The 50,883-nt window shown below is 61.1% G+C and carries 43 protein-coding genes; 7 read left to right on the top strand and 36 right to left on the bottom strand.

Going from position 1 to position 50,883, the window contains the following annotated elements:
* Positions 1-215 precede the first annotated feature (215 nt).
* On the top strand, positions 216-497 hold the full coding sequence (gene rpmA, locus WCT10_05075) for a 50S ribosomal protein L27 (protein ID MFA6604173.1): 282 nt from the start codon (positions 216-218) through the stop codon (positions 495-497).
* A 65-nt stretch (positions 498-562) separates the two neighbouring features.
* On the opposite strand, the gene WCT10_05070 is transcribed toward rpmA, so the two are convergent.
* Genes WCT10_05070 through murA form a run of 3 tightly spaced genes read right to left on the bottom strand, consistent with a single transcriptional unit; the run spans position 563 to position 3,815 of the window.
* Positions 563-1,102 (bottom strand): NUDIX domain-containing protein, encoded by a 540-nt coding sequence (locus WCT10_05070; protein ID MFA6604172.1) that lies wholly within the window; start codon positions 1,100-1,102, stop codon positions 563-565.
* Positions 1,103-1,112: 10 nt separating this feature from the next.
* Positions 1,113-2,459, bottom strand: a complete 1,347-nt coding sequence (locus WCT10_05065; protein ID MFA6604171.1) for a S41 family peptidase — start codon at positions 2,457-2,459, stop codon at positions 1,113-1,115.
* An 18-nt stretch (positions 2,460-2,477) separates the two neighbouring features.
* Positions 2,478-3,815: a UDP-N-acetylglucosamine 1-carboxyvinyltransferase gene (gene murA / locus WCT10_05060; protein ID MFA6604170.1), complete on the bottom strand. Its 1,338-nt coding sequence runs from the start codon at positions 3,813-3,815 to the stop codon at positions 2,478-2,480.
* A gap of 71 nt (positions 3,816-3,886) precedes the next feature.
* On the opposite strand from murA, the gene WCT10_05055 reads away from it, so the two are divergent.
* Positions 3,887-5,245 carry a PEGA domain-containing protein gene (locus WCT10_05055; protein ID MFA6604169.1) on the top strand — a complete coding sequence of 453 codons (1,359 nt, stop codon included), beginning with the start codon at positions 3,887-3,889 and terminating at the stop codon, positions 5,243-5,245.
* 67 nt (positions 5,246-5,312) lie between these two features.
* Here WCT10_05055 and WCT10_05050 read toward each other — a convergent pair whose 3' ends face one another.
* The 3 genes from WCT10_05050 to WCT10_05040 all read right to left on the bottom strand — a co-directional run bounded on the left by WCT10_05050 (position 5,313) and on the right by WCT10_05040 (position 8,071).
* The gene (locus WCT10_05050) at positions 5,313-6,077 is read right to left on the bottom strand and encodes an HAD family hydrolase (GenBank protein MFA6604168.1); all 765 of its coding nucleotides are present in this window, start codon (positions 6,075-6,077) and stop codon (positions 5,313-5,315) included.
* Positions 6,078-6,192: 115 nt separating this feature from the next.
* Positions 6,193-7,269: a glucose-1-phosphate thymidylyltransferase gene (locus WCT10_05045; GenBank protein ID MFA6604167.1), complete on the bottom strand. Its 1,077-nt coding sequence runs from the start codon at positions 7,267-7,269 to the stop codon at positions 6,193-6,195.
* A 148-nt stretch (positions 7,270-7,417) separates the two neighbouring features.
* Positions 7,418-8,071 carry an HAD family phosphatase gene (locus WCT10_05040; protein ID MFA6604166.1) on the bottom strand — a complete coding sequence of 218 codons (654 nt, stop codon included), beginning with the start codon at positions 8,069-8,071 and terminating at the stop codon, positions 7,418-7,420.
* Positions 8,072-8,249: 178 nt separating this feature from the next.
* Here WCT10_05040 and WCT10_05035 point away from each other — a divergent pair, with 178 nt between their 5' ends.
* A complete protein-coding gene (locus WCT10_05035; GenBank protein MFA6604165.1) occupies positions 8,250-8,942 on the top strand; it encodes an SUMF1/EgtB/PvdO family nonheme iron enzyme in 693 nt (230 codons plus the stop codon).
* A gap of 113 nt (positions 8,943-9,055) precedes the next feature.
* Here the strand turns inward: WCT10_05035 and WCT10_05030 are convergent, their stop codons facing one another.
* The 6 genes from WCT10_05030 to WCT10_05005 all read right to left on the bottom strand — a co-directional run bounded on the left by WCT10_05030 (position 9,056) and on the right by WCT10_05005 (position 14,126).
* Positions 9,056-9,964 (bottom strand): UDP-3-O-acyl-N-acetylglucosamine deacetylase, encoded by a 909-nt coding sequence (locus WCT10_05030; protein MFA6604164.1) that lies wholly within the window; start codon positions 9,962-9,964, stop codon positions 9,056-9,058.
* Positions 9,965-10,015: 51 nt separating this feature from the next.
* Positions 10,016-11,227, bottom strand: coding sequence for a hypothetical protein (locus WCT10_05025; GenBank protein MFA6604163.1), 1,212 nt, complete (start codon positions 11,225-11,227; stop codon positions 10,016-10,018).
* A 397-nt stretch (positions 11,228-11,624) separates the two neighbouring features.
* Entirely contained in the window at positions 11,625-12,491 is an 867-nt protein-coding gene (rfbD, locus tag WCT10_05020; GenBank protein MFA6604162.1) for a dTDP-4-dehydrorhamnose reductase, read from the bottom strand.
* A gap of 10 nt (positions 12,492-12,501) precedes the next feature.
* Positions 12,502-13,062 carry a dTDP-4-dehydrorhamnose 3,5-epimerase gene (rfbC, locus tag WCT10_05015; protein ID MFA6604161.1) on the bottom strand — a complete coding sequence of 187 codons (561 nt, stop codon included), beginning with the start codon at positions 13,060-13,062 and terminating at the stop codon, positions 12,502-12,504.
* Positions 13,063-13,211: 149 nt separating this feature from the next.
* The gene (locus WCT10_05010; GenBank protein ID MFA6604160.1) at positions 13,212-13,526 is read right to left on the bottom strand and encodes a hypothetical protein; all 315 of its coding nucleotides are present in this window, start codon (positions 13,524-13,526) and stop codon (positions 13,212-13,214) included.
* 198 nt (positions 13,527-13,724) lie between these two features.
* Positions 13,725-14,126, bottom strand: coding sequence for a hypothetical protein (locus WCT10_05005; GenBank protein ID MFA6604159.1), 402 nt, complete (start codon positions 14,124-14,126; stop codon positions 13,725-13,727).
* A gap of 160 nt (positions 14,127-14,286) precedes the next feature.
* On the opposite strand from WCT10_05005, the gene WCT10_05000 reads away from it, so the two are divergent.
* Positions 14,287-15,186 (top strand): hypothetical protein, encoded by a 900-nt coding sequence (locus WCT10_05000; GenBank protein MFA6604158.1) that lies wholly within the window; start codon positions 14,287-14,289, stop codon positions 15,184-15,186.
* 107 nt (positions 15,187-15,293) lie between these two features.
* On the opposite strand, the gene WCT10_04995 is transcribed toward WCT10_05000, so the two are convergent.
* The 5 genes from WCT10_04995 to WCT10_04975 are packed head-to-tail and all read right to left on the bottom strand — an operon-like array spanning position 15,294 to position 19,971.
* Positions 15,294-15,704 carry an HIT family protein gene (locus WCT10_04995; GenBank protein ID MFA6604157.1) on the bottom strand — a complete coding sequence of 137 codons (411 nt, stop codon included), beginning with the start codon at positions 15,702-15,704 and terminating at the stop codon, positions 15,294-15,296.
* 16 nt (positions 15,705-15,720) lie between these two features.
* The gene (locus WCT10_04990; protein ID MFA6604156.1) at positions 15,721-16,143 is read right to left on the bottom strand and encodes a hypothetical protein; all 423 of its coding nucleotides are present in this window, start codon (positions 16,141-16,143) and stop codon (positions 15,721-15,723) included.
* Between the two features lie 5 nt (positions 16,144-16,148).
* A complete protein-coding gene (locus WCT10_04985; protein MFA6604155.1) occupies positions 16,149-17,705 on the bottom strand; it encodes a hypothetical protein in 1,557 nt (518 codons plus the stop codon).
* The gene (locus tag WCT10_04980) at positions 17,702-19,369 is read right to left on the bottom strand and encodes a hypothetical protein (GenBank protein MFA6604154.1); all 1,668 of its coding nucleotides are present in this window, start codon (positions 19,367-19,369) and stop codon (positions 17,702-17,704) included. Before WCT10_04980 ends, WCT10_04985 begins: the two co-directional genes overlap by 4 nt.
* On the bottom strand, positions 19,366-19,971 hold the full coding sequence (locus WCT10_04975; GenBank protein ID MFA6604153.1) for a CDP-alcohol phosphatidyltransferase family protein: 606 nt from the start codon (positions 19,969-19,971) through the stop codon (positions 19,366-19,368). The genes WCT10_04980 and WCT10_04975 overlap by 4 nt, the downstream gene beginning before the upstream one ends.
* A 72-nt stretch (positions 19,972-20,043) precedes the next feature.
* Here WCT10_04975 and WCT10_04970 point away from each other — a divergent pair, with 72 nt between their 5' ends.
* Positions 20,044-22,161: a hypothetical protein gene (locus WCT10_04970; GenBank protein ID MFA6604152.1), complete on the top strand. Its 2,118-nt coding sequence runs from the start codon at positions 20,044-20,046 to the stop codon at positions 22,159-22,161.
* A gap of 128 nt (positions 22,162-22,289) precedes the next feature.
* Positions 22,290-22,781, top strand: coding sequence for a hypothetical protein (locus tag WCT10_04965; protein ID MFA6604151.1), 492 nt, complete (start codon positions 22,290-22,292; stop codon positions 22,779-22,781).
* A 76-nt stretch (positions 22,782-22,857) separates the two neighbouring features.
* Here the strand turns inward: WCT10_04965 and WCT10_04960 are convergent, their stop codons facing one another.
* The 16 genes from WCT10_04960 to WCT10_04885 form a co-directional block, all read right to left on the bottom strand.
* Complete coding sequence (locus WCT10_04960; GenBank protein ID MFA6604150.1) at positions 22,858-24,036, bottom strand: glycosyltransferase; 1,179 nt, start codon at positions 24,034-24,036, stop codon at positions 22,858-22,860.
* A 10-nt stretch (positions 24,037-24,046) separates the two neighbouring features.
* Positions 24,047-25,207 (bottom strand): glycosyltransferase family 4 protein, encoded by a 1,161-nt coding sequence (locus WCT10_04955; GenBank protein ID MFA6604149.1) that lies wholly within the window; start codon positions 25,205-25,207, stop codon positions 24,047-24,049.
* A 14-nt stretch (positions 25,208-25,221) separates the two neighbouring features.
* Positions 25,222-26,283, bottom strand: a complete 1,062-nt coding sequence (locus tag WCT10_04950) for a glycosyltransferase family 2 protein (protein MFA6604148.1) — start codon at positions 26,281-26,283, stop codon at positions 25,222-25,224.
* A complete protein-coding gene (locus WCT10_04945; GenBank protein ID MFA6604147.1) occupies positions 26,280-26,630 on the bottom strand; it encodes a DUF2304 family protein in 351 nt (116 codons plus the stop codon). Before WCT10_04945 ends, WCT10_04950 begins: the two co-directional genes overlap by 4 nt.
* A 13-nt stretch (positions 26,631-26,643) precedes the next feature.
* Entirely contained in the window at positions 26,644-27,312 is a 669-nt protein-coding gene (locus WCT10_04940) for a glycosyltransferase family 2 protein (protein ID MFA6604146.1), read from the bottom strand.
* 5 nt (positions 27,313-27,317) lie between these two features.
* Positions 27,318-28,346, bottom strand: a complete 1,029-nt coding sequence (locus tag WCT10_04935) for an NAD-dependent epimerase/dehydratase family protein (GenBank protein ID MFA6604145.1) — start codon at positions 28,344-28,346, stop codon at positions 27,318-27,320.
* 133 nt (positions 28,347-28,479) lie between these two features.
* On the bottom strand, positions 28,480-28,908 hold the full coding sequence (locus WCT10_04930) for a GtrA family protein (GenBank protein ID MFA6604144.1): 429 nt from the start codon (positions 28,906-28,908) through the stop codon (positions 28,480-28,482).
* A 10-nt stretch (positions 28,909-28,918) separates the two neighbouring features.
* Positions 28,919-30,991 carry a S8 family serine peptidase gene (locus tag WCT10_04925; protein ID MFA6604143.1) on the bottom strand — a complete coding sequence of 691 codons (2,073 nt, stop codon included), beginning with the start codon at positions 30,989-30,991 and terminating at the stop codon, positions 28,919-28,921.
* Positions 30,988-31,788, bottom strand: coding sequence for a hypothetical protein (locus WCT10_04920; protein MFA6604142.1), 801 nt, complete (start codon positions 31,786-31,788; stop codon positions 30,988-30,990). The genes WCT10_04925 and WCT10_04920 overlap by 4 nt, the downstream gene beginning before the upstream one ends.
* Positions 31,789-31,896: 108 nt before the next feature.
* Positions 31,897-32,076 (bottom strand): hypothetical protein, encoded by a 180-nt coding sequence (locus WCT10_04915; GenBank protein ID MFA6604141.1) that lies wholly within the window; start codon positions 32,074-32,076, stop codon positions 31,897-31,899.
* A gap of 163 nt (positions 32,077-32,239) precedes the next feature.
* Complete coding sequence (locus WCT10_04910) at positions 32,240-35,098, bottom strand: hypothetical protein (protein MFA6604140.1); 2,859 nt, start codon at positions 35,096-35,098, stop codon at positions 32,240-32,242.
* A 172-nt stretch (positions 35,099-35,270) separates the two neighbouring features.
* On the bottom strand, positions 35,271-36,365 hold the full coding sequence (locus WCT10_04905) for a hypothetical protein (GenBank protein ID MFA6604139.1): 1,095 nt from the start codon (positions 36,363-36,365) through the stop codon (positions 35,271-35,273).
* Between the two features lie 232 nt (positions 36,366-36,597).
* Entirely contained in the window at positions 36,598-38,451 is a 1,854-nt protein-coding gene (locus WCT10_04900; GenBank protein MFA6604138.1) for a hypothetical protein, read from the bottom strand.
* Positions 38,452-38,841: 390 nt separating this feature from the next.
* A complete protein-coding gene (locus WCT10_04895) occupies positions 38,842-40,209 on the bottom strand; it encodes a hypothetical protein (protein MFA6604137.1) in 1,368 nt (455 codons plus the stop codon).
* A gap of 38 nt (positions 40,210-40,247) precedes the next feature.
* Positions 40,248-42,032 (bottom strand): hypothetical protein, encoded by a 1,785-nt coding sequence (locus tag WCT10_04890; protein ID MFA6604136.1) that lies wholly within the window; start codon positions 42,030-42,032, stop codon positions 40,248-40,250.
* A gap of 429 nt (positions 42,033-42,461) precedes the next feature.
* Complete coding sequence (locus tag WCT10_04885; protein ID MFA6604135.1) at positions 42,462-43,673, bottom strand: hypothetical protein; 1,212 nt, start codon at positions 43,671-43,673, stop codon at positions 42,462-42,464.
* A gap of 156 nt (positions 43,674-43,829) precedes the next feature.
* On the opposite strand from WCT10_04885, the gene WCT10_04880 reads away from it, so the two are divergent.
* Positions 43,830-44,477 carry a transposase gene (locus WCT10_04880; GenBank protein ID MFA6604134.1) on the top strand — a complete coding sequence of 216 codons (648 nt, stop codon included), beginning with the start codon at positions 43,830-43,832 and terminating at the stop codon, positions 44,475-44,477.
* A gap of 266 nt (positions 44,478-44,743) precedes the next feature.
* On the opposite strand, the gene WCT10_04875 is transcribed toward WCT10_04880, so the two are convergent.
* The 3 genes from WCT10_04875 to WCT10_04865 form a co-directional block, all read right to left on the bottom strand.
* Positions 44,744-48,280, bottom strand: a complete 3,537-nt coding sequence (locus tag WCT10_04875; GenBank protein ID MFA6604133.1) for a hypothetical protein — start codon at positions 48,278-48,280, stop codon at positions 44,744-44,746.
* Positions 48,281-48,618: 338 nt separating this feature from the next.
* Positions 48,619-49,758, bottom strand: coding sequence for a DUF5667 domain-containing protein (locus WCT10_04870; protein ID MFA6604132.1), 1,140 nt, complete (start codon positions 49,756-49,758; stop codon positions 48,619-48,621).
* Complete coding sequence (locus WCT10_04865) at positions 49,712-50,299, bottom strand: sigma-70 family RNA polymerase sigma factor (GenBank protein MFA6604131.1); 588 nt, start codon at positions 50,297-50,299, stop codon at positions 49,712-49,714. Before WCT10_04865 ends, WCT10_04870 begins: the two co-directional genes overlap by 47 nt.
* Positions 50,300-50,883: the final 584 nt, after the last annotated feature.

Raw genomic sequence — 50,883 nt, 5'->3', positions numbered from 1 at the left:
TGGAGTGCTGGAGTGCTGGAGTGCTGGAGTGCTGGAGTGCTGGAGTGCTGGAGTGCTGGAGTGCTGGAGTGCTGGAGTGCTGGAGTGCTGGAGTGCTGGAGTGGCGATGTTCCCACGCTCCGTCTCTCCCCAACTCCTCCACTGCTCCATCGCCTCTTGACGGCAGGCGGCTAAGGGCCTATACTCCTCTTACTTGAGCTTAAGAAATCTACGTTATGGCACATAAGAAAGCAGGCGGTTCAACATCATTAGGCCGGGATTCACAAGCACAGCGCCTTGGAGTCAAACTCTACGAGGGCCAGTTCGCCAAAACTGGAGCGATCATCATTCGTCAGCGCGGAACCAAATTCCGCCCGGGCAAGAACGTCTCCAAGGGCAGCGACGATACGCTGTTCGCCAGTGCCGCCGGCATCGTCAGTTTCAGCCGCAAGAAGGTCCGCAAATTCGACGGCAGCCTGGTTTACGCCCGCTTCGTCCACGTGACCCCGGCGAAATAACCCCGACTGAATAGCGAAAAAACACCGCGCCTCCAAGCGCGGTGTTTTGTTTCATTCATCACGGCTCACTTCGCTCCGCGTTCGACCGGAATTGCGGTCGGCCGTGACATCGGACGACGGTCCTGGAAGTAAGCCGACGCTCGCTTCAGGACAGGTAGCACGTCGCGATAACTCGAACGCTGGATCGCCTGCCGCAGCCCCAGCCAGATGACGCGGCGGATCTTCTCCTTCTTCTGCGGCTGACCCTTGGCGTCAGCCGGAGCCTGCATCAGGAAATAATGGACGTACTTATGGATGAGCACTCCCTTGGTCTCCGGACGATAACGGTCGCGGAACCAGAAATCGATCTTGCCGAGCGGCGCGATCACGCGCAGATCTTTGAGCCCCATCTCTTCGCCAGTCTCGCGGACCGCGGCTTCAGCCGGCGTCTCCCCTTTCTCGACATGCCCCTTGGCGAAGGCCCATTTGGAGAACGGATCGAGCATCAGCGCCAACAATATTCCACCCGGCGCCAGCTTGAAAACGATCCCGCCGGCGGAGATCTCCGTGCGGATCCGCCGCACTGGCCGGCGGTCTTTTTTTCTGGCGGCGGTTCGACCCGGCATAAGCTAAGCGTCAACGCGCCGCCGGAGTCGGATCGGAGAGATCTGATTTGGCCGGGACCGGCGCGCTGGCGGCCGCGGACGGGGCAAAGAGCGTCTCAAAAGCCCTATCCAGCTGCGGATCACGATCGTTTTCGTAATCCTCGGTAGTCAGAACGACGATATCATCGGGTTCAATGCCATCCTTGTCGATGACTCGGTCCTTGGGAGTGAGCCAGAGTGCGACTGTGAGCTTCAACGCGGAACCGTCCGGAAACTCGGTATAATCCTGGACCGAACCCTTGCCGAAGGTGGTCTCGCCGATGATCCGGGCTTTGACATGGTCCTGCAGAGCGCCTGCGACGATCTCCGAAGCGGAGGCTGAACCGCGATTCACGAGCACGATCGTCGGCAGATCGGCGAGCCGAGCGATGCCGGAAGATTTGTTTTCGATGATCTCGCCATCGGCCATCTTTTCCTTGACGATGGTATCGTGGAAAACCCATTCGCCGGCCACATCAACGGCGGAATCCAGGAAGCCGCCGGGATTGTTGCGCAGATCGAGAATGACGCCATCGGGCGCTTCCAAAAGCAGCGCCTGCACGGCCTCGCGGAATTTGGCCGTAGTATCCTCATTGAACCGGGAGATAGTGATGATACCGACGCGCCGGGAACCTTTCTTCTCCAGCCGCCACTTGACCGATTCCACGTAAATCGTGCCGCGAACGATGCTCAGCTCCTTGTTCTCCGAAGAGTCCTTGCGGCCGATGAGCAGTTTGACCGTAGTCCCTTTCTCGCCGCGGATCCTGGAGACCGCGTCCTCGAGCGCCATGTTCAGGGTGTCCACGCCATCGATGGTCAGGATCTTGTCGCCGGCCATGAGCCCGGCCTTTTCCGCGGGCGTACCCGGAAGCGGCGCGATGACGGTGGGTTGGCCATTCTTGACGCCCAGTTCAGCGCCAATGCCTTCGAAAGTACCGGAAAGCTCGCTCGCGAACTGACTGGCGAATTTCGGATCGAAGAAAACAGAATAAGGATCGCCCAATGAATTGACCATGCCAGCCAGTGAACCGTAAAACAGGTCCAGGTCAGTGGCCTTCTTGGAGACATGCTTTTGTTTGAGCATCTGCCAAACATTCCAGTATTCGTTGAAATCAACATCCTGGCCGCTGATCGCGCCCTTAACCCCGCGATTGACCAGTCGGTCCTCGCACTTCAGGGCCGGCGAGATCGCGCCGGAGCCGCGCACGCTGCCGACAGCGACGCCGCCGACGAAAACGCCGATCAACAGGATGGCGGCGATGATGCCGGAACGATAATTTTTTCCGATCCGGCCGTTCGGCGCGGGAGTCGTAATCGGGGTTGCCGATGATTGTTCCATATTATTCATAGATGATGATCAGGAAAGCCGGACGATATCCGCGCCCAAAGCGCGCAGGCGTTCATCCAGATTCTCATAGCCGCGATCGATGATCTCGGCTCCATGCAGGACCGTCTCGCCGCGGGCGATGAGCCCGGCGATGACGAGGGTGGCTCCGGCGCGCAGATCGAGACCGCGGATCTCCTGGCCATAAAGCGGCGTCGGTCCGGAGATCAGCACCCGGTGCGGATCGCAGATGACGGCATTCGCGCCCATCTTGATGAGTTCATTCACGTAACCCAGCCGGCTCTCGAACATCGGATCATGGATCAGTGTGGTCCCGGCGCACTGCGTCGCCAGCACGCCGAACGGCGCCTGCAGATCGGTCGGAAAGCCGGGATACGGCATGGTCTGCAGGCGGAAAGAGTTCAGCGAGGATTGCGAGGCGATGACCAGAGCGTTGCGCTCGATCTCGAACCGGACCCCGGCGCGGCGCAGCAGCGACAGGATGAGATCGAGGTGTTCCGGTTCGACGCCGGTGATCCGCGTGGTCCCCTTGGTCAGGCCGCCGAGCACCGCGAACGTCCCAGCCTCGATCTGATCCGGGATCACGGTATGATCGGCGCCAGCAAGCTTGGCCACGCCGTCGATCACGAGCGTGTGCGTGCCGAGTCCGTGAATCTTGGCGCCGGCCGAATTCAGGAATTTGCCGAGGTCCTGGACGTGCGGCTCAGCCGCGGCCAGCTTGATGGTCGTCCGGCCCCGCGCGGTGACCGCCGCCATCATGGCGTTCTCCGTCGCCGTCACCGAGAATTCCGGCAGGACGATGGTCGCCCCTTTCAGGCCGGAAGTTTTCAGACGATAGAGGTTGTCTTCTTTTTCAATAACCGCGCCGAGCGCCTCGAGCGCCATGAGGTGCGTATCGATCGGCCGGTTGCCGATGATGCAGCCGCCCGGCTCCGGCAGTTCGACCTGGTTGAACCTGGCGAGCAGCGGCCCCAGGAACAGGATCGACGAGCGCATGCTCTTCACGGTCCGGGAGTCGATCTTCTTGATGTCCGCTTTGGTCGCGTCGATCACGAGCTCGTGTTCGGACGACCACTCGACAGAAGCGCCGAGCGAGCGCAGAATATCGAGCATCCGTTCGACATCCGAAAGGCGCGGCACGTTCCTGAGGACGCAGGGCTTCGTGAGGAGCAGTGTGGCCGCGAGGATCGGCGTTACGGCGTTCTTCATGCCGCCGACGCGGATCTCGCCGTCGAGCGGCCGCCCACCGCGGATGACGAGCCGAGAAACGGCCGGCTTCAGCGCCAGACAGGCTGTCATCGGCGTTTTGGCAAGCGCCGGTCTCATTATTCTTTTGGACTTGGTAGACATAGGTATCCACCTGATATAATACCTGTCTAGAAGTGATTTGGCAAAAAACCTGACGCCTACGAATTAAGCTTATGATGAGCCTAAAACAACGCCGCCTGGTCCTGATCCTGTTCCTCGCTATTTTTGCCGTCACGGCTCCGACCGTGATCCTCGCGACCAAAGGCTACCGTTATAATTGGAAGAAAGCGCGCCTCGAAAAGACCGGCGTGCTGCGGGTGAATTCGCAGCCGGAGGGCGCGGCCATCAGGCTGAACGGCGAGCTCTACGCCGAACCGACCCCGGCCTCGGTCTTCAGGCTGCTGCCGCAGGAATATGAGGTCAGCCTGGAGAAGGCGGGTTATTTCACCTGGAAGAAAAAATTGGAGGTCTGGAGCGGCTCGACGACCTTTGCCGAAAAAGTGATCCTGATTCGGAACTCCTATCCGCGACTGCTCGAAGAACGGCCGCTGAGCCGGATCGTCTTCGACAGCCGCCAGAAACTGTCGGCTGAGATCAGCGAGACCGCCGGCTGGACGGAACTCTCCGTCACCGACCGGTCAAAGGACCGCCGCACGACCCTCGCCCGCTTCGACGCCGGCCGTTTTGCCGCGATCGACTTGAACTGGTCGCCGGACAGCGAACGGATCCTCTTCACCGGACTCGCGGATGACGGCCGGACCGAGATCATGGTCTATCCAGCCGACGGCTCGGAGCCACTGCTGCTCGCCGAGACGAAAAACCGACTCGTGGCCGCGCACGGCGCGCGCTGGTCCGCGGATGGCAAACGGGTGATCCTCGCGGCCGCGTCCGGAATTTTCAGCGCTAACGCCGCTGACGGGACGATCAGTCCTCTGTACGGCGACGCCAACTTCGCCGATGCCATCGAGTCCGACGGCGCGCTTTATCTGCTCCGAACCGATCCCGCGGCCGCCGTCCTGCTCGACGCCGGCACCGGAACCGGGGATGCGCCGGAATCGATCGTCACCCTCCAGTCTGGTAAATATCGTTTCCTGGAAGCGTCCGGGCGCTGGCTCGTCATCAAGGACCTTGACCGCGGCAAACTGCATCTCATTGATCTCAAGAATAAGAGCGCTTTCGGACCGTTCACCGCCGACCGGATACGCTGGGAAAAGCCGGATGGCGGGCGTCTGCTGTTATGGAACGATTTTGAGATCTCAGTCTTCGACCCCGGAACCGGACAGCGCGAGGTCGTGACCCGTCTCAGCACGCGGATCAACGACTGCCTTTGGCATCCGGGCGGCCAGAACATCATCTACGCCACAGCAGCCGGACTCAAGACGATCGAGGTCGACGGCCGCGATCAGCGGAACGTCCACGACCTGTCGCCGCTCGCCGATTGCGATAATCTGACCATCGACAACGCCGGCAAACTGCTCTGGTACCTGGGCAACGCGGGCAACCGCCGCGGATTATACGAGCAGGATCTGTAGCGCTCAGCCCGCCGCCGAACCGGAACGCACAGCAAAAAAGACCGGCTATGAAGCCGGTCTTTGCGCATCAGTATCGCTTTTTGCCGCGTCGCGCCGCCGGCAGCTTTTCGAGCAGCTTCGGCAGCTCGTGCACGCTGCGGATCGAATGATCCGGTTTCACGGCGGACGGATCCTGCAACGGATGGCTGATCCAGACGGTCGTGATCCCGAGTTCTTTCGCGGGCCGCATATCGCTTTTGAGCGAGTCCCCGACCATCATCACCGGCCGGGATTGGGCCTGCCTCAGGATCTCGGCCATCGCGGATCGCTTGTCGCGGGCCGTGATCTGGATGGTCTCGAAACATTTTTCGAGTCCGGCCTGCCGGACCTTGCGGCGCTGCAGATGATCGACGCCCATGGTGATCAGATGCAGGCGGCAGCCGGACCGGCGCAGGCGCTGGAGCAGCGCTTTCATGCCGGCGAAAGACCGGAACGGCCCGTACTTGAAATGGCTCGCGGTGTTGTAGAGCCGGGCGCTCACCGCCGCATTCGGCTCGACGCCGAGCCGGTCGCAGAAATACTCGTAGGTCCGGACCCAGCTCTGCGGAAAGCGCTCGATCTGGAAACCGTAGGTCGAGAGCAGCTCCTCGTCGATCCTGGACTGCAGCTGGATGATCTCGAGCGGCGACACGCTGGTCGTGCCCAAGGCTCGGGCGATGATCAAGCCGCATTTCCACGACGCCTCATGATAACGGAAATTCGTCGGCAGGAGCGTATCGTCGAGATCGAAACAGATGACCCATTTTTCAGGCTTGGCCTGGCGAGCGGCGACATTCTTTTTTACAGCTTTCACGTTCCACCTCCGCGACGGGGTTGTAAAGAACAGATCAACTTAAGATGAATATCGCAAAAAAGCAAGCCCCGCGGGTCAGGCGGAGCTTGGTTGAGCCAAATTTTGGCTTATCACTCTATAATTCCACGACGGCGTTGTCGCCGATGATGAGCTTGTGGCCGAGCGGCAGCGACGAGTTCGAAGAAACTATGGTGGCGTTCTGCCCGATCAGGCTGTCCACGATTCGGCGGGAGCAATTGATGTCGGTATCGTCGAAGATGACGGAATGCTCGATCTCGGTATTGTAGATCTCCACGTTGTTGCCGATGGACGTGTAGGGGCCGATGTAACTGTTCTCGATGACGCAACCTACGCCGATAACCACCGGTCCGCGGATCAGGACGCGGGTACCAAGTTTGCAGTTCTTGCCGATCGCGACCTTGCCCTGAACCACCGCGCCATCCGGGATCTCGGACTCGATCTTAGCGTCCGCCGGCGACAATTCCGTCAGCAGCAGCTGATTGCCTTCGAGCAGATCCTCCGGCTTGCCCGTATCCTTCCACCAGCCGGTGATCTCCTCGTAGCCGATGGAGTGACCATGCTCGATGAGCCAGGTGTGAACGTCGGAAATCTCGTACTCGCCGCGGGCCGACGGCTGGATGGCGTCGACGGCATTGAAAACAGTGTTGTCGTAAACATAGATGCCGGTGACGGCGTAATCGCTCTTGGGATGAGCCGGCTTTTCGTCCACCCGAACGATGCGTCCATCCTTCAATTCCGGCACGCCGAACCGCTGCGGATCCTTGACCTTGGAGAGCGCCAACAAGCCATTGACCTTGTCTTTCCTGAACTTCTCTACGAAGCGGCTGATGCTGCCGAGGATGATATTGTCTCCGAGATAGAAAATGAACGGCTCGTCGCCTAAAAATGACTGTGCCATCTTGAGGATGTGGGCCAGGCCTTTGGGACCGCCGGTCTGCTCGATGTAAGTAATCTTCACGCCCCAGCGGCTGCCATCGCCGACCACCTTGGGGATCTCTGTGTCGCCCGGATTAATATTGATACCAATCTCCTTCACGCCCACCTCGGCGATCTTTTCGATAGCGTAAAACAGCATCGGCTTGTTCGCCAGGCTGATGAGATGTTTGTTGATGGTGTAAGTGATGGGCCGAAGCCTGGTGGCGCGGCCGCCGGCGGTGATGAGTGCTTTCATAGATGGCTTTAAGCTTAGCGCAAACCGGCGGAACCGACAAAATAGACGTCGAACAGCTGAAGTTCATGCTTTAATACCACGGATCCGCAGGTATTCCGTCTGCCAGAACCTAAACAAAAAAATCCCGAACCGAAGTTCGGGATAAGACTCAGCCTACCGGCAGACCGAGACCTTGTAGAAACTCAACGAGCTTGTCGAAGTCGCGATAGCAGTGCGTGTGGATGCCGAGCTTCGCCGCGGGCACGAGGTTGGCGGCGATATCGTCGATGAAGACCGTTTCCTCGGCCATAGCGCCGGAAAGATCGAGTGCCCGGACCATGAATTCCTCCGACGGTTTGAGTAGCCCTTCGACGTACGACACGACCTCATGATCGAAAAGCTTCATGATGTCCAAATGCTTCAACCAGATATGCCGGAGCTGCTCGATGTTCGAAACCGCGGTGAGCGTGATCCCCTGCCGGCGCAAATGCCGCCATAGTCCGATCACCTGCCGGTTCGGCGTAAAGACGTCGCAGAAAGCCGTCATGAAGACCTGATGGGCACGTTGCGAACCGCACAATCCCAGCGCGTGCATGAAAGCGCAATGGAACTGCCTGGAGTTGATCTGACCCAGGGAATAGCGGGCGATGAGATAGCTCTCGTCAGCCTCGCAGCCGAACAGGATGCGTTCGACATCCTCCGGTTTCCTGCCGGACAGGGCGGCGAAGGACTCGTACATCTTCTGATTGTCGTAATCCACGACGACGTTGCCGAGATCGGACAGGATCGTAGTGATGGCCACGCGGCACCTCCAGGTTGGCATGTGAAAGAACGTCCGCAGCTGCCACCCAACTTAGCAGGCGCGGCCGCTTTGTCAACCGCTGCCGGATCGAAGCTGAAACAACAAAACTCTTGACAGCATTTTTTAAAAGCTTATCGTGCCGCCTGCCGCCGGGCGTTCCCTGCCCCGCGACAACGGCCAAAAACAAAAAGGAGAAAAAATGACACTCATCGACAATCTGCTCTCGAACCTCGGTTTCGTTCATCTTGCCGGCGGACCAGTGCGGCTCGGCACCGACCGTCCCCTGCCCTGCCGTTTCGAAGGCTTCCGGCGCAACGAGACGCCGGTTCGCGAACTACTGGTCGGACCTTTCTGGATCGCCCGGTGCTGCGTGACCAACGCCGAATTCGAACGGTTCAAACCGCAGCATCGCCGGCCGCTGACCTCGCCGCTCGATGGCCATCCGGTCACGGACGTCACTTATCTCGAGGCTCTGGATTTCGCCGCCGCGGCCGCGAGTCGGCTCGGCGTCGCCGCGGCCCTGCCGACCGAAGCGCAGTGGCTGTTCGCCGCCGCGCCGTACGGACTCGAGTTCCCCTGGGGCGACGAACCGGACCGCAGCCGCTGCCGGACGCGCGGCCCCGGCGTCGCGGGCCCGCTCGAAGCCGCCGACGCCAGCCTGGGACTCAACTGGTGCGGCCTCTGCCACATCGTCGGCAACGTCCAGCAGCTGACCCTCGGCCACTACGCCGCGCCCGGATCGCTCGGCGCCGCGTCGGACGGCGCGTACTGCATCGTCAAAGGCGGCGACTGGAAACTGTGCAAACACTCGGCCGGCGTCCAGCGCCGCGGCCTCGCGGACGTCGCCGGGCGGGCTCCGACCGTCGGTTTCCGCCTGGTGGTCAATCTTTAGCAGCCGGTCAGATCAGCTCCGACCGCAAGACTCTTGTTCCTTCTCACCATAAAGCCCGCCGGCAAGACCGACGGGCTTTTTTCGATATTCAGCCAAGTTGTCGCCGCGGGACTTCAGCCTCGACCGGCTGCCGAAGCCAGCTCAAGCAGCCGCCGCGCGGTATCGACATTGAACGCGTGGCCCGGCTTGAGCAGTCTAACCTCGCCGATGACGCGCCGGCCGAGCAGGAAATAATCGCCGAGAAAATCCAGCAGCTTGTGGCGGCCGAGTTCGTCCGGCTGGCGGAGCGGCGTCAGGTAGCCGTTGCCGTCAAAAGCGATGAGCGGCGACTTGGCCGGATCGTCCGGCAGCATGGGAAAGATCCGGCGCACGCGCGACCATTTATCGCCGGCGGCGTCGAGCGGCGTGCGCACGAAACTCCGGGCCCAGGCGACCTCCTGGCTGAAATCCGTCTCGCCATGAACGAAGCGCGCGATCTGTCGGCCGACCGGCGCGGGAAATTCCGTGATCGCTTCCGCGATCGCGCGGCCGGCGACGGACGGACGGAACGCGACCTCGCGAGCTCCGTCTTCTTCGGTGAAGCTGATCGGTTCATTGATCCTGATGCCCTGCCGCCGCGCTTCCAGCGCGCGCCGGCCGCCGGACGCCAGGCGCTCGGCGAAATATTGCGCCGAAAAATCATGGAACGGAATGCCGTCAGCGCCGACCTTGATAAGCGCGTTATCGAGGCCGAGTCCGGCGAAGGCGGCCAGCAGATGTTCGACGGTCCGCACGGTCGCGCCCGCGGCGCCGATGACGGTGGTGTGGAGCGATCCGGGAACGACGGCCGCGAGGGTCGCCGGTACGAGCACTCCGGCCACGTCAAAAACCACGCCGTGGCCGGCCGAGGCCGGCAGGATCTCGGCGCGGCAAGGCTTGCCTTTGACGGAAATGCCGTCCAGTCCGACCGGCCGGTCCAGTGTCGTTTCCTGTTCCTCCAGCAGCACGAACTCCGCCGCCGGTCTGTTGATATTTTTGATCATACTAGTATTAAGAATGCTGACAGTTTAAGAAACATGCAAATTTCCGGCCGTTCACGCCGGACCGCCGAAGATCGCCGAGGCCACGGCGCGGCCGGACGCCCCGTTCCAGCGCGGCGCAGCGCCGGTCAGGTCAAGATAGTGGCGGTTGCCGAAGGAAAACCGCCGGCCCGAAGCACGGCTGCCGCACAGCCGCGCCGACTGGCCGCCGTCGCAGACCACGGCCCAGCGAGCCTGATGATGTTCCTGCACGTAAGCGGCCAGATCGAGCAGCGTGAGGCCGCGCTGGCCGGGCTGGGCTGGCCGCGCGTCGAAGAGCAGGAAGAAAACGCGGCCGGCCTCATCCTCGATCACGCAGGTACGCGCTTTCTGGCCGAAACGCGCCGCGAAATATGGCTCATCGTCAGCCGCCCGCCGCGTGATCACGGCGCGCTCGCGTTCCAGAGCCGCGAGCATCCGGTCCTGATCAACCAGCAGTTCCACGCTCACGGTCACGGCACCTGAGGCGTTGTCCGGCGCGAGCTGGCCGATGCGCCAATCAACGACCGGGTCGCCGACGCGCAGCTTGGCGGCCGTGGCTGCCGGCGTCTGGATGATAAAAGCCGCTCCGAGGATCGGAACGGCTTGGTCCGTGATGGCGGCGACTTCCGGACGGCCGTCCCGGCAGCAAAAAGCCACGTTGAGTCGGCCCTGGCGGGCTGGCGCTGCGGCCCGCGACCGGTCGAGCCGGATGCCGGAGTTGTCGCGCACGAGCCCCTGATCCTGCGGTCCGAAAGCCAGCGCTACGTCCGGCGGCGGATCCGGTTCGCGGCAGCCGACCCAATCGAGACGTTCCGAACCGACGGCCAGCCAACCCCGAGCCGGCACGAAAAGCGGACGCAGGCGGCCGGCGTGCTCCACGAGCGCGGTGCGACCATTAGAATGCAATCCGATCGGCCAGCCGCCGCGGATCTGCAGATGGTAGGCCGGATTCGCCGCTTCGAACGGTTCATCGGCGACCAACAAAAAACCGGCGTTCATGAGGATCGCCGGTCCTGTTCCGACAGGCATGGCCGCGAGCGGCAGCGGCCGCGACGCGTGATGAACGCCGAAGCTGCAGCGGTCGGCTTCGAAGGCGGCTTCGTAGACGTTGGTCAGGGTCGCGACGCCATCAGGCCGCGAAATGAAACGCCACGGCCGAATGCTGACCCGCGCGCCGGGGAAAGGCGCGAACGACCGGGACCGTTCCGGCCGCAAACTGGCACAGGGCTGACGAGGAGGGCCCATAAAATGGAAGTGATGGCGGCACAGCTGGCTCCCGGCGCATCCCCTGGCCGGACACTGGCGTTGCCGTCGGATGAATTAACGCCGGTTGCTTACCGCAAACTGTTAAAAGATGTCAAGGAAAGCGAAGTATGGGAGTCAGGGAGAGACGGAGATACGGAGCCACATCGCTCGCGAACGACGTGACGGAGTTGGGGAGTTGTGAGAGTGCTGGAGTGCTGGAGTGCGGAAGTACTGGAGTGCTGGAGATGCGGGGCCATGTCGCTCACGAGCGACGTGACGGAGTGCAGGAGAGACGGAGTTTTTGTCAGGTCTCCAACACTCCAACACTCCCGCACTCTCCGTATTCATATAAAAAAATCCCGGATCAAGATGATCCGGGATAGCCTATTTCAATCCCTCAGACGAGATCGGAATTAGCTTCGAAGAAGTCACGCAAGGCCGCGAGCCGCTGGCGCAGCGGCGGGAACTTGGTGTTGAGCAGCATCGCGAACTTCGGCCGCTGGGCCGGCTTCGGAAAAAGCGCGGCGGAGACCGGCTTGCGGGGCGTCTGCACGCCGCGCAGGCCGAAGAACTCTTCCGCGAATCCGTACCAGGTCACGCCCGGACCGGCATTCACCAGATGGTAGATGCCGGGCGGAAAATTCCTCGCGAGCAGGCATTCGGTCGCCGCGGCGATATCGCGCGTGTAGGTCGGACAGCCGACCTCCTCATCCACGATGGCGAGCTCCGGCTTGGTCGCGGCGAGCTTCAGCATGATGCTGACGAAGCTGGGCTTCGAGAGATCCGAGACGCCGGGACGGCCGAAGATCTTGGACAAGCGGCAGATGTAGAGGCGTCCGCTGGCGGCCCAGACGGCTTTTTCGCCGGCCAGCTTGCTCTCGCCGTAGGCGGAGATCGGGTCAGGCGCGTCGTCTTCCGCGTAGCCCTCGGGCTTGGTCCCGGCAAACACATAGTCCGTGCTGTAATGCACGAACAGCGCTCCGGTTTTGGCCGCAGCCGCGGCCATGACTCCGGGAACCTCGGCGTTCAACTTGAAAGCGAGCGGGCGCTTGGCCGGATCCTCCGCGCCATCGACATCGTTCCAGGCGACGGCGTTCAGGATCGCGTCCGCATGCTCATCGAGGATGCGCCGGCGCAAAGCCGCGGTATCGAGGACATCCAGGTCCTCGCGATCGAGCGCGACGACCCTGTGGCCGGCGGCGGCGAAAACGGAGACGAGTTCCTGCCCGAGATTGCCTTTGGCTCCGAAGATCAGGACTTTCATGCGTGCCTCCTCAGCGGCTGAAGACGAACGGCGTCCGCAGCTGGTCGAGTGTCGGAAAAGAAGCGTCGCGCGGATTCACCTGGGGCTCACGGCCCGCGAACGGCCAGCCGATGCCGACCGCGGGGTCGTCGTAGACCAGGCCGCCTTCCGTGGACTTGTCGTAATTCGACTTGCCGCAGAGATAGAGAAGCTCGCAATCGGTCGCAGCGTAGAAGCCGTGAGCGAAGCCGCTCGGCACGTAGAGCATCTTCTTGTTGTCGGCCGAGAGATTGACGCCGAACCACTGGCCGAAGGTCGGCGAGCCGGCGCGGATATCGACCGCGACATCGAAGAGCCGGCCGCGGATGCAGCGAACGAGCTTGGTCTGGTCCTGCGGCGGCGACTGGAAGTGCAGTCCGCGCAGGACGCCGGCGGTCGAGAAGCTCTGGTTGATCTGCTGGACGACCGGCTCGATGCCGAGCGCGGCGAATTTCGACGCGTGATGCGTCTCCATGAACCAGCCGCGTTCGTCGCCGAAGACCTGCGGTTCGACTACAAGGAGTCCGGGGATGCCTGTTTCGACGGTTTTCATGCCTGTTTCCTCCAATGAAAAGAGCCGGCCGCAGATTAACAGTCGGCTGGCGCAACGTCAAATAGCCCTGGCCGGCATCTCGGCCGCCGCCCCGGCTGTCAAAATAAAAAAACCGCGCACGAAGCGCGGTCAACGGAGAACTTTTGGCGTTAACAGCGGCGAATTCGCAGACCGCGGCCTGACGGATGGAGCGACAACTCGAAGACGCGTCCTCCCCCGAACAAAGGCACCGTCAAAGGGCCGACGATGCTGAGCCAGTCGTCAGGGCCGCGAGCGACGCAGTCCGAGCCGATCAGCTCCTCGATCGCCCGCTTGGCGCAAGCGGTCCGGGTCTGATACCAGGCGCGATACTGAGCCTGTATCCGCGGGCACAACCGGCGGAGCAGATCTTTCTCGGCCAGCAAGCCGCCGGAAGCGGCCAAAAACTCAAACGCTTGCGCTTTGGGACTTATACCGCTTGTCATCAGCTACCTCCTACAGTTAGTTGCTGAGCCTGATGGAAAGAACTGCTGATAATCTATAGCCGCGACGAAACGCTGTCAACGCTGGACCCGCGGCGGCGCGGTTTTCAAGAGACTTCAACCCTCGATCCAGACCCTGTTACCGGATTACAAAAAACCGCGTGTGAAGCGCGGTCAAAGAGGACTGAACGGCTGGCGCGGCTAAAAATATCTGAAGTCCATGCCGCGGCCGGAGGCTTTCAGTGAGAACTCCACGAATTTGACACCCGCCGCGTTAAAAAAGGCCAGCGGTTTCACGATCGTGTAGGTCTCCCCGTCGTCGAGCCTGACGACGCTGCCAGTGTCGAGCAGCTCCTTGAGGACCTCTCTGGCCTTGCCGGCGCGGGTCTGCAGTAAACCGACGCGCTGCAGGTCGATCTGTACTTTCAACTTGCTGACGAACTCGGCCTCCGGCAGCGAACCGCCGGAATTGCAAAGAACTCTATAGGCGAGAAGCGGCAGGTTCTCCAAGTTAATATGACACCTTCCGCCTCTTCCGCCACTGGGCGAAAAGACAAGCAGCGCCACTATCAGACCAGCGAACACGAGCAGCAATGTTTCCATGATGCCCTCCTGTATGTTGAGAAATGAGCTGGCGGCACTTTATCGCCGTCGTCCGGCGCTGTCAAACGAAACGGGACGGATAAGAATGAGAGCCGCGGCGGCGGCTGAACCGCGCGCGCCGACTGGCGCGATGAGCGGGATTTTGCCACAATGTCAGCATATGACTTTTGATTCTCGGCCTGGCGGCTCCGGCGCTGAACATCAGGACGACGGCTGGCTAAAAGAAGCCGCGCGAGAGATCGTCGCTGAAAAGATCGCTTATCTCGAGATCGGACTTGATCTGCGCCGGCATCCGGAAATAAATTCGCGCCTGGCCGAACTCGGCTCGCACTTCGAGGACAGCCGGGTCATGGCCCAGATGATCCGGACCCTCTACGGGCCGCTGCGCCAGAAACTGGATCTGACCGACACGGGGCCGGAGCGCCTGATGCGGGCGGCCGTGCTCCATGACATCGGCAAATCCGGACCACCGGGCGTTGAGACCGGCTTCCACGACGCCGTCCACCGGCTCTTCATCCCGCCGAAACACCCGTTCGCCGCCGTCCCCGGCGGCCAAAAACAGACGATCCGCGATTACGTCGCTGCGCAGCAGCTGCCGGACGGAGCGGCGATCATTTCGGAACTGCAAAAAGCCGGCATCGATCCGGATCAGGAAGCCATGATCGCTTTCTGGCGGCGCCACGCCGGCTGGACCCACGAACTGCTCGCGTCCGAGATCGGGCCAGACATCGACGAAGACACGGTCAAGATCGCGGCCTCGCACCATCTATTCGAGGATCAGGATCCGGCCCGGCTGGAACTGGCCAAGCAGCCGGCGGAAACGCACGCGCTGGAGATCCTGGAAGAAGCTGAGTTATTGGCGGTCGTGGACAAGTACCAAGCCTCCCGCCAGCGAGGCGGACTCAGGCATGAGGAAGCCGTCGGCCGGCTGAACGCGCTCATCGCCGCCCGGACCGATCTGCCCGAGACGCTGCGGCAAAAATTCCGGACGATCGTCGAGATCATCGACGGATCGCGGAATGAGATCGAACAGTATTTCGGATCCGACGCGGCCAAATGAACGGTACGAAAAACCGGCCCTCGCGGCCGGTTTTCAGTTGTCTTTTTGAATCATCGTCTTCAGCCGACTAAGCCGGCGCCGCCGGCGACCAGTATCTTGCCCCTGGATCAGCGGCTCAACTCGGCGATCTTGCCGGCGATCTCTACCATCTCTTCCTGCGAGACGGATTTCTTGGACCAGTGCCGGTGGCCGTCATCCTCGAACCGCGGGATGGCGTGGATATGGACATGCGGGATGATCTGGCCGGCGACCGGACCGTTATTGACGATGATATTGAATCCGCCGGCGCCGACCGCGGCCGCGGCCGACTTGCCCAACATCTTGGCGGCCACAAACAGCGGACCCAGCTCCTCATCCGGAGTGTCAGCCAGCGTCGGATAGTGGCGCTTCGAAACGATCAGCGTATGCCCGGGATTGGCCGGCTGGATATCGAGAAAAGCGACGAGCGCGTCGTTCTCGTAGACCTTCAACGCGGGTATCTCTCCGGCCGCGATCCGGCAAAAAATGCAGTTTTCCATATGAGCGGGGCGATCATTATCCGTTAGTAGCGCCGGTTCCCGGCCGCGACGCGGCGCACCGCAGCACGGCGCCGACAGTGACGGCGGTCGCCGCCATGAGCCAGATCCGGGACTGCGGCAAGGAACCGAAATAATACCACGCGGCCGCGGCCGAACCAATGATGATCACGGCCGCAAGCAGGAGGCGGCGCAGATCGGCTGCTCGGTTGGGGATCCGGACCGGCCGGCCGGGCACTAGAGCCAGGCCGCCGCTCGCGGCCAGGACGGCGAGCAGGCCTTTGGGCGAAACGTAGTTGATGGCGAAACCCGGCTCCAGGAATTCGCCGACCGCGGCCAAAAAACCGAAGATCGCCGCCGCCGTGAAGACGACCGCGCCGAATTCGGAAAGATACGGCGCCGCCGGAACGATCTTCTTGTGCCAGACAGACAAAAAATCCATAAAAGTTATTTCTCCACGGTTTCCTCGAAAGAATCGCCCTGCGGCAGGACCAGAGGCGCCGACCCGCGGCCCGGCTCGAACAGCCGGACCAGCCTCGACCACCAACCCCGGCCGCCGCCCGCGTCGCGGCTCAGGATGAACCTCACCGAAGCGATCCGGAGTTCCTGATTCGCCGCGGCGACGCCCGGAGCGGACAGGACGAAACGATGATCGCCGCCGGGTTCGCTGGCCAGACTCGCGGCGGCGAATTCGGCGCGCGCGACCTTGAGCGACCCTTCGAGCCGCGGCGTCTCATACTCGGTCAGGACATACCGTATGCCCCGGGTTTCGAGATCGGCAGCGGTCGTATCCCAGCCGATGACCAGCGGGAACGGCGTGAAATAATCGGCCGCGGAAAATGCGAAGACTCCCTCGGTCTCAAGCAGGATATCGCGTTTCGGCGAAACGACGGTGGCGAGACCAGCGGAATGCAGCCGCCGCGCGTAGACCGCGTTCGGTTCAGCGACCGCGAGCGCGGCGCCGCCGACCGCCAGCTCTTGGAGGCCTTCGGCATGCGAAGTTTTGGCGGTCAAGCTCAGACCGTCGGTCAGGACCGTGAGCGGCGCGGTCCGATCGCTGTAACCGACATGATCGCCGAGATAGAGTCTGCTCGCGAAGACCACTTTGCGCTGCGGCGTCAGGATCTTCCTGATGAAGATGTCGGCCGGAGCCGTGACCTCGATCTGATAGACGCTCTCCTCCGGATCGGTCAGCGAAACCGCGACTGACCGGAGTCCGATCGACCTCTGATCGTCAGTCGTGTCGCCGTCGTCGTCGAGGATGGCGCGGGCCAGAGGTTCGGACTCGCCGGGGCGGTAGACCGAAATCAGGACCGGATCGGCGCCAGCCTGGCGATTCATGTCCTGGATCTGAAAAGTGAAATTGAGCGGCTCGTTCTTGATGTAGGTATAGAGGCGATGCCGGCCGCGGAGCGACGTTTCGAAGCTGCGGACCTCAGAGCGCGGCTCATAACCGGCGATCCGGAGCGGCAGCTGCGCGCTAGTCCGATAAGCCGCGACCTGTTCCACTGGCGGCGGCGAAGAGAAGAAAGCGTCGACTGAAACGTAACGCTGGTCCTTTTCCAGGACCGCCAAGCGCCCGCTCGCCAGGCGGTTCCAGGACAGCGAATCCAAGAGCGGCGCGTCAGCCGGCCGCAGATCATACTGATCGTCGATGTTCGAAGCCAGCGCGCCGATCTCCAGGAGCGCGTTGCCGAGATTCGTGAATCTGACCTCGACCGCCACGCGATCGAAATCAGTCGGCGCCGCGAGATCCAGATAGACCGGGCTGCCGGCGAGCGGCACGAGCCGGCCGACCTCGGCATCGGCGACGACCGGCGCCAGACGTTCCGGCGGCAGCGGCGCCGATACGTACGGCGCCAACCGGACGAGATCGGTCGTGATCGCGAGCGACGAGACCGGCAGGAACGCCCGGCCGATCAGGAACAACAGGAAGCCCGCGACCGCGCTGGCCGCGGCGATCCTGAGCGCGATGGAGTAGAGACGAAAATCAGGCAATTTCATGGCCGGATGAGCGATCTGAAGACGTACAAGGTTTCCTGTTCGAAAGAAACGACCGGATCGATCGTGAGACCGAGCGGCGGCAGCTTCGACGCGCGCAGATATTCGAGATCCCGCGGCGGCAAGGTGATCCCGTAATAATACACCGGCACCGCCGCAACGAGACGCGGCAGCGCGGCATAGGTCGCGGCGCTCCGCAGCGGATAGATGACCGCGCGCTCCGGAAAGATCAGCTTGTCGGCGCGGTCCACGACCACGAGCGCGTTCTTTTCGGTCGCGGCCAACACCTGGCCGATCTCCGCGTCATAGCGCTGCAGATTGCGGCGGATGGCAAGCAATCCCTCCTGAGGAGCGTTGAAGATCGTCCAGGCGGAAACAACCGCCAGAACGGCCAAGGCCAGCGTGCCGACCACCGGACGCCAGAGACCTTTCAGCCGGTCCAAAAGTCTCGCGGCCGCCCAAGCGACCGGCACGACCGACAGGATGAAGATCGGCAGCCAATAGCGGAAATAGGACGTGCCGATGGTCACCGCCGCAGGATCGGGATTGTCCTGGATGCTCCAGCTGCCATAAAACAGGATCAGCCAAACCGTGACGGCCAGAGCCGCGGCCGCGAAGGCCGCCGCCGGACCGCGCGGTTCATCCTGATCCGCTGCGCGGCGCGCAGACGAAACCAACGTGATGCCGCCAGCTAACAAAGACAGCAGGACCAGAATCGTCCACCAGCCGAAAAATTCCAAGCCGTAAACCAAAAAATTATTTCCGGCCGTGCGCGGCGCGAATCCCAGGGGGAACAAATACGGCTGCAGCGGACCGATCAAGGCCGCGCCGCGGCCAGCCGGCAGCGTCACGCCGGAATCCTCGCCCAAGGACGAGGCATAGCCGCTCGCCAGCCAATCGCCGTAAAAGACCTGATTCAGAAAAATGAACGGAGCCAGAGCCAGCGCGCCGACGATGATCAGGGCGGCGAACGGCCGTGGGCTGAGCTTCTTCCAGACGAACGGCAGTAGTGCGAGCGTGGCGATGGCCAGCCAGTAGATCTCCGACATCCGCACGGCGACGGCGAGAGCGAAGAACAGTCCGGCCAATCCCCAATCGACCACGGCCGGATCTGGAGCCGCGCCGGCCGCCCGATGGCGGGCGATCGGACGAACCGCGGCGAAATACGCGCCGAAGATCAGCAGAGACGCGAACAACGTATTCGGCATGAGCGCGCGGCTGGCTTCATACCACCAGACCGGGTTGACCGCGAGCAAGCAGGCGGCCGCGATGCCGACGCGCCGTCCGAAAAGACCGCTGATCAGACCGCCGAACGCCAATACCGCGAGCGCGGCCAGAATCGCCGTGAACCAGGGAATGGCCCGCACGCCGAAAACGGATCCCGCCAGGCCATAGATCACCGGCAGGCCGAGAAAACCGCCCGGCAACAAAGTATCGCCCGCGACCTTGACGCTGCGCGGATGGATCAGTCCGGGCGCCAGCAGATTCAACGGCTCGGCGCGCCACAGCCGCCCCTCTGCCGCCAGCACGGCGGAAAAAAAACCGTTGGCGTTCTCATCCGGAGAAATATATCGCGCCGGCGCCGACCAGATAAGAAACGAATAGGCCGCGGCCAGCGCCGCTGCCGCGAGAACCGAAGCGAACCAGTGGTGCGAACCGGGTTTCATTTGATCCGGGTGTAAACACTGACCAGGGCGCAGATCAGCGCCAGCGCCAGCGTGCTGGCGGACAGATCAGCCAGCAGATCAACCCTGAACCACAAGGCGACGAGGATCAGCAGCACGCCAGCGACCTCGAAAGCCATCTTGACCTTGCCCCAGAAATTCGCCGGCTCGATGACGCCGCGCCGCATCCGCCACCAACCGAAGACGATGACGAAAGCCTCCACGGCCAACAGTGAGACGCCGAGATAAAAATTGATGTACCGGAGCACGATGACGAACAGCACGGAGCCGATGAACAGCTTGTCGGCGACCGGATCGAACACGATCCCCCACTCCGTGATCTCGCGCCGGACGCGGGCGAGCGCTCCGTCGAGAGCGTCGGTGAACGCCGCGAACAAGAAGAGCGACACGCCCCAGGCATAATTACCGGCGGACAACAGGAGCAGCACCGGTATGATCAGGAAGATCCGGAGCAGCGTGAGGTGATTCGGCTTGACCCAGCCCGGAATAAGCGGAATGACCGTCCTGGCCAGCAGGCGGTCCGTCGGCAGCAATCTGATCTGCTGGTTCCATTTTTCCGGATAAGCTTGGTTGAGGAAAAACATAGCGGCGCATGTGCTACAATAAGGTCGATGATCGCCTCAATACCAGGAAAGTATACCCGGATTTCGGCTGTCTTGACAGCAGCAGCGGCTGTCGGGCTTTTCATACCCTGGACCGCCTGGGTCGGGATTCCGCTGGCTTTGGCGTATTTCCTGTTCCACGGCTGGCTGGCAGGCAACCGGCTTTTTCCGTCCGAAACCGGCGGCTGGCAGGCTTATTGGGGGACCGCGAGCTTCGTCGCGGCCGGCGTGATCCTGGGCAGCCTGACCTACTTCTTTTTCAGCCTCGACCGGGTGTTCCTGGCCGCGATCCTGGCGCTTCTCGCCGGCGGCGTCAATTTGCTGAGCCAGCGCGCTCCGGAACTGGACCGGCTGATCGCGCCACCAGAGACCACTGACACCGCGACCAGGATCCGACCCTGGCTGAAACTAGCCGCGGCCGCCGTCGTCGCACTCGAAGTCAGCCTGCTGCTCTACGGTTTCCGGCTGCTCGCCATCGCCGCCACGGACGGAGCGACCCGCTCGCCCTGGGATCACGTGCCGCGGATGTTCTTCGTCCTGTTCTTCATCGCCGCCCTGGGATTGTTCGCGATCACTTGGTCGGGGCTCGCTGCCCGCATCGCCCTGGCCGGCAGCGGCGTCCTGGCACTCCTCATGGCCGGAGTTTCCGCGATCGTCTACAAGGTCGGTTTCGGCTTCGACCCTTTCATCCATCAGGCCGCGGAAAAGACCATCTGGCTGGCTGGCGCGATCGCGCCGAAAACGCCGTATTACCTCGGACAATATTTCTTCGTCGTTCTGCTCGCGCACCTGACCAAACTCGGCGTGGCCGCGATCGACGTCTGGCTGGTTCCGGCGGTCTGGACCCTGATCGGCTTCGGGGCGTTCTGGGGGCTGAAGAAAGCCTGCGGCTGGCCGGCGCGGCTGGCGGCGCCGGCGGCGCTCGTCATCCTGCTGCTGCCGCTGTCATCTTTCACGATGACCACGCCGCAGGGACTGGCTGACGCCCTGGTGCTGCTCGCGGCTTTCGCGAGCCTGCCGATCGCGACCGGACGCTCCGGCGCCAACTGGCTGCCGCTGCTCCTCGCCGCCGCGGCGACCGCCATCCATCCCCTGGCCGGACTGCCGCTCCTGGCTTTCGCAGCCCTGGTCTTCCTCGCTTCGCTTGGTGACCGAATCTGGAAAAAATACCGCTGGCCGCTCGGCGCGGCGTCGGCTGTCATCATCATCCTCGGCGCGATCGCCCTGCCGGCAGCTTTCCTGATCAACGCCCGCCTGTCCGGCGCCGCCGCGGCCCTGAACGAGACCGCCCTGCGCGCGCCCGCGGCGATCATCGAAAATCTGGAAGAGCCCGCGCTCCTGACCCGCCAATTCATGGCCGTCTTCGATTTCGCGTATTTCTGGAGGGCGATCCGCTGGACGGCGCTGCTCACGGCGGCCGGCCTGGGTTTCTGGCTCCTTTTCCGGCGCCATCGCCGAACCGCGGCCTACGCCGGCGGCGCGCTGATCGTCGCGGTCAATTATCTGATCCTCAAGACTGCCGTGATCTTCCCCTTCCTGATCGCTTACGAACGTTCAAGCTACGCCGACCGGCTGCTCGACCTGTTACTGTTCCTCGCGGCCCCGCTCGCCGCCTACGCCTTCGGCCGCACGCTCGACGCCATCGACCGCCGCGGCTTCCCGCTCATGCGCGTGACCCTGGCAGTGCTCATGGCCGCGTTCCTGACCTCGTCACTCTATCTAGCCTATCCCCGTCGCGACAAATATGAAAGCAGCCGTGGCTGGTCCACGAGCGGCTCGGACGTGAAGACCGTCCGCGCCATCGAAGCCGACGCCGCCGGCGAACCCTACATCGTCCTCGCTAACCAGTCGGTGGCCGCAGCCGCGATCCGCGAGTTCGGTTTCAAAAAATATTTCACGTCCCAGGACGCGGAGCGGCCGGGCGAGATCTTCTTCTACCCCATCCCGACCGGCGGGCCGCTCTACGCCGAATTCCTGAAGATGAACGACGCGCGCGGTTCAGCCGCCGCCGCGAAGAAAGCCATGGACCTCGCCGGCACGGACCTCGCCTACTTCGTCGTCACTGATTACTGGTGGCAGGCCCAGAAGATCATCCTGGCCGCAGAACGCCAGGCCGACCAATATTGGAGCATCGACGAGCACGACCATATCTTCAAGTACGTCCGCGACTGATGACGCGCCGAAATTTCGACGACCTCTACGATTGTTGACGCCGAATACGGCGTCTTTTTTCGCTTGACGCACCGCTAGCCCGCGCCTAAGATGACCGCGACCGTTCCTTATCAATGCAGGAGAGACCAATGGACACAACGCGAAGAAATAAGCTGATCCGCCGCTGGGGCGTGGTCTTGACCATCGCGACCGCCGCTTTCTGGATCGTCTGGGGATTGATCTTCGACGACATCCCGATTATAAACGACCTCGGCCTCTTGCCGTCGTACATCGAACTCAACCGCTTTTCGGACATCCTCGTCGCGCCCGTGCTGGTCGCCGTGGTCCTGTACTTCATGAACATCCCCAAGCGCGGATCGGAGTTCATTGATTTCGTCTTGGATTTTCGGTACATCGGGCTTATGACGGCCGTCCCAGCCGCCATCTTCCTGGGCTTCATCTGGGGATTGATCGCTTTCATCGTCGTGCCGCTGATGTTCATGATGCTCACGTTCATCATGCTCATTGCGGCCGTGATCATGTTCGTCTTCATCGAATACTCTTTTTACGCGATGCGATTCCTGTTCTCCCGACGGACCTGGGGACGCTTCGGTCTTTGGCTTATCGCCAGAGACGAGTGAGCATTCTCCGCAGGTTATCTCTTAAAAACCGCCCCGGCTTCGGAGCGGTTTTCTTTTTGAACATTTTCGCCGCCGGTCAACCGCGATAAGTCGCGAGCAGCGCAGCAAGATGTTTCTCCATGGTCAGCTCCCCGGCGCGCTCGCGGCAGCGGGCTGAAAGTTCCGCCCAGCCGTCCGCCGGCTCCGCCGCAGCCCGGACCAAAGACCGCTCCAGATCGGCATCGTCGCCAGCCCGGAACAGGAATCCCGTCCGACCATCAACGATGATCTCCGGAACGCCGCCAGTCGCGGCCGCCACGGCCGGCACGCCGCGACTCAGGGCCTCAAGGATGACCGTCGGCGCATTCTCGATGACGAGCGAGGGCAGCACGACGAACGAAGCGCGGTCCAGCGCCTGTTCCAAAGCCGGACGGTCCAACCGCCCGAGGAATCTGATGCTCGGATCGCCGGCCGCCATACCGGCTGCCGCCGCGGTGAAAGCGCCGGATCCGGCGATCTCCAGGATCGCGCGGTCGCGAAGGACCGACCGCCGCCAGACTTCGATGAGCCGCAAGATACCCTTGTGCTCTTCGACTTGGCCGGCGAACAGAAAGACCGGCTTGCCGCTGCGGGGCGGGACGGACGCGACCGCTGCCGGCGCCGGATTCCTGAAGAGTTCCAGCCGCGACGACGGAAAAAATCCGGCCTGAACGTGCAAGTCTTTCAGGAACAACGACGGGAAGATCACCGCTGCCGGCGAACCGAACAGCCGCCGCAACAGCCGGATGTAGATCTTCTGCGCCCAGCCGCCGCCCAGCGGATCGCGCGCGGCGGCTAACAGCCCGGACGGGTGGAGCAGCTGCACGTCATGGACCATGTGCACGTGCTTCACTCTCAGCAAACGCAGTTGGGCCGGGATCAGGAAACCCAGGCCCATCAGATTATGGGTATGCACGACGTCCGGTTTCTCCCGGCGGACGATATCTGCGAACCGCGCCGCGCTCCGACTGTTGAAGATGTCGAGCCAGTGCCAAGCCAGCCGCGCGATCTGCCCGTGCCGGCCGAGTTCGGTGTAATCGAAGATCTGCGGCGGCCGATAAGCAATGGTCCGAAGGCCGCTAAACTCACGTTCCGGCTTTTCCGCACCGTAAATGCCGTGGACGACCGTGACCTCATGGCCAGCGCGAAGCAAAGCCTCGGCCTCGGCCCGGACGACACTCTCCGCTCCGCCTCTGGCGTTGCGGCCGAATAAATTGGATGCAAATAAGATCTTCATGCGAGCGGGTTCAGACCGACACCGGCGGTCCGGCCAGTTCCTGGACCATCTGCAACAGCCTCCGGCGCCGGATCGCGGCGGAATATTCATTCACCGCCATCTCGCGGGCGGTCTGTCCGAGACGCTGGCGGGCAACGTCATCTCCCAAAAGATCCGCGAGCCGCGCGGCCAGTCCGGAGACGCTTCCCGGCGGGACGCAATAGCCGGTCTCGCCGTGGCGGACGATGGTCCGGACGCCGGGCAGATCGGACGCGACGACCGGCACGCCGGTCGAGAGCGCCTCGAGCGCCGCGATGCCGTAAGCCTCGGAACGATCAATGGACGGGAAAGCGAAAATATCCGCGAGCCGGTAATGATCAGGCAATTCCTCTTCTTTGACCGATCCGGCAAAAGCCACACGGTCCGTAAGATCCAAACTCGCGGCCAGAGCCTCAAGACCCGGACGCAGGTCGCCGTCGCCGACGATGACGGCATGAGCCGTCTTGAGACCGTCCGAAACCAGCGCCTGGAGCAGGTTGGGCACGCCTTTGAAATAATGCGCCTGGTCCAGTCCGCCGACGAACAGGATCACCCGGTCGGCCGGATCAAGTCCGTAACGCGCCAGCAGAGCCGACGGCTTGGGTCCGGGCGCGAAACGTCCGACGTCGACCGGCGGGGCCAGTTCGCGGAAACGGGATTCATGGCCGGCGAAATATCCGGCGAGGCGCGATTCCCGCAGATAATCGAAAGTCGTCACGATGAGGCGGTCGGCCGAACGCAGGATGAACGGCTGGACCCAACGAGTGTGCGCGCCGAAGATCAGACCGCGCAGCCCCTGGCCGACGACATCCATATGATAGACGATCGCGAGCTTGCCGTGCGCCGAGAGCCGCCGGCCGAGAGCGGCGAACTCCGCGCCGCCGAAGAACGGATAATGCAGCAGCACGAGCGCGAACTCCCCCGAGAGTTTCCGTAATTCCGGAGCGCAGGCGGCGTTGCCGACGCGGAACCAGGGCTGGATCTCGCGGACGGAAAAACCTTCGGCCTCGCGCGCCGCGCCGACGGTCGGCGTAAAGACGACCGTCTCATAACCGGCCGCCGCCAGATCCCGGGCGTCGGCTTCAGCGACCTTGCCGATGCCGCCGCGATACGGCGGAAAAGTCGGTGTCACGATGGCAATCTTGGTGCTCATAGAGGCGGAGGCAGTCAGATGATGAAAAGCCGCAACACAGACCACAAGACGGTCATGAGCGGGTTGGCGACATAACGGGTGAAAGGCCCAGCGACCTCCTGATAAGCGATGACCGGCGTGAACAACCGGACGATCTCCCGATCACCGACCTGGCGGAACTTGGCGACCTCGCGGCGGCCGCTCCGGATATGCCGCCAGGCTGCCGGCCGGAAGAAATACGCGTACACGCGGAATTTTTCCCGCCACCAACCGGACCGGACGGCGGCCGCGAGCAGGCCGAATTCGGACAGGATCAGCCAGGGCAGCAGGAGCAGCATGGTCCACAGCCGAAAATTGCGCCACAGGACCAGGTAGCGGTTGCGTTCCATGTAATAGAACTTGGCGACGCTGCGGGAAAATTCGTATTTATGATAGACGACCGACCGCGGCGCCAGCAGATTGCGGAAACCAGCGAGCCGCAGCCGCCAGCCCAGATCCAGGTCCTCGTGGTACATGAACAATTCCTCGTCGAGCAGGCCGACGCGGCGGAGTGCCGCGGCGCTGAGCAGCAAGCCGGCGCCGGAACCATAAGCGATCTCGCGCTCGCCGAGTTTCACGTCAGTGAGCCGCCGGCCGTTGTCGCGGCAATAACCGAACCCCAGAAAGTGAATAGCGTTGCCGGCGCTGTTCACGCGGTCGCGCTCCGGATGCAGGAGTAGCAACGACTGGATCGAACCGACATCAGCGGCCGACCCGGCGACCGCCAGCGCCTCGAGCAAAAAATTCGGCTCGACCTCCGTATCCTGGTTGAGCAGATAAACGAAATCAGCGCCGGCCTCGATCACCTGGCGCAGGCCGACGTTGTTGCCGCCGGCAAAACCGGAATTCCGCGGATTGCGGATCAGGCGCGCCCAGGGATAGGCCGCGGCGATGGCGTCGGCCGTACCGTCGGTCGAGGCATTGTCGACAACCAGGATCTCGACATCGTGCGGCCCGCCCTCACGCTTGGCCAGAGTGCCGAAAAGACCGTCCAGATATTTCCGGGCGTTGTAAGTGACGATGAGAACGACGATCTTCTTGGGATCCGCGGCGGTCATGACTTTACAGCGCGATCATCATTCGCGCGGCGGTCGAGCGTTTCGCGCCGGACGAGAAGCGTCAGGTCATGATCGATCTTGTCGATCCGGACGAAGATCCGAAAGACCAGATAGAACAGCAGGATGATGGAAACATAGATGACCGCGTCCACGCCGCGGCCCACGCCCACGAGGCGCGCGAACCATTCCGTGACGCGCGGCAGCAGCGCGGCCACGCCGACCGCGCCCCAGAACAGGAGCCAGCCGGCCAGTTCGCCGCGGCCCAGCGCGCCCTCGCGAAAACGCAGGATGCTTCGCGAAGCGGCGAAGATCACGAAAGCGACGATGAAGATCTGGATGATGGGCATAGCTTTGATTCGTTCAGCCGATGAGCCGGCGCAGAAGCAGCCGGCCAGCGGTCTTCAGACCGACGAAGAAACTCTGACCCTTGGACAGCGAATAAGCCGTGTAAACCGGCTCGATCGGCACTTCCGCCAGCCGCCAGCCGTGGGTCTTGATCTCCTTGATGATCTCCGACGAGACGTCCATGCGGTCGCAGCGCAGCCGCAATTCGCCGGCCGCTTTCAGGGAAAAAGCCCGGAGTCCCGACTGGCTGTCCTGGACCCACAGACCGAAAAGCGCGTAGGTCAGGGCGTTGCCGACCCAGTTGGCCAGCCGACGCTGGAGCGGCATCTTCCGCCGATCGGCGGTCCGGACGCCGATCGCGACGTCGGCCCGGCCGGCGACGATCGGCTCGATGAGCCGCGGGATGTCCGCGGCGCGATGCTGGCCGTCGGCATCAAAGGTAAAGACGATATCAGCGCCGTCGGCGACGGCGGCCGCGATGCCGGTCCCGAGAGCGGCTCCGAGTCCCCGATTCAAAGCGTGGCGCAAGACCTCGGCTCCGGCTTCGCGCGCGCGAACGCCGGACTCGTCGGACGAGCCGTCATCCACGACCAAAACCCGGTCGCAAGCCGCCGCGAGCGAGCGCACGACTTCGCCGACCGTCTTCGCTTCATTGAAAGCCGGCACGACCGCGTAGACCTTCATACGTTTCAGCGTCCGTTGAAAGTAGAACTGATCAGTCCTTTGTGGGCCGTGGTGTATTCGATCGTCTTCTTCAACCCCTGTTCGAGCGATACGAACGGTATCCAGCCCAGCTGTTCCTTGGCCCGGGTGAGATCCGGCAGTCCGAGCGCAGTCATGAACAGAATTGGCGGCTGGAAGACCACCTTGGAATTCGAGTTGACCATCTTGATGATCTTGTTCGCGACATCGACCAGCTTGACGTCATAGTCGCTGCCGAGATTCACCGGTCCAGGATCGGCCGACAGTTTCATCAGCTTCAGGATGCCGTCGACCACGTCGCTCACGAAGATGAGCGAGGTCCGGAACTTTTCATCGCCGAAAATGATTAGGTCCTTGCCATCGAGCGCGTCGGTCACGAAATCCGGGATCATCTGGCCGTCGAAAAGCGGCATCCGCGGGCCATAGGTCCGGAAGATGCGGGCGATGCGGACATCCAGACCGAAGACGTCCTTGTAAGTGAAGCACATGGATTCGGCCCAGCGCTTGCCCTCGTCATAGCAGCCGCGCGGCGACAGATGATCGAAAGCGCCGAACTCATCCTCCTTGAACAGATGTTCATCGGCCGGACGCGGTCCGTAGACGACCGAGGTCGAAGCGTGAAAAAATTTCGCCTTGTACTTGACCGCGAGGTCGAGCACGTGGCGCATGCCGATGGAATTCGAAAGCAGCGTCTGATGTTTGAACTGATCGAACTTCTTGGCCGAGGTCGGACAAGCCAGATGATAGATCTCCTGTACGCCCTGGAACTTGATCTTGAAGCGCTCGAGCTCCGGATAGGCTTCAAGGTTGAGAGGTTCGTTGACGTCGGCGCGGATGAACTCGAAATCCGGGTTCTGGAGCAGATGATCGATGTTGCGCTCCGTGGAAGTGACGAAATTGTCGACGCAGATGACCTTGTTGTCCTTGAGCAGCTTCTCGCAGAGGAACGAGCCGATGAAACCGGCCCCGCCGGTCACGAGCACGTTCTTCTTGTCGAAGATCGGTGTTTCTGGCATAAATTCGCTTATTTCACTTCAATAATCGCCCTATCCGGGCCTGGTCGAGACTGCGTGAATTATAAATTATCAGGGCGCAATTAACAAGCCGTTTGAAGCGGAAACAGGGCCGAATTAAGCTCAGCCGGCCGGGTCAGTCCCGAAACGTCCACTTCTTCTGCAGGACGAAATTCCAGGCCAGGACGACGAACGTGGCGCTGACCTTGGCGATCAGGTCGTAGACGCCCAGCGATACGGCCAGATGGATAAGGAGGATATTAATGGCGAGTCCGCCGGTCGCGACCGCGAAGAATTTGCCGGCGCGGCGCTGCCAGCCGACGGCATCGCAGCTGAAGGTCCAAAAAGTATTGAGGAGGAAGCTGGAGATGACCGAAAGCACGAAAGAAACGGCGGCCGCGAGCAGGATGTGTTCCGACCACCAAACGAAGCCGCGGGTCAGGGCCAGATAGACGCCGTTGTCCAGGAAAAAATTGATCCCGCCGACGATAGCGAACCGGAAGAATTGCACGGCCGTCCGGCGGCAGCGCCACCATTCGCGGACCCGGGAGATCAGTGCGGGCATAGGCCTGGCGCTACCTGATCAGGCCGACCGCGACACCGCCTTTGAAGGCGGGCTCGAAAGCGTAGAAGGCTGCCGCATCTTTGGCTGACTCGATCACGACGAGCGGGGCCGAACCGACCTGGCCGGCGAGCGTCAGCGGATGTCCGACGCCGGCCGAGAGCCAGCGGACCAGAGCCGCGGTCGCTTTGGAAGCGGCAGCCGTGCGACCGGAGGCGTCGATGGTCAGGACGCCGTAAGCGGTTCCCCGCCTGGGACCGACCACGATCAGATCGCGGCTGCCGGACCCGTCCCGCACGACGGAGAGTCGGCTGCCATCCTGATAGCGCGCGCCGAAAGGCTTGGTCTCGGATTTCAGCTCGCCCTTGGGATTAAAGACTCGCACCGCAGTCGTCTGGCCCGGACCGCTCGCGGTAATGATCTCGTCGCGGCCATCGCCATCAATGTCGCCGGCGGCCACGGAAACACCGCCGCGGAAAGTCTTGTTGAAAGCGAAGAACCCGCCGATCGGCGCGCCGTTCGCCCGGAAAATGCGTACGTGAGGACCGCCGCCCGGACCAGCGCCGGCGATGATCTCGTCGCGGCCATCGCCATCAATGTCGCCGGCGGCCACGGAAACACCGCCCGTGAAGCGCTGGTCGAAAGCCAGGAAACCGCCGAGCAGTTTGGTGTTGCTGTCGAAAATACGGACCTGCGGCCCGCCGCCCGGACCAGCGCCAGCGACGATCGACCGCCGGCCAGCCCCGTCAAAATCACCGATGGCCAGCGAAACACCGCCGCGGAACCCCTCGGCGAACGCGTTGAAACCGCGGATGAACAACCCGTCAGACGTGAACAATCTGATCTCAGCCGCCCGTCCGGGACCAGCGGCAGCCACCACGAGACGGCCGTCGGAACCGGCCGGCAACAGCGAGGAAGTCGTCGATGGCGGCGTCGCCGTCCTCGAGACCATCGACTCGGCCAAACGTCCGACCGCCTTGGCGATATCCAGCCGGCCGCGGCCGATCTTGCCGAAATATCCGGGATTGCTGGGATCGATCCGGAAAGCCGAATCGGTCAGGATGTTCATGATCTGTTTCGGGGTCAGATTGCGATCCAGAGCCCGCAGCAAAGCCACCGCTCCGGCGACGATCGGCGCCGCGACCGAAGTGCCGTTATAGTAACCGCCGTACAGCGCGTCAAAATCCTTGGAGCCGGCGCGATAATACTGCGTGGTCAGGACGCGCGTGCCCGGAGCGGCGATGTCGACGCAACCGGCTCCGAAATTGGAGAATTCAGCTTTGACGTCGCTCTCGTCGGTCGCGGCCACTCCGAAAACGAAATTCTCGTCGCTGCCCTGATCCAGACAGATGGGATAAAGCGGGTTGCGGTCGAGATCGTTCGCCGCGCCGCCCTCGGGGGCGTTGCCGGCCGCGGCCACGATGAAGACGCCAGCGTCGTAGGCCCGACGCAGCGCGATCGCCAAAAGTTCGTTGCGCGACGGACCGGCAAAACTCAGGTTGATGACCTTGGCGCCGTTCTTCACGGCGTATTCGACGGCCCGCACGACATTCTGCGGATCGCCGGCGCCACTCGAATCCAAGACGCGGATCGCCATGATCGTCGACTGCCAGGTAACCCCGACCACGCCTTTGCCGTTATCCCCTTTCGCCGCCGCGATCCCGGCGTTGACGGTGCCGTGATTCACGCCGAGTTTGTTGTATTCTCCGGTCGCTTTCGGCCGCGGATCATTGTCGTTGTCGACGAAATCCCAACCGTAAACGTCGTCAACATAACCGTTGCCGTCATCGTCGATGCCATTGTTGGGGATCTCGCCGTAATTGCGCCAGATATTGTCCTTGAGGTCCGGATGGTCCAGGTCCACGCCTGAATCGATGATCGCGATCGGGATCCCCTCGAACCCGAGCGAACGATTCCAGGCCTCGGTCGCGCCGATCTGCTTCAGATACCAGAGCGATGAAAAATACGTGTCACTCGGAATGCGCTCGGCGGCGAACGCTGGCCACGGCAAAAACGCCGCCAGTTGGATGACGACCAGGCAAGCGGCCAAGAAACGATGCGGCCGCCGGTTTCCGGAGCGATTCATTTTTTCGGCAGGCTCACGAGCCGCTCGTTGATCCGATCGCATGTCTTTAAAAGCTCAAGATCAAGGCCGATGCGGTCGCCGAACTGGGCGAACGTTTTAACATCCTTGGGAAAACAACCGCCGCCGTAGCCGCGATAGCCATCCGTAAAGATCTGCAGATGTCCGGGGCCGATGCGCGGATCGGCCGCGGCGCAGTCCTTGACCGCGTCGTAATCGATCCCGAGTTTGGCGCAGACGTCATAGAACTGGTTGGCGAACACGACCTTCAGCGCCAGGAAACAGTTGCCGAAATATTTGACCGTTTCGGCTTCCGTGGAATTCACGACCTTACTGAAAGGAGCGGCTGGCAGGATCTTCAGTATCGCCTCCGCTTCGCCGGCGCTGGCCGCGGTGACGCCGATGATCTGGCGATCCGGGTGGAGAAAATCCTCGGTCGCGGTCTTCTCGCGCAGGAACTCGGGATTGAACATGAACCGGTGCTGCGGGAAACGCTCCTGCAGGGACGCGGTGGTGCCCGGCACGACGGTGGATTTGATGATCACGGTCTTGGAGCCCGGAATCTTCGCCACGGCTTCGTCGATGTAAGCGGAGATGTAGCCGCCATGCTGCGGATCGAACGGCGTAGGGACGCAGACGAAGATCGCGTCCGCCGCCGCGAGTACGCCGATATCCGCGTGGCCCTTGGGCGGATCGTAAAGCAGGACTTCGTGGCCCGCGCCCTGAAAATATCGGGACACGGCGCCGCCGACCCAACCGACGCCGATCACGCCTATTTTTTTCCCGAGTTCAGCGGTCATAAGCAGTCCGCCAATTGTAACAAAGACCCTGATTTAAGCAAAGGCAGCGCCTCAAGGCTGAAAAACAAAAAATGACCCGCTGCGGGTCAAATCATCGGCTGCGCCGAATCACATCTTCCGGATGTCGTCGAAGAAAGACAGGCCGACGTCCAAAAAACGGCTGTGCCGATCCTGAGCCAGCGCGACGAGCGACCGCAGCGCTTCCTCATCGATCGGTTCGAATCCCAGCGCCGGCTCTTCGCCGCTGCCGCCCAGGTCGCCGCCGAATTGATCGAGATCGTTATTCATGTGAAGCCGAGATTTTGATCTTTATTTCAGCCTATTCCGGGCAAACCGCCGTTCAGTAGCCCATTCTTATATTAATTATACCAATTTAAGCGGCCCCTGGAAAGCGGGTCCGGACGGCCGAAAATGACGGCTCGATCCGAGCCGTCCCGCCGCCGACAGCAGATCATTTTTTGATGGTCAACGAGATGGAGATCGGCAGACCCGCGGCCTCGGAACCGTTCAGCGCGGTATAATATCCGGAAACGATGTCGGTCCAGAGGAAGTCGGCGCCGCCCCGAAGTTCCACCCCGAGGCTGGAATCCTGGTCGCCGTTCAAAGACGCGGTGGCGAGCTCAAGGGACATCTGAGCCGTCGCGCCAGCGGCGACCGTGAACTCCGAACCCTGGTCGAAGACGTACTCCAGCAGGGCGTAATCGCCGGCGGCCGAGACGTAATTCGACGCGATCGGCGTAGAATTCTTCACGCCGCCATGGACCACGGAATAATAGATCCTGGCGCTCGAATCCTCGCCGATCGTATTCTTGGAAGAGGCGAAGATCTGGTTCAGGTTGGCGACCAGGTCATCATCGGCGAAGTCACCATTCATCCGGGCCCAATTCTCCAGCGCGTCATTCGCCGCTCCGGCTTTGCCGGCATCGCCCGGCATCAGCTTAAAGACCAGCTTGCTGATCCGCGCCGGACCCTCTGGTTCGGCTTTCAGACTGAAGCGCAGCACTTCGACCTGGGAATCGCGATAGACCGAACCGGTGACACCTTCCGTTTTGGCGGCCGTGAGTTTGGAAAAACGGATGTAACAGGCGCTGGCGGTGTTCGTCGGGACGCTGAAATCCCCGGTCGCAGTCAGATCGGTCTCGCTGAACACCTGCCAGTCGGTCCGGGAAATGAACTGCAGCGAATCAACGTTGCCGAACTGCACCCTGATATTCTCATTATAGATTGCGCCGCCGTCTTTCGACCGGAATTTGCCGTAGAGTTTGAGCGTGGTCACCTTATCCTTGTCGAGTACGATCGGCAGGGCGGAGAAAATCAGGTTGCTGCCGAGAAATTCGCGGGTGATCGAACCGTTCGCGGCTCCGGCAACAGGATACTCCAGCCGGGCCTCGACGAGCGAGGTCGCGATGCCGGAGTTCTGCCGGAAACTAAGCGTGGTCAGATCATAAGAATCATCCTTGACCTCGACGGCAAGCGTCCCGAGCAACATCTCCTTGCCGGCGTAGGCCGGTCCGCCATTGCCCTGCCACTTGAACTTCACCTGGCCGTTCTTCTTGATCGTCGCGTAGTAAATCGGCACGGTGCCGCCGTTGGGCGTGATACCGAGAGCGTTCACCTTGGCGCCCTTATCGTCGACTACAGCCAGGTCGGTCGAAGCGTCGGCAATGTCGAAAGTCAGCCGGTTGGGCTGATTCTCAAGATCGATAGTTGAACTTAAGTCGCCCTTGAGAATAAGGATGGCGGATTGGCCGGCTGGAATCTGGTAGGACAAGCCGGAAAAAGCGGCCTGACCGGCAAGATCAACCGTGGCCGGACCGGCGATCTTGACGCCCTTGTCGTCATAAAGACTGACGGCCGGAACCATGTCGCGAACACGGGTTTCCGTTCCATTATCGGCATCAGCGCCGGGCAAGAATCCCGCCACTCCCTCTTCGTCCACGTAACCCTGGAAGATCACTGACTTGATGACGTTCGGAGCCACGGTCGTGGCTTTGAAAGTCAGGCCGGCGAGCGCGGCGTCTTTGGCGCCTTTGATAAAGGTCTTGGAGCCGGGGTTAGAAGCCGGCGAAACTTCGAGCGCGGCATTCAGGGAAGCGAGGGTCGGTCCGACCAGATCAGCGGCCGGAGCGAAGGGTGTGACAGCGCCAGTGGCGGCATCAGCGACCTCAGTACCGCTCACGACCAAAGTGACCTTGTAGCCTTCGCCGGTCGGCAGCAGCGGATTCAGGTTGGTCCGCAGATACAGGACCGTCTCCTGGCCGCCAGCAACCTGGAAATTCCCGGTCCAGATGAAAGTCTGCGACTGATCCTGCGCGATATTGAGGGAGATGTCCTTGCGGCCGAACGGCAGGACGCCGATGGCATCGACGAGGCGAAGATCGGTGAGGTTGGCGCGGGCGTTGTTCTCGTAGACCAAGCCACCCTTGTCGAGATCGTCGGCGCCAGCAGCGGGCGCGCCGGTCGTGGCGTCGATTTTGGTAGTGAGTTTTTTGATTACCGCTGCTTTGACCGAGGAGAACCGCAATTCAAGCAGCGTCGCTTCGCCGCCGACAGCGACATAATTCGTGGCCGGCAGCCGGACAGTGAAGGTCGGAGTTGCCGTGACCGGAATCAAGTTCTTCTGGGCGGTGTCGGTCAGTTTCAATTCAGCCGTCGTGATGTCGCTGCCATTGGGATAATCGCCGAGATCGGCGGAGACAGTGATGACATCCTTGTCCTGGATGCGCAGAGCGTCTTTGATGACCACACTCGCGATCCGGCGCTTCTGCCGGTTCTCGATGAGAAAGTAAGCGTTGTCGCTCGCGCGCTTGAGTACTGTCCCGTCGGGATAGACCGCGGCGGCCAAGGGTTCCGTGATGCTGTAGTTGAAAAAGAAAGCGTCGGGGATGTCGTCAACGCGCTGGCTCCACTGCGGACCATAGAGCGCCAGCGCGACCGCCTCGCTCTGGATCCAGCGCAGCTTGCCGCCGGGCTCGACCGCGTAGACGTTGGGGTCGGAGGTGATCTTCACGAGCCGGGTGCCGGGGCGATAAGTGACGTTGCCGCCGATCTGCGCCGCTGCCATCTCCGCGGACGTGACGGTCTTCACCGTGCTGAAATCCTTATACCAAGTGAAGTAGGTCTGGGCGTTGGGAAAAACGTAGCGCCGGGAGTCGGTGCCGTAATAATAGACGGCGCTGTCGGCCGTGGTCGCGGGGTTGCCATCGTCGGCCAGTTTGATGAGATCACCGGGAGCCAAGGTCGCCGCGCTCGCCGGCCAGGCCAGGCTGAGCGCGAATAAAGCCGCGAAAAAATAAGGAAGACGTTTCATATGGCTGAAGTATAGCAAAAATCAGCCGCCCACGCGGGCCGCTGATCTCTTGATCATTTATCCACAACCGCCTTCAAAAGGGACAGTCCCTTTTACTCATGAAGGGGACTGTCCCTTTTTACTCGAAACCGTCTGACGAAAATGAGGTCAAAACTATCTGACGGTTTTGGGGTCACTCGATCCGAAGCGAGTGGGATGCGAACGAGTCTTGGGGGTAGAATTCAGTCCAGTTATCGCCATTGCCACCGTCGCCAAGGCGGAAACCGGAGCGTTCAAATTTGACGGTGATATCCGAACCAGCGGCCGCAGCGGAGACATTGGCCGTCAACTTCAACGTCGTCAAGGAATCTGCCGCGACATTATAAGCGCCCTCAAAATCAAGCGTCGCTTCGCTGGCGCCGACGGCTTCCAATTGCTTGGTGCCGAACAAGGATTCGCCGTCAGTGGCTTCGATCCTGATGTCGGCAAGCAGCGGTTCACCGCCCTTCCAGAGCGCACCGCCGAGCGCAACCCTGACCCGACGGACAATGATCGGCATGCCGGTCGAGACGCGCAGCGTGGCGAGATCGCGGCGGCCGCCAACACTGACCACTGACGACTGCTCCTCCTGGTCGAAAACCGGACGCGACTTGGTGTCGACCAGCTGGTACTGCGAAGTGTCGGTCAAGCGGACATCGTCAACCTGAACCTCTCCCCCGCTACCATAAGCCGACAGATCGGCCGCGGCGCAGATATCGGATTCTTGATAGCGAAGCACGGACGCCGCATCCGGCGTCAGGTGTTTCATCGTGAGACCGTCGATCAGGAACAACGACGCGTCCGCGGCGCGGCGCACGACCGAACCGGTCGGCCAGAGCGGCGCGACGAGCGGCGCACCCTCGCGATAATTGGCGAAATACGATTCCGGAACGTCATCCACGCGCTTCGACCAATTGTCGCCGTAAAGCGTCTTAGCCACGGCTTCGCTCGCGAGCCAGCGCAGCACGCCGCCAGGTTCGACCGCATAGACCTTGGGAACGGACGGGATTTTGACGAGCCGCGTGCCGGGACGATAGACGATCGGCGCAGCGAGACGGATCGAAGCCATCTCCGAAGCTGTGATCTCTTTGACGCCGCTGAAATCGCGATACCAACTCTCGAAAACGCGGCGGTTCAGGAACGGCCGGCGGAACCAATCCCGGTCGTAATAATAGACCGTCTCGTCGTCATGTGTGGCGGGATCATTGTCATTCTGGATCTTGATGAGGTCGCCAACATCGATGCCCATGACCGTCGCCCGGCTAGCCGACGGAAAAGCGAGAAATAGGGCGGCTGATAACAATGAATAAACCGCTAAAATTAGAGCTTTTTTCATAATGGCGCGTTATATTGATGCGGCCACTGTGGCAAAAAAGAAGCGAACTGTCCAGATATGCGCCTGGCGCGCGGAATAAACTAAAGCGGCCCGGTCGACACAGACCAGGCCGCTCGTTAACGGCAACTACAACCGATAGCGCTCGCTACCAAGTCATTGTAACGCAGTCCCACGCGCCAGCGGCCAGGGTCGTGCACCAGATCGTGGACTGATTGGCCAACGAAATCGGGAAATTCGCGGCGGAGATATTGATCAAATCGCCGCTGGCCGGATAGATATTGATGCCCGCGCCGGACCGATTGATGATCTTGGTCTCTAGGCCGGTAGCAGCCGCGGGCAGACGGACACCACCCGCGCCGCCGTTGACCACGTTGATATCGGCGGTCAGGGCCGTAGCGCTGGGTTGATCCGGACCGACAGCCGACACCGCCGCATACGATCGTTTCAGGAGACCACTGACGACGACGTTGCCTGAAGCGTCGACCGTGAACTTGTCGCCGCTGCCGACGGTCAGCAGCGCAGTCGGAGTCGCATCGCCGATGCCGACGCGGTGATTGACGCTATCGACGACCAGCGTGGCCGAATCCACGGTCATAGCGCCGTCGACCTCAAGGCGGCCTTCCATATATACATCATCAACGCCCGGAGAACTCATGTCGACCGCAGCAGCGGAACCATCTCCGAAGTAGACGTAACCTGGAGCGCCGGTCCCTGCCCCGCCATTGTGGCCGCCCATGATATGCACGGTACCGCCATTAGTGTCGACGCCGTTTCCATATTGACCGCGAAGAACCAGATTTTCGGCCGCGCCGGCACTATTAGTGGCGACCGAAATGATCCGATCAGCCTGATCATTGGAGAAAAACAGCCCCGCACCGTTGAGATACGTCACATAACCCGAGCGGCCGAGGTACAGCAGCTGGGAGCCAGCCACCGCGCCAGTGCCGATGAACAGGTTGCCGGCGTAATCGATCTGGTTAGCGCCGGAAAGCGAAGTGATGTCTGAGTTGGCCCCGGAGATCGCGAGCGTGCCGGTGGCATTCGGCAAGGTCCAGGTCTGGTTGGCAGTCAGGTCGGCCGAGGTCAACCTACCAATGAAAGAAGCACCGCCGCCAGCCGCCGGGATGAGGGCTAAAGTGTCGGCGTTGGCCGTATTGGTTTGGACGACGAGATTGCCGGTACCCATTACCCCCAGGGTCATCCCGACGTTCACATCGGCTCCGGTGGTCTTGGCTGCGATGCCCGGCGGACCGCCGGACGCCCCGCTGCCGACCTCAAGGTAGTTGACGTTGGCGGGCATGCCGTAGACGGCCAGGGCCGGAGCCGACGCGCCGGCGGAAGTATAGATGCCGTCCCAGGCCGCGATGATCGGCGAGGTCAACGTTTTGTTGGTCAAAGTCTCGGTACCAGCGAGCGTCGCCAGAGTTCCCGACACGGGCAAGGTGAGATTGGTGTTGGCCGTGGTCGTGAAGAACAGATTATTCGTCGTTGTGCCGAGCGGGATGACGCCAGCCGCGTTCTGCAGATACCACTCACGATTGGCGGTCAGATCCTCCTTCATCATGATGTTGCCGTAGCTGGCCGAGACGCTGGAAGAATGCGACGGCCAAAGCTGCAGAATGTCGTTGGCGGCATCGGAACTCTGCACCCGCAGATTACCGTCGCCGTCGATCATCATGGTCATGCCCTGATTCGCGCTGCCGGTAACGCCGAAGACGGGGTTATTGCCCGCGGTGTTGTTCTGCATGTAGAACGAACTTCCCGCGCCGACGGCCGTGAAGCCGAGCATGGGATTGCCGCTGGCGTCATACAGGTTGGCTGATCTAACCGAACCCAGCGTCGCACTGCCGGTGACGGTCAGAGCGCCGCTAGTCGAGATGTCGGCGCCGATGGTTGTCGCAGCCGCCGCGACGCCGGCCGACGAAACGACCAGGATCGAAGCCAGAAAAGCCAGGGCGAGCGTTCTTTTATTGAATCTGGGAAACGCGAATTGCCGCATAACTTTATCTAAAAAAATATTGATAGCGAATTAAATTAACAATCATATTATACCTCATCATTATATAAGTATCTTCCCGAATCGTCGGCCAAAGTTATCCACAGAATCCGCAAAAACAATCAGATAGAAATAATAGCGGGGGCTGTCCCCTTTTGCGAAAAATCGTCTGACGATTTTATCCCCAATTGGTACCTGACACTTTTAGCACCCCAAAAGTACCTGACACCTTTTGTGGATAAGTCAGGGATCACCGCATTCAAAAGGGCTGCCCCCTTTTTCATCCCACCCCCCCCCACATTCAAAACAGCCCCGGTGAGGGGGCTGTTTTTGGCTTTTTTAGCTGTCTAATGGCGCTTAACGACGCCCTAGAAGCCCTGGCTGCCGAAACGGTTATAGTCCCGCGTCAGTGTCAGTGACCGGCGTACCAATCCGGTAGCTGAAGAAGAAGGCATCGGACACATCGTCGATCTTCTTGTTCCAGTCAGCGCCATAAAGCTTCGATGCGATCGCTTCGGTCGAGACCCAGCGCAGGAGGCCGCCGCGGGCGACCGCGTAGACCTTCGAATCGGATTGGATCTTGACCATGCGCACGCCCGGCTTGTAGTTGATGTTGCCACCGAGCTGAATCTGGGCCAGGAGCGCGTCCGTGATCACTTTGACCGTGGAGAAATCCTTATACCAGGAGTAGAAGGCTTTATCGTTCACGAAGACGTAGCGCTTGCCATCCTTGCCGCAGAAATAGACCGCGGGGCTGGATGCCTTGATGAGCGAACCGGACTCGCAGAGCGCCGGTTTCTCGGGCGGCGGCGGTTCCAGCTGCTTGTCGACGTTGATGGTCGGAGTGTCGACGGTGGCCTGGGTCGGCGCGTAAGTTCCGGCGGAACCGGAAGCGACGGCCGGCGCAGCAGCCTCAGCAGCCACGATTGCCGCGGGCGCGGTCGGAGTTTCGCCTGATACCGGCTCGGTCGTGGTCGCCGCTGGCGGAGTCACGGCCGGAGTTTCCGGCGTGGTCACGACCGGCGCAGGCGTCGAACCAACGATCGTGAACGGAGCATCGCTCGTGTCGACGATCGATGTGCCGAGGAGCTCCATCTTGATCTTGGCCTGCGTGGTCGAGATGTCCGGAATGGTCCAGTAATAATAACTGGAGTTGCCGGTATTCGCGACGATGACCGTCGGATAGGTCGTGCCATTATTGGTCGAGAGTGACAGCTTGACGCCGGTCGCGCCCGAGCCGCCGGCCGACCACAGGACCATGTAGGAACTGCCGGCGCTGATCGTCTGGCCGCCGTTCGGAGCGGTCAAAGTGCCGAAAGGCTGGGTGTAGCCACCGCCTCCGCCACCCGATGATGGCGGGCCGCAGTCGGACGCACTGATCGAGATCGTCTTGTTGACGTGCGCGGACGTGAACGCGAAATCGTTATTTCCGCCCACGTAGGTGCAATAGGTCGCCGAGCCATCCGTGAAGTTCTTCGGCGTCGGCGAGCCGGTGTAGCGGATCGTCAGGCTGCCGGTGATCGAGGCTGGCAGGACGAAGTTCGACGCGTTGACGGTGAGGTTGTCGCCGTGCGAGGAACCGGAGAGGATGGTCAGGGTGACGGACGGACCACTGAGGAAGAGGCTGGTATTGGCATCGTAGGTGACCGTGTCGATGGCCAAAGCCGGTAAAGCCGTTGCGAGGAAGAAGAGCGAGGTCACGACCGTAGCCGCAACCGAACCAGCCCGCGGCCGGAACCTCTCCATTCGTTGAAGGGTCATAGGTCGTTCAGATTAAACAGTGAGTAACGACGTTATGATCAATTTCCGACGCAGACGTAGTTCCAGGCTTGAGCGCTGGCTTCAGAAGCAATGTTGATGACCATGGTGGTCGTAGTGGTGGTCACATAGGCTCCCGTCGCGTTTCCCGCAGTCACGGCAGCAGCCGCGTTAGCCGGAGAGATCACGCAGATCGGGGCATTCGCGTACGCAGTGTTAAAGGTCACTGTCACCGTGGTATGCGCGGTAGCATCGGATGATACTTGACCGGCCGTATCGGTCGAACCTGTCAGGATCGAGGGTGTTCCAGCGCTAGCAGTGACCCCAGGAATGGTGGTTTGCGAGGAAACGACATGCGACGTCGCCGGGCCGAGGGTCAGAGCGCCGTTCACAGCCAGCGAACCGAGCGTGCCGACACCGGTGATGCTGGCGAAAGATCCGCTGGCGAGGTCGACGTTCGCGATGGTGCCGTCGGTGATCTCAGCGGAGACGATCGTGCCGTCGTCGGCGATAGTGTCGGCGGTGGAGTCGTAGGCGCCGGAAGTATCGGTGCCGAGGACGACGGTGGCGTCCAAGATATCGGTCCCGGAGACGGAACCGTCGGTGATCTGGGCGGAGGCGACGCTGCTTAGAAAGGCCAAGGCGCCGAGACCGGCAGTGTTGGTGTAGGCAGACGGATTCACGCCGGCCCAGTCGGTAAGATCAGCATCGTAGGCCTGGACATTGGTGCCAATGACGAGACCGAGAGCGGTCTGGCCGGCGGCGGCATCAGCAAGCGCTAACATACCGCGACCGTAGGCGGTGGTGGTAAGCGCGGCAATGCTGGTCAGATCAGAGTCGAGCGGCTGATAGGCGGCAGCGATCTGGGCCGTGGTGGAATAGTTGGCCGGAGCGAGAAGCGCCCAGGCATCGAGATCAGCATCGTAGGCCTGGATGGAAACACCGATGGCTGCCGGAAGCAGATAGCCGGAGTTGTTCGTCCACTGTGAGATGTTGCCGGAAGCTCCGGTGATCGCACCAGTGGTCGAGACTTTCAGACCGGTCGAACTCAGAGAGAAAGTGTCATTATCGTCGGCGCCGATCGTGATCGTCTTGGCATGAGCGCTGGTGCCGATCTCAAGAAGACCGGTACCGCCGGAATCAACCGTCATGGTGTTAGCGCCCTGCGATTTGATCGACCCAGCGAAAGCGAAGGTCAAAGCTGTCGCGGAGACAGTTATAGTGTCGATCGAGGTCACGGCGGTGAGCGAAGTGATATCGCCGTTGGCACCGGAAGCGGCTTTGGCCGAGGGGGCAATTGCGGACCAGGAATCAAGATCCGTGTCCCAGGCCTGGACGTTAGTGCCGATGACGAGTCCGAGAGCGGTGCGGCCAGCGGCGGCATCAGCAAGCACTAACATACCGCGACCATAGGCGGTGGTGACGAGTGCGGCAATGTCGGTCAGATCGGAGTCGAGCGATTGCTTGCCATCAAGCTGAGTCTGGATGGCCGAGGTGACGCCGTTCAGGTAGCTGATCTCAGTGTTATCAACGCTGCCGACGATGAGCTGGGCGAAACTGGCGTTACCGGCGGAGGTGACACTCCACTGGGTGTCCGTGAGCGAGATATCGCCGAGGACAGTGACCGTGTCGGAAGTGTCGCCGATGTCGATCGTGTCGGCGGCGGCCACAGCGTCCTTGAGGACGATGTTGCCGTATGCGGACAGATTGCCGTCCGTCGTGACGTTAGCGCCGATCGTCGTGGCAGCGAAAGCACTGCCAACGCCGGTCACGAGCATCGAGATGCTGACGCCGGCGGTTGCGAGAATCTTGCTGATCCTCTTCATATGAATAAGCCGTTAAAAAATAGCCGCTGCTCCTTAATAGAACAGCAGATGATTAATGTCTCGTTGTTGAAATTGTCTTCATTGTGGATAAGTCTACTAGCAAATACTATACAACAAATTCAATCTTTGCGTAAGCGGCAGACGGACCTGGTTTCGATCGGATCGCCGCGAGAGTGGTAGTGGCGCGTTTGCCGAGACGAATCTCCCCTCCCCTCCCCGACTTATCCCCAAAAGGTGTCAGGTACTTTTGGGGTGCTAAAAGTGTCAGGTACCTTCACTCTCAAAATCGTCTGACGGTTTTGATCTCACACTAACGCACTCCGCCACGTCGTTCGCGAGCGACGTGGCTCCGTCTCTCCCTGACTCTGTCTCTCCCAAACTACCGAAAACACCCGCCTGATGAGGACGGGTGTTTTGAGCTTTTTGAGCCTATTCGAGAGGCGCGCCAATGGCGTAGTCGGTGAAGAACGAATCCGGGACATCGTCGATGAGCTGGTTCCAGTTGGCGCCGTACAGGGCGGTGGCGATGGCTTCGGTCGAAATCCAGCGCAGGACGCCATTCGCGTCGACCGCGTAGACTTTGGGGTCAGTCTGGATCTTGACCATGCGGACGCCGGGGCGGTATCTGACGTTCGCGCCGAGCTGGATCTGGGCGAGCGCGGTGTCGCTTACCGTGACGACGCCGGCGAAATCACCGACGTACCAGGAATCGTGGATCTTCTGGTTGGGGAAGCCGTGGCGTTTGCCGTCAGCGCCGCAGAAATAGACCGCGGGGTTGCTGTGGGATTTGATGCGCAGGCCGGCGGCGCAGAGAGGTTCGAAAGACGGCGTGAGTTTGTCGAAACCCTGGTTGACATCGATCGTTGAGGCGGTGGCGGTGGCCGAGGCTGGCGACCATGGTGTTGGCGGAGTAATGCCGCTGATGGCGAAGATCGGGCTCAGGGCGAGCGCTGAAACTTCGCGCGGATTGCCGTTCAAGCCTTCGATCTTGATCCGGGCCTGGGCGGTGGTGTAGGTGTCGGCCGGGATGGTCCAGGATTCGAAACCGTCGTTGACGACGTCGTCAGCGATGATCGTGGGGTAAGTTTGGCCACCGTCGGTCGAGAGACGGAGTCTGACCGAAGCGACGGCGCGGCCGGAGGCGGACCAGAAGATCTGGAGGGGCTGGCCGGCTTGGGTCGCGGCGCCGGCGGCGGGCTGGCCGATGGTGAAGATCGGCGTGGTGTTGGTGCTGGCGTTGGCCGTTGAGCAGTTATAGGCCGAGGGGGTGACGGTGACGGTCCGCGGGCCGTTGATGATGAGCTGGTTCTCACGGCTGGGCAGGACGTTGCAGACGGCGAGTTGGGAGTCGTTTTCGAGGATGGCCGGGGTCGGGCCGGCGGCGCGGAGGATGAGCGCCTCCCCTGCCGCGACGGTGGCGGTGAGGGTGGTGGCGGTCGCGACGAGGGAGTCGGCTTGGGAGCCGGCGAGGGCGGTGAGTTGGGCGTTGCCGAAGGTGTAGGTGGCGTCTTGGGTGAGGGTGGGCGGGGCGGGGGTGGCGGCGGCTGCGGTGACGGTTGGCGCGGTGAGGGCGGGCAGGGCGAGAGAGGCCGCGAGGGCGATGGCGAGAGTTATCGTTGAAATATGTTTGGGGTGGTTCATATGAGTAGTAGTATAGCAAAAATACAGCCCGCCACAAAAAGTTATCACTAATTGGTACCTGACACCTTTAGCACCCCAAAAGTACCTGACACCTTCTGTGGATAAGATTAGGACTTGCAAAATAAATGGCAGTCAGATAAGAGAGGCGGGATATATATGCCTAGGGACCCGAGAATATTTTCAAGCGAATTCCCCTACCACCTGATTAGCCGCGGCAATAACGGCGTCGTGGTCTTTCGCGATGACGAGGATCGGTCGTATTTTCTCAAACTGCTTGCTTGGCTTAAGAAAAATTTTGGCGTGTCGATCCTCCACTTCAGCCTGATGATCAATCATATTCATCTGGTGATCTGGCCGCCGGAAAAAGACCCCGCAATGACGTCCGTGTTCATGAAAGAGCTACTGCTACGATATTCGTTATGGTATGGGGAAAAATACGGACAGGAAGGACATCTCTGGAAAAATAGATTCAAATCATACGTCATCGGGAATGATTCCTATATGTTAACGTGCGGGATCTATGTTGAGCTAAATGCCTGGCGAGCCGGAATCGTTGAACAACCGGAAGATTATCGTTGGTCCAGTGCCGGTGTGTATCTGCGCGGCGAAACCAACAGCCTAATCACTCTTGATCCGGCTTTTTTAGCTCTAGGTGCGACCGATGAAATCAGGCGGGCTGAGTATCGAAAATTGGTGAAGATGTGGCAACAAAAACCGGTAAGCAAAAAAGAGGCGGTCAAATATTTCAAAAAAGGAGCGCTCGTATTTCATCCGAAACAAAAAATCGGCGTTTCTGTGAGATGAGCGGAGGTTTTTAAAGTTATCCCCAAAAGGTGTCAGGTACTTTTGGGGTGCTAAAGGTGTCAGGTACCAATTGGGGATAAGTGGGGATTAAGATTGGGGTGAGATACGAAAAACCCCCGCCGGAGGGGTGGGGGTTTTTCTTTTGGGTAATCGGGAGATCTTTAGCATCGCCTGAGCCCACGCGCTGGGCCTGCTGACTATTTTGGCCAACAGGTCCCAGCGGCCAGCTTTTGAATCAGAGGAAGCCGGTAAACCACTCGAAGTCGTTACTTGGACAGCGTCTGAGTGTCCGTCGGCAGGATCTTCACGTAGGTGCCATCGGCCCAGTCAGCAGTACCCACACCGTGGGAGACAGCGGACATATCGGACCAGACGAAGTTCGAAGCGACGGTAGCGACGGTGTGTTTCACCGGCGGGACGCCGACAACCAGGGCACCGGTGTTCATACCGGCATCACCCAGCAGCTTCGAGACAACGGAGGTGCTGGCAGCGGCAGTCACAACACTCAAGCGAATGTCGTAAGTGCGAGACTGACCAGCGGAGATGACCTCTTCGTTGGTGAAGGTAGTGACGAGGACGCAAGTCGCGGTGGTGGCACAATCAGCGCCACCGACCATGGCCGACTTACCAGCCAGGTTGGTGGAATCACCAACGCGGCGGACAGCGGAGGTCGCGACGGCAGCCGGATCAGTGATGGCACCGGTGGTGCCGTTCTGAACCTGGAGAGCCAGACCCTTGAGCGAGACATCGCCAGCGGCGTCAGCAGCGATCGTGACGCGCGTGACCACGTTCTCACCAGCGACCAGGGTGGTCGACGGGAGCGAGACCAAGCTGATGGTCGGCTTGCTCTTCCGCATGATCTTGTTGTTGGCAGCAACGTCGCCGCCAGTGATCGCGACGATGGTGGTGGACGAACCAGCCGAAGTTCCGCGAACCTCGAAGGAGAAAGCACCAGCAGTGTCCTTCAGCGTGACCTTGGCATTGTTGCCCGTGGTGGCGCCAGTGGAACCAACGGAGGACAGGTTGCCCTTAACCGTCAGGACCTTGGAGCCATCCTTCGGGATGACAAAGTTGAGGCCAGTGAAGTGAGCATTGCCAGAACCATCGATACCAGCCGGACCGCCAACCAACGTCGAGCCATCATAGAGGCTGAGGCTGGTAACGGCAGCGGCCGTGGTGACCTGGAAGCCAAGTTTGGTGGCCTTCAACTCTTCGTCAACGGCCGTGAACTTGTACTTCGCGAGGACGACATTCGAACCGCTACCGACAACGAGGCCGGCTTCAGATTCGGAATCATCCGGGGCCAAAGCGACGGCGACAGTGCCGGCGGCCTTGACGGTCATGCGAACACCAGCATCAACCGTTGTCTGGTTGATCGGAGCGCCGAGCAGGTCGGTACCAGCGACGAGCTGGTTGCCTTCCGGATCGGTGGCGGTGATATCGGTGTTGGCGGCGATATCGAACTTGATGCGATCGACATCAGCAACCAAGGTGGCGATGGACGAGGTCAGGACACCCTTCAGGAGGAGTCCTTTGGTCTGACCCTTGCCGATGACCAAATTCAGGCCATCGAAGGTCATGGTGCCATCAGCACCAGCGCCCGGGGACTTGGTCTGGCCGACCTGCGTCGTGCCATCCCAGAGACTGGCTGTCAGGAGCTCATCGCTCAAGATAGCCAAGCCATCAGTACCCTTGACGAAGACACCAGCGCCATCGCGATCGATGTAGCCAGTAATCTTGATGGAGCTGACGGTGATGTCAGCAGCATCACCAGCCTTGAGGCCGAAGCCCACGAGGCTGATGCCCTGCGAACCCTGGATGTAGGTCTGAGAGACCGGATTCGAACCAACGGAAACACCCAAAGAAGCCTTCTTGACGACATGGGCATTACCAGCGATGTTGGCCGACGGAACCATGTCAGCAGTCACCAGGTAGGTGCTGTTGTCCAGGTTGCGGACGTCAACACCGGTCGCGAAAGCAACCAAGGAAACCTTGACGGCATCGTTGGCCGCAGCGGCGCTGATGACATCGGCAGTCACCTTGAAGGTGCGGGTCTGACCGGCAGCGAGGTTATACACCTCGGTGAAGGAACAGACGTTCGCAACGCAGGAGGCGGCAGTGGCCGGATCAACCGGACCAGCAACGATGGCGCCAGAAGCCGTATCAACGATCTTGAGATCGACGATATCAGCCAGGGCGGTGGTGCCGGTCAGATCAAGACGAGTCCTCTTGACTTCCAGGTTGGCAGCAGCCGACATGGAGAAGTTGAAGAGCTCGACATCCTTGGCGTTGGCGGCGATATCCTTCGAGGCCGGGCCGTTGAAGGACAGGTTCAGCTGACCAGCCTCAACCGCGAGGACCTGAGCAGCAGCGCTACCAAAGTTGTTGGTAACGGCGACGCCGTAACCATAGGTCTTACCGATGGAACCGATGTCAGCGGGCTGATCGACATAGAACGAAACGTTCTCGGTCGACCGAGCGGAACCGCCGATATCAGCAAACACCTCGAAAGTGCGGGAATTGCCCTTCTCGATGGAGAACGGGTTGGAGAAGACGAAAGTGGCCTGATCCTTGGTCGAAAGACCAGAGACCGAGGCGACCGTCAGACCAGCCTGTTTCAGGACGAGGTTGGAGATGTTCGTGCGGCTAACGGTGCCGTTGTAATAGAGAGCAACCTTATTGATAAGGATGTCCTCAACAGCGGCGGTCAGCTTGAACTCAACCAACTTGGCGCCATTCTGACCAGCCTTCGGCTTGGTCGTCAGGGCGTTCTTGTCCACGGTGACGCCGCCAACAGTGGCGCCAGTCCAGGTGAACGAAGGACCAGAGACCGGCAGACCAGCAGCCATGATGGAGCCAGCGTTGACGCTGACGATCGACAGGTTGTTGACGTTGCCGACAGTGGTGTTGGCGATATCAGCCGCGATCCAAAGCGACTTGGTCTCACCAGCGGCGAGAGTCAAGTTCAGGCCGCTGAAAGTGGCCTCATTGGAGGTGGCATTGATCGAGCGATCAGTGGTCAGGCGGTCATTGCCCTCGTAGACGTAAACCTTGGCAATATCGCCAGCAACGCCGAGACCCTGGCGGCGAACGGTCAACGAATCAACCGTCATAGCCGAGGAACCGGAGTTCCGGAGATCGAACTTGACCATGTTAACGCCAGTAGCATTCCGCGGCAGGCTGCCACCAACCGGCTGGCTGGAGGACAACATGGCGGTGAGCTGACCGGAAACGGTGCCGGAAGTGCCGAGACCCTTATCAACGTTGATAGAGGTCGCGGTCGCGGCAGCCATGGCCGGATAGAACTGGCCGACGGCGGAGATATCAGCACCAATCGTGTAGTTGGTGAAGAAAGCATCCGACACATCGTCGATCATCTGGTTCCAGCTGGCGCCATAGAGGGCGACGGCGACGACCTCAGAGTTGACCCAGCGGAGGGCACCATGGGCGTCGACAGCGTAAACCTTCGGATCGGTCGTGATCTTGACCATCTTGACGCCCGGCTTGTAGGTCACGTTACCACCAATGGTCATCGCGGCCAGCTCGGCGTCAGTGATCGTCTGGACGCTCGAGAAATCGGCGTACCAGGTCTTGTAGGTCTTCTCGTTCGGGAAGACGTAGCGCTTCATGTCCGAGCCGACATAATAGACGGCCGGGAGAGAAGCCTTAACGAGCGTGCCAGCGGCGACCGCGCCAGCCGACAGAGGGGCCAGCAGGGCGGAGAGACCGATGGACCAGGCGATCGTCGTGGCAACAACGCCAACGGTGAAGGCCTTGCGGCTCATTCTCATTGCTTCGTGCATAATCTTAGTAATCTTTCTATATAGTTCCGCGTCGTGATTTAAAGTTGACGCGGGGTTGTTACGCCCCGGTCATCGACGCGGGACGAGATCGCCAGACGCCTCGGGTCGTCCGCGACCGACGGTGCCAGGCACCCCGCTTTGCGGGGAGCCAGGCACCATCGGCCGGAACGGGAGGCTCGACCTTTTTAAGTCTGAGCGAGAAATGAACAGGGATATACAGGTCATTGGCGTCTTCTTCGCTTGCGCGTCGGAAGATCGCCTTTTGGCGACCGAATCGCGGGACAGTCCCCTCTCACGGGCAGAAAACACGGCTCTTGCCGTGCCCCAGGACGGTCCGGCTAGCGGTTGCCAGACCCAGCAGCATCAGCCGAGACGGGCTCGGTTGATATTGTCGGGTTTGGCGGGTTGGTTGTGGGAGAGACGGAGTCAGGGAGGGACGGAGTGCTGGAGTCAGGGAGTTTGGGAGAGACGGAGTTTGGGAGAGACGGAGTTTGGGAGTCCTTGACTTCGGCGGCGTCAATGACGGCTTCGACTTCCTTGGTCAGCTCAGCGACCTCGACCATGGTGGTGAGGGCGGCCTGATAGTTCTGCTGTTTCAGGAGTTCTTTGGCGCGGGCGAGGGCGGCGTTGGCGGCTTCGGCCGAAGGCTGGACATGCTCGCCGTCGCGAGCGACAGCGCTGTCGAGCTTGGCCTGGGCGGTCTTCAAATGATCCTCGAACTTGTTGACGATGAGGTTCTGGGGGGTGCGGGCGTCGCCGGCGAGATGATTCTCAACGATGACGGCCATGGCGGAGATAGCGACGCCGTCCAGGACATCCAGGGTGCGGGCGATCTCGTGGCGGGCGGAGGACGGCAGCGACGCGGCGGCTTTGGCGAGGACATCCTGATAGACGGCCATCTTGCGCTCCAGCAGCTTGGCGGATTCGGTGACGCCGGCCGGATCTTCGGCGCGCAGATTCTCGAGACCGGTCTTCAGGGCTTCGACCTGGGTGCTGAAGAGAGCCAGGACCTTGACGGCCTCGGCGTGGTCGCGGACGCTGCCCTCGGCGAGCTTGGCGATCTCATCGAGACGGCGGTCGGCGAACTCGGTGTGCAGGCGGGTGCGGTATTCGGCGTTCGGGGCGAGCAAGAGCTGGGCGTCCTCGACGGCGAGTTTCATCTTATATAGCGAATCGCCGGGAGCGGCGGCGCGGAAGGCGCCAGCGGAGACCAGACCGCCGCCGAGGATGGTGCTCACGGCCAGGGCGAAAACGGCGAAAGCGCGGCCAGCGGTGGCGAAGGCCTGAGCGGGAACGAAGATATCAAAAAGGTGGCGCATCTTTTCGCCGAGGCCGGTCTGGGTCCGAAGGTCCATCGTGTTGCGGACCTGCATCATCAGGATCTCCCGGTTCTGCTTAACCCAAGCCTCGTGCGGGGCGCCACCCCGACGTTCATTTTTTGACTGCGAGAGAAGTTTTGCGAGTTCCTTGTTGGTCATGTTGGATGGCCTCGGTGAGGGCCTTGGTCGCGCGGTGCAGGAGCACACGCACGTTCGCGGCCGACTTGCCGAGAGCGTCGGCTATTTCGTTCGAGGTCATCTCGTCCAGATACTTCATGATGACGACCTCGCGATACTCGTCCTTGAGGCCTCGCAGTTTCTCGATGACTTGCGCGGTGTCGAAGCGCGTCTCGACGTCGCGGAGGAGCTTGTCGCTCGCCGCGTCAGTGAGACCGCTGGCCCGCTCGTCCTCCATGGACACGTCGCCGCGCTCGCAGGCGATGCGGCGGTAATGATCGATCACCGTCGAGCGTGCGATGCTATAGAGGAGGGCGCGCAGGTATGGGACCTCGCGTTTTTCTTTGAGATACTGCCAGGCTTTAAGGAACGTCTCAGAAGTCAGATCTTCCGCCTGTTCCGTGGACGCCACCTTGAAATAGATGAACCGGAAGATGGACTTCACGTAGGTGTCGTATATCAAACCAAAAGCCTCCGGATCTTTCTTGGCTTTGATGCGGAACAGGAGAAATTTTTCCTTCAAAAGACTTCTCATCCACTAAGACGTAAAAGTCGTTAGAGCGTTACAGTTGGGCTTGAGGGGGGACGGTGGGAGGACTTGTTTGAGAGTGCTGAAGTGCAGGAGTGCTGGAGTTCTGGAGTCAGGGAAGACGGAGCCACGTCGCTCGCGAGCGACGTGGCGGAGGCAGGGAGTGCGTGATTGGGGTGGAAATAGCCTAATGCGAAACTGGGAAAGAGTATAGGGGGTTTGTTGGGAATTGGCAATGTTGGGAGAGACGGAGAGACGGAGAGACGGAGATACGAAGATACGAAGATACGGAGTTGGGAGCTTATTGGGAGAGACGGAGTCAGGGAGAGGCGGAGTTACGGAGTTGGGAGCCTATATGAGAGTGTGGAAGTTTGGGAGAGACGGAGTCAGGGAGTGGTGGATGGGTGGTGTGGTTGTCTACATTAGTGTTGACAATGACTGGTGTTTAGGGGTAGGGTGGTTGGAGAGTGCTGGAGTGCTGGAGTGCTGGAGTGCTGGAGTGCTGGAGTGCTGGAGTGCTGGAGTGCTGGAGTGCTGGAGTGCTGGAGTGCTGGAGTGCTGGAGTGCTGGAGTGCTGG

Source organism: Patescibacteria group bacterium, assembly GCA_041667185.1.
In the GTDB taxonomy this organism is placed as follows: Bacteria; Patescibacteriota; Patescibacteriia; order SG8-24; family SG8-24; genus JBAYFM01.
This window is presented reverse-complemented; position numbering and strand designations above follow the sequence as displayed.

What these genes read in the sequence shown, in the direction of transcription:
- WCT10_04870 (MFA6604132.1), bottom strand. Translation starts at nt 49,758, where the DNA reads ATGACCAACAAGGAACTCGCAAAACTTCTCTCGCAGTCAAAAAATGAA.
- WCT10_04985 (MFA6604155.1), bottom strand. Translation starts at nt 17,705, where the DNA reads ATGAAATTGCCTGATTTTCGTCTCTACTCCATCGCGCTCAGGATCGCC.
- WCT10_04885 (MFA6604135.1), bottom strand. Translation starts at nt 43,673, where the DNA reads ATGAACCACCCCAAACATATTTCAACGATAACTCTCGCCATCGCCCTC.
- WCT10_04890 (MFA6604136.1), bottom strand. Translation starts at nt 42,032, where the DNA reads ATGAAGAGGATCAGCAAGATTCTCGCAACCGCCGGCGTCAGCATCTCG.
- WCT10_05065 (MFA6604171.1), bottom strand. Translation starts at nt 2,459, where the DNA reads ATGGAACAATCATCGGCAACCCCGATTACGACTCCCGCGCCGAACGGC.
- WCT10_04975 (MFA6604153.1), bottom strand. Translation starts at nt 19,971, where the DNA reads ATGTTTTTCCTCAACCAAGCTTATCCGGAAAAATGGAACCAGCAGATC.
- WCT10_04900 (MFA6604138.1), bottom strand. Translation starts at nt 38,451, where the DNA reads ATGCGGCAATTCGCGTTTCCCAGATTCAATAAAAGAACGCTCGCCCTG.
- WCT10_05070 (MFA6604172.1), bottom strand. Translation starts at nt 1,102, where the DNA reads ATGCCGGGTCGAACCGCCGCCAGAAAAAAAGACCGCCGGCCAGTGCGG.
- WCT10_05030 (MFA6604164.1), bottom strand. Translation starts at nt 9,964, where the DNA reads ATGATCAAAAATATCAACAGACCGGCGGCGGAGTTCGTGCTGCTGGAG.
- WCT10_05035 (MFA6604165.1), top strand. Translation starts at nt 8,250, where the DNA reads ATGACACTCATCGACAATCTGCTCTCGAACCTCGGTTTCGTTCATCTT.
- WCT10_04925 (MFA6604143.1), bottom strand. Translation starts at nt 30,991, where the DNA reads ATGAATCGCTCCGGAAACCGGCGGCCGCATCGTTTCTTGGCCGCTTGC.
- WCT10_04875 (MFA6604133.1), bottom strand. Translation starts at nt 48,280, where the DNA reads ATGCACGAAGCAATGAGAATGAGCCGCAAGGCCTTCACCGTTGGCGTT.
- WCT10_05040 (MFA6604166.1), bottom strand. Translation starts at nt 8,071, where the DNA reads ATGCCAACCTGGAGGTGCCGCGTGGCCATCACTACGATCCTGTCCGAT.
- WCT10_05025 (MFA6604163.1), bottom strand. Translation starts at nt 11,227, where the DNA reads ATGGGCCCTCCTCGTCAGCCCTGTGCCAGTTTGCGGCCGGAACGGTCC.
- WCT10_04960 (MFA6604150.1), bottom strand. Translation starts at nt 24,036, where the DNA reads ATGAAGATCTTATTTGCATCCAATTTATTCGGCCGCAACGCCAGAGGC.
- WCT10_04995 (MFA6604157.1), bottom strand. Translation starts at nt 15,704, where the DNA reads ATGGAAAACTGCATTTTTTGCCGGATCGCGGCCGGAGAGATACCCGCG.
- WCT10_05010 (MFA6604160.1), bottom strand. Translation starts at nt 13,526, where the DNA reads ATGACAAGCGGTATAAGTCCCAAAGCGCAAGCGTTTGAGTTTTTGGCC.
- WCT10_04930 (MFA6604144.1), bottom strand. Translation starts at nt 28,908, where the DNA reads ATGCCCGCACTGATCTCCCGGGTCCGCGAATGGTGGCGCTGCCGCCGG.
- rpmA (MFA6604173.1), top strand. Translation starts at nt 216, where the DNA reads ATGGCACATAAGAAAGCAGGCGGTTCAACATCATTAGGCCGGGATTCA.
- WCT10_04895 (MFA6604137.1), bottom strand. Translation starts at nt 40,209, where the DNA reads ATGACCCTTCAACGAATGGAGAGGTTCCGGCCGCGGGCTGGTTCGGTT.
- WCT10_04905 (MFA6604139.1), bottom strand. Translation starts at nt 36,365, where the DNA reads ATGGGCATCGATGTTGGCGACCTCATCAAGATCCAGAATGACAATGAT.
- WCT10_04920 (MFA6604142.1), bottom strand. Translation starts at nt 31,788, where the DNA reads ATGACCGCTGAACTCGGGAAAAAAATAGGCGTGATCGGCGTCGGTTGG.
- WCT10_04990 (MFA6604156.1), bottom strand. Translation starts at nt 16,143, where the DNA reads ATGGATTTTTTGTCTGTCTGGCACAAGAAGATCGTTCCGGCGGCGCCG.
- WCT10_04950 (MFA6604148.1), bottom strand. Translation starts at nt 26,283, where the DNA reads ATGACCGCCGCGGATCCCAAGAAGATCGTCGTTCTCATCGTCACTTAC.
- WCT10_05055 (MFA6604169.1), top strand. Translation starts at nt 3,887, where the DNA reads ATGATGAGCCTAAAACAACGCCGCCTGGTCCTGATCCTGTTCCTCGCT.
- WCT10_04945 (MFA6604147.1), bottom strand. Translation starts at nt 26,630, where the DNA reads ATGCCCATCATCCAGATCTTCATCGTCGCTTTCGTGATCTTCGCCGCT.
- WCT10_05045 (MFA6604167.1), bottom strand. Translation starts at nt 7,269, where the DNA reads ATGAAAGCACTCATCACCGCCGGCGGCCGCGCCACCAGGCTTCGGCCC.
- WCT10_04955 (MFA6604149.1), bottom strand. Translation starts at nt 25,207, where the DNA reads ATGAGCACCAAGATTGCCATCGTGACACCGACTTTTCCGCCGTATCGC.
- WCT10_04965 (MFA6604151.1), top strand. Translation starts at nt 22,290, where the DNA reads ATGGACACAACGCGAAGAAATAAGCTGATCCGCCGCTGGGGCGTGGTC.
- rfbD (MFA6604162.1), bottom strand. Translation starts at nt 12,491, where the DNA reads ATGAAAGTCCTGATCTTCGGAGCCAAAGGCAATCTCGGGCAGGAACTC.
- murA (MFA6604170.1), bottom strand. Translation starts at nt 3,815, where the DNA reads ATGTCTACCAAGTCCAAAAGAATAATGAGACCGGCGCTTGCCAAAACG.
- WCT10_05000 (MFA6604158.1), top strand. Translation starts at nt 14,287, where the DNA reads ATGACTTTTGATTCTCGGCCTGGCGGCTCCGGCGCTGAACATCAGGAC.
- WCT10_04880 (MFA6604134.1), top strand. Translation starts at nt 43,830, where the DNA reads ATGCCTAGGGACCCGAGAATATTTTCAAGCGAATTCCCCTACCACCTG.
- WCT10_04910 (MFA6604140.1), bottom strand. Translation starts at nt 35,098, where the DNA reads ATGAAACGTCTTCCTTATTTTTTCGCGGCTTTATTCGCGCTCAGCCTG.
- WCT10_04935 (MFA6604145.1), bottom strand. Translation starts at nt 28,346, where the DNA reads ATGCCAGAAACACCGATCTTCGACAAGAAGAACGTGCTCGTGACCGGC.
- WCT10_05005 (MFA6604159.1), bottom strand. Translation starts at nt 14,126, where the DNA reads ATGGAAACATTGCTGCTCGTGTTCGCTGGTCTGATAGTGGCGCTGCTT.
- WCT10_04915 (MFA6604141.1), bottom strand. Translation starts at nt 32,076, where the DNA reads ATGAATAACGATCTCGATCAATTCGGCGGCGACCTGGGCGGCAGCGGC.
- WCT10_04940 (MFA6604146.1), bottom strand. Translation starts at nt 27,312, where the DNA reads ATGAAGGTCTACGCGGTCGTGCCGGCTTTCAATGAAGCGAAGACGGTC.
- rfbC (MFA6604161.1), bottom strand. Translation starts at nt 13,062, where the DNA reads ATGAAAACCGTCGAAACAGGCATCCCCGGACTCCTTGTAGTCGAACCG.
- WCT10_04980 (MFA6604154.1), bottom strand. Translation starts at nt 19,369, where the DNA reads ATGAAACCCGGTTCGCACCACTGGTTCGCTTCGGTTCTCGCGGCAGCG.